General features: G+C 72.8%; 55 protein-coding genes, 1 pseudogene and 1 riboswitch (1 of these 57 running past the window's edge). Of the genes and pseudogenes, 31 read left to right on the top strand and 25 right to left on the bottom strand.

Translation table 11 applies throughout. The features are described from left to right. Both ACFWUY_RS19420 and ACFWUY_RS19415 read right to left on the bottom strand, forming a co-directional pair. Positions 1-644, bottom strand: the 5' portion of a protein-coding gene (locus ACFWUY_RS19420) for a lipid-transfer protein (protein ID WP_384109417.1). The gene continues 547 nt to the left of window position 1, outside the view; 644 of the gene's 1,191 nt are visible here — the first part of the coding sequence; the start codon lies at positions 642-644; its stop codon lies off the left edge, out of view. Between the two features lie 11 nt (positions 645-655). Continuing rightward, complete coding sequence (locus tag ACFWUY_RS19415) at positions 656-2,818, bottom strand: acyl-CoA dehydrogenase (RefSeq protein WP_384109414.1); 2,163 nt, start codon at positions 2,816-2,818, stop codon at positions 656-658. Positions 2,819-2,928: 110 nt separating this feature from the next. Here ACFWUY_RS19415 and ACFWUY_RS19410 point away from each other — a divergent pair, with 110 nt between their 5' ends. From ACFWUY_RS19410 to ACFWUY_RS19400, 3 genes are all read left to right on the top strand, one after another. Further along, positions 2,929-3,648: a hypothetical protein gene (locus tag ACFWUY_RS19410; protein WP_384109411.1), complete on the top strand. Its 720-nt coding sequence runs from the start codon at positions 2,929-2,931 to the stop codon at positions 3,646-3,648. Positions 3,649-3,741: 93 nt separating this feature from the next. Beyond that, positions 3,742-4,323 (top strand): hypothetical protein, encoded by a 582-nt coding sequence (locus ACFWUY_RS19405; RefSeq protein WP_384109408.1) that lies wholly within the window; start codon positions 3,742-3,744, stop codon positions 4,321-4,323. Positions 4,324-4,395: 72 nt separating this feature from the next. Next, the gene (locus tag ACFWUY_RS19400) at positions 4,396-4,800 is read left to right on the top strand and encodes a DUF4259 domain-containing protein (RefSeq protein ID WP_384109401.1); all 405 of its coding nucleotides are present in this window, start codon (positions 4,396-4,398) and stop codon (positions 4,798-4,800) included. Between the two features lie 56 nt (positions 4,801-4,856). Here the strand turns inward: ACFWUY_RS19400 and ACFWUY_RS19395 are convergent, their stop codons facing one another. The 4 genes from ACFWUY_RS19395 to ACFWUY_RS19380 form a co-directional block, all read right to left on the bottom strand. Continuing rightward, complete coding sequence (locus ACFWUY_RS19395; protein WP_384109393.1) at positions 4,857-7,076, bottom strand: LamG-like jellyroll fold domain-containing protein; 2,220 nt, start codon at positions 7,074-7,076, stop codon at positions 4,857-4,859. Positions 7,077-7,157: 81 nt separating this feature from the next. Beyond that, positions 7,158-7,574, bottom strand: a complete 417-nt coding sequence (locus ACFWUY_RS19390) for a hypothetical protein (RefSeq protein WP_384109388.1) — start codon at positions 7,572-7,574, stop codon at positions 7,158-7,160. A 20-nt stretch (positions 7,575-7,594) separates the two neighbouring features. Beyond that, complete coding sequence (locus ACFWUY_RS19385; protein WP_384109382.1) at positions 7,595-7,795, bottom strand: DUF397 domain-containing protein; 201 nt, start codon at positions 7,793-7,795, stop codon at positions 7,595-7,597. Then, positions 7,764-8,603 (bottom strand): Scr1 family TA system antitoxin-like transcriptional regulator, encoded by an 840-nt coding sequence (locus ACFWUY_RS19380; RefSeq protein ID WP_384109378.1) that lies wholly within the window; start codon positions 8,601-8,603, stop codon positions 7,764-7,766. Before ACFWUY_RS19380 ends, ACFWUY_RS19385 begins: the two co-directional genes overlap by 32 nt. Before the next feature lie 84 nt (positions 8,604-8,687). Here ACFWUY_RS19380 and ACFWUY_RS19375 point away from each other — a divergent pair, with 84 nt between their 5' ends. Together ACFWUY_RS19375 and ACFWUY_RS19370 are read left to right on the top strand one after the other, a co-directional pair. Beyond that, positions 8,688-9,095 (top strand): ATP-binding protein, encoded by a 408-nt coding sequence (locus tag ACFWUY_RS19375; RefSeq protein WP_384109375.1) that lies wholly within the window; start codon positions 8,688-8,690, stop codon positions 9,093-9,095. Positions 9,096-9,152: 57 nt separating this feature from the next. Next, positions 9,153-9,782: a class I SAM-dependent methyltransferase gene (locus tag ACFWUY_RS19370; RefSeq protein ID WP_384109372.1), complete on the top strand. Its 630-nt coding sequence runs from the start codon at positions 9,153-9,155 to the stop codon at positions 9,780-9,782. 9 nt (positions 9,783-9,791) lie between these two features. On the opposite strand, the gene ACFWUY_RS19365 is transcribed toward ACFWUY_RS19370, so the two are convergent. After that, a complete protein-coding gene (locus tag ACFWUY_RS19365) occupies positions 9,792-11,672 on the bottom strand; it encodes a hypothetical protein (protein WP_384109365.1) in 1,881 nt (626 codons plus the stop codon). A 338-nt stretch (positions 11,673-12,010) separates the two neighbouring features. Between ACFWUY_RS19365 and ACFWUY_RS19360 the strand changes: the two genes are divergently transcribed. The 3 genes from ACFWUY_RS19360 (at position 12,011) to ACFWUY_RS19350 (ending at position 15,008) form a co-directional block, all read left to right on the top strand. Continuing rightward, positions 12,011-12,910, top strand: a complete 900-nt coding sequence (locus ACFWUY_RS19360) for an N-acetylmuramoyl-L-alanine amidase (protein WP_384109362.1) — start codon at positions 12,011-12,013, stop codon at positions 12,908-12,910. Positions 12,911-13,011: 101 nt separating this feature from the next. After that, positions 13,012-13,881 (top strand): DUF5336 domain-containing protein, encoded by an 870-nt coding sequence (locus ACFWUY_RS19355; protein WP_384109358.1) that lies wholly within the window; start codon positions 13,012-13,014, stop codon positions 13,879-13,881. Between the two features lie 116 nt (positions 13,882-13,997). After that, positions 13,998-15,008 carry an LLM class F420-dependent oxidoreductase gene (locus tag ACFWUY_RS19350; protein WP_384109350.1) on the top strand — a complete coding sequence of 337 codons (1,011 nt, stop codon included), beginning with the start codon at positions 13,998-14,000 and terminating at the stop codon, positions 15,006-15,008. A gap of 2 nt (positions 15,009-15,010) precedes the next feature. Here the strand turns inward: ACFWUY_RS19350 and ACFWUY_RS19345 are convergent, their stop codons facing one another. Then, complete coding sequence (locus tag ACFWUY_RS19345; RefSeq protein WP_384109346.1) at positions 15,011-15,556, bottom strand: hypothetical protein; 546 nt, start codon at positions 15,554-15,556, stop codon at positions 15,011-15,013. A gap of 111 nt (positions 15,557-15,667) precedes the next feature. On the opposite strand from ACFWUY_RS19345, the gene ACFWUY_RS19340 reads away from it, so the two are divergent. After that, on the top strand, positions 15,668-15,961 hold the full coding sequence (locus ACFWUY_RS19340; protein WP_384109341.1) for a hypothetical protein: 294 nt from the start codon (positions 15,668-15,670) through the stop codon (positions 15,959-15,961). A gap of 22 nt (positions 15,962-15,983) precedes the next feature. Here the strand turns inward: ACFWUY_RS19340 and ACFWUY_RS19335 are convergent, their stop codons facing one another. The 3 genes from ACFWUY_RS19335 to ACFWUY_RS19325 form a co-directional block, all read right to left on the bottom strand. Further along, a complete protein-coding gene (locus ACFWUY_RS19335) occupies positions 15,984-17,072 on the bottom strand; it encodes a prenyltransferase (RefSeq protein ID WP_384109338.1) in 1,089 nt (362 codons plus the stop codon). Then, positions 17,069-17,803 carry a class I SAM-dependent methyltransferase gene (locus tag ACFWUY_RS19330; RefSeq protein WP_384109335.1) on the bottom strand — a complete coding sequence of 245 codons (735 nt, stop codon included), beginning with the start codon at positions 17,801-17,803 and terminating at the stop codon, positions 17,069-17,071. The genes ACFWUY_RS19335 and ACFWUY_RS19330 overlap by 4 nt, the downstream gene beginning before the upstream one ends. 139 nt (positions 17,804-17,942) lie before the next feature. Continuing rightward, positions 17,943-19,262 carry a glycosyltransferase family 4 protein gene (locus ACFWUY_RS19325; protein ID WP_384109333.1) on the bottom strand — a complete coding sequence of 440 codons (1,320 nt, stop codon included), beginning with the start codon at positions 19,260-19,262 and terminating at the stop codon, positions 17,943-17,945. A gap of 283 nt (positions 19,263-19,545) precedes the next feature. Between ACFWUY_RS19325 and ACFWUY_RS19320 the strand changes: the two genes are divergently transcribed. After that, entirely contained in the window at positions 19,546-20,178 is a 633-nt protein-coding gene (locus ACFWUY_RS19320; protein ID WP_384109330.1) for a TetR family transcriptional regulator, read from the top strand. A gap of 208 nt (positions 20,179-20,386) precedes the next feature. Here ACFWUY_RS19320 and ACFWUY_RS19315 read toward each other — a convergent pair whose 3' ends face one another. From ACFWUY_RS19315 to ACFWUY_RS19295, 5 genes are all read right to left on the bottom strand, one after another. After that, a complete protein-coding gene (locus ACFWUY_RS19315; RefSeq protein ID WP_384109327.1) occupies positions 20,387-20,929 on the bottom strand; it encodes a hypothetical protein in 543 nt (180 codons plus the stop codon). 99 nt (positions 20,930-21,028) lie between these two features. Then, entirely contained in the window at positions 21,029-21,595 is a 567-nt protein-coding gene (locus ACFWUY_RS19310; RefSeq protein ID WP_384109324.1) for a hypothetical protein, read from the bottom strand. A 129-nt stretch (positions 21,596-21,724) separates the two neighbouring features. Next, entirely contained in the window at positions 21,725-21,958 is a 234-nt protein-coding gene (locus ACFWUY_RS19305) for a ferredoxin (RefSeq protein ID WP_384109321.1), read from the bottom strand. Further along, positions 21,958-23,418, bottom strand: a complete 1,461-nt coding sequence (locus ACFWUY_RS19300) for an aldehyde dehydrogenase (protein WP_384109318.1) — start codon at positions 23,416-23,418, stop codon at positions 21,958-21,960. The genes ACFWUY_RS19305 and ACFWUY_RS19300 overlap by 1 nt, the downstream gene beginning before the upstream one ends. 170 nt (positions 23,419-23,588) lie before the next feature. After that, complete coding sequence (locus ACFWUY_RS19295) at positions 23,589-23,990, bottom strand: DUF3052 domain-containing protein (RefSeq protein ID WP_384109315.1); 402 nt, start codon at positions 23,988-23,990, stop codon at positions 23,589-23,591. A 203-nt stretch (positions 23,991-24,193) separates the two neighbouring features. Between ACFWUY_RS19295 and ACFWUY_RS19290 the strand changes: the two genes are divergently transcribed. Then, positions 24,194-25,231, top strand: coding sequence for an MBL fold metallo-hydrolase (locus ACFWUY_RS19290; RefSeq protein WP_384109312.1), 1,038 nt, complete (start codon positions 24,194-24,196; stop codon positions 25,229-25,231). A 4-nt stretch (positions 25,232-25,235) separates the two neighbouring features. Here ACFWUY_RS19290 and ACFWUY_RS19285 read toward each other — a convergent pair whose 3' ends face one another. Beyond that, entirely contained in the window at positions 25,236-26,900 is a 1,665-nt protein-coding gene (locus tag ACFWUY_RS19285) for a protein kinase (RefSeq protein ID WP_384109309.1), read from the bottom strand. Positions 26,901-27,243: 343 nt separating this feature from the next. Continuing rightward, positions 27,244-27,318: riboswitch (cobalamin riboswitch) on the top strand. A gap of 95 nt (positions 27,319-27,413) precedes the next feature. On the opposite strand from ACFWUY_RS19285, the gene ACFWUY_RS19280 reads away from it, so the two are divergent. The 6 genes from ACFWUY_RS19280 (at position 27,414) to ACFWUY_RS19255 (ending at position 33,928) form a co-directional block, all read left to right on the top strand. Beyond that, positions 27,414-28,664, top strand: coding sequence for a prenyltransferase/squalene oxidase repeat-containing protein (locus ACFWUY_RS19280; protein ID WP_384109306.1), 1,251 nt, complete (start codon positions 27,414-27,416; stop codon positions 28,662-28,664). Continuing rightward, positions 28,661-29,350, top strand: a complete 690-nt coding sequence (locus ACFWUY_RS19275) for an SCO2322 family protein (protein WP_384109303.1) — start codon at positions 28,661-28,663, stop codon at positions 29,348-29,350. The genes ACFWUY_RS19280 and ACFWUY_RS19275 overlap by 4 nt, the downstream gene beginning before the upstream one ends. Positions 29,351-29,450: 100 nt before the next feature. Beyond that, positions 29,451-30,572, top strand: a complete 1,122-nt coding sequence (locus ACFWUY_RS19270; RefSeq protein WP_384109663.1) for an energy-coupling factor transporter transmembrane component T — start codon at positions 29,451-29,453, stop codon at positions 30,570-30,572. Further along, positions 30,569-32,317 carry an ABC transporter ATP-binding protein gene (locus tag ACFWUY_RS19265; protein ID WP_384109299.1) on the top strand — a complete coding sequence of 583 codons (1,749 nt, stop codon included), beginning with the start codon at positions 30,569-30,571 and terminating at the stop codon, positions 32,315-32,317. The genes ACFWUY_RS19270 and ACFWUY_RS19265 overlap by 4 nt, the downstream gene beginning before the upstream one ends. Beyond that, complete coding sequence (locus ACFWUY_RS19260) at positions 32,314-33,240, top strand: ECF transporter S component (RefSeq protein ID WP_384109296.1); 927 nt, start codon at positions 32,314-32,316, stop codon at positions 33,238-33,240. The genes ACFWUY_RS19265 and ACFWUY_RS19260 overlap by 4 nt, the downstream gene beginning before the upstream one ends. 286 nt (positions 33,241-33,526) lie before the next feature. Next, on the top strand, positions 33,527-33,928 hold the full coding sequence (locus ACFWUY_RS19255; protein ID WP_384109293.1) for a transglycosylase SLT domain-containing protein: 402 nt from the start codon (positions 33,527-33,529) through the stop codon (positions 33,926-33,928). A gap of 116 nt (positions 33,929-34,044) precedes the next feature. On the opposite strand, the gene ACFWUY_RS19250 is transcribed toward ACFWUY_RS19255, so the two are convergent. Then, a complete protein-coding gene (locus ACFWUY_RS19250) occupies positions 34,045-34,647 on the bottom strand; it encodes a TetR/AcrR family transcriptional regulator (RefSeq protein WP_384109290.1) in 603 nt (200 codons plus the stop codon). Positions 34,648-34,771: 124 nt separating this feature from the next. Here ACFWUY_RS19250 and ACFWUY_RS19245 point away from each other — a divergent pair, with 124 nt between their 5' ends. Both ACFWUY_RS19245 and ACFWUY_RS19240 read left to right on the top strand, forming a co-directional pair. Further along, a complete protein-coding gene (locus ACFWUY_RS19245) occupies positions 34,772-35,434 on the top strand; it encodes a flavodoxin family protein (RefSeq protein WP_384109287.1) in 663 nt (220 codons plus the stop codon). Beyond that, on the top strand, positions 35,431-36,513 hold the full coding sequence (locus ACFWUY_RS19240) for an NAD(P)H-dependent flavin oxidoreductase (RefSeq protein ID WP_384109284.1): 1,083 nt from the start codon (positions 35,431-35,433) through the stop codon (positions 36,511-36,513). Before ACFWUY_RS19245 ends, ACFWUY_RS19240 begins: the two co-directional genes overlap by 4 nt. On the opposite strand, the gene ACFWUY_RS19235 is transcribed toward ACFWUY_RS19240, so the two are convergent. Continuing rightward, complete coding sequence (locus tag ACFWUY_RS19235; protein WP_384109281.1) at positions 36,497-37,675, bottom strand: steroid 3-ketoacyl-CoA thiolase; 1,179 nt, start codon at positions 37,673-37,675, stop codon at positions 36,497-36,499. The genes ACFWUY_RS19240 and ACFWUY_RS19235 overlap by 17 nt on opposite strands. A 237-nt stretch (positions 37,676-37,912) precedes the next feature. Here ACFWUY_RS19235 and ACFWUY_RS19230 point away from each other — a divergent pair, with 237 nt between their 5' ends. From ACFWUY_RS19230 to ACFWUY_RS19220, 3 genes and pseudogenes are all read left to right on the top strand, one after another. Next, positions 37,913-39,175, top strand: a complete 1,263-nt coding sequence (locus ACFWUY_RS19230) for a cytochrome P450 (RefSeq protein WP_384109277.1) — start codon at positions 37,913-37,915, stop codon at positions 39,173-39,175. A gap of 82 nt (positions 39,176-39,257) precedes the next feature. Further along, positions 39,258-40,360, top strand: a pseudogene (locus tag ACFWUY_RS19225) (DUF2330 domain-containing protein). Then, positions 40,357-41,037, top strand: a complete 681-nt coding sequence (locus ACFWUY_RS19220; RefSeq protein WP_384109273.1) for an O-methyltransferase — start codon at positions 40,357-40,359, stop codon at positions 41,035-41,037. Before ACFWUY_RS19225 ends, ACFWUY_RS19220 begins: the two are co-directional and overlap by 4 nt. Here the strand turns inward: ACFWUY_RS19220 and ACFWUY_RS19215 are convergent. After that, a complete protein-coding gene (locus ACFWUY_RS19215; protein ID WP_384109270.1) occupies positions 41,034-42,188 on the bottom strand; it encodes a serpin family protein in 1,155 nt (384 codons plus the stop codon). The genes ACFWUY_RS19220 and ACFWUY_RS19215 overlap by 4 nt on opposite strands. A 336-nt stretch (positions 42,189-42,524) precedes the next feature. On the opposite strand from ACFWUY_RS19215, the gene ACFWUY_RS19210 reads away from it, so the two are divergent. Continuing rightward, positions 42,525-42,851 (top strand): antibiotic biosynthesis monooxygenase family protein, encoded by a 327-nt coding sequence (locus tag ACFWUY_RS19210; protein WP_384109267.1) that lies wholly within the window; start codon positions 42,525-42,527, stop codon positions 42,849-42,851. A gap of 64 nt (positions 42,852-42,915) precedes the next feature. Next, positions 42,916-43,401 carry a GNAT family N-acetyltransferase gene (locus ACFWUY_RS19205; RefSeq protein ID WP_384109264.1) on the top strand — a complete coding sequence of 162 codons (486 nt, stop codon included), beginning with the start codon at positions 42,916-42,918 and terminating at the stop codon, positions 43,399-43,401. Between the two features lie 21 nt (positions 43,402-43,422). On the opposite strand, the gene ACFWUY_RS19200 is transcribed toward ACFWUY_RS19205, so the two are convergent. Together ACFWUY_RS19200 and ACFWUY_RS19195 are read right to left on the bottom strand one after the other, a co-directional pair. Beyond that, positions 43,423-44,172 (bottom strand): hypothetical protein, encoded by a 750-nt coding sequence (locus ACFWUY_RS19200; protein ID WP_384109260.1) that lies wholly within the window; start codon positions 44,170-44,172, stop codon positions 43,423-43,425. A gap of 109 nt (positions 44,173-44,281) precedes the next feature. Beyond that, positions 44,282-46,342, bottom strand: a complete 2,061-nt coding sequence (locus ACFWUY_RS19195; protein ID WP_384109257.1) for a DHA2 family efflux MFS transporter permease subunit — start codon at positions 46,340-46,342, stop codon at positions 44,282-44,284. A gap of 173 nt (positions 46,343-46,515) precedes the next feature. On the opposite strand from ACFWUY_RS19195, the gene ACFWUY_RS19190 reads away from it, so the two are divergent. From ACFWUY_RS19190 to ACFWUY_RS19170, 5 genes are all read left to right on the top strand, one after another. Continuing rightward, on the top strand, positions 46,516-47,688 hold the full coding sequence (locus ACFWUY_RS19190) for a peptidoglycan-binding protein (RefSeq protein ID WP_384109254.1): 1,173 nt from the start codon (positions 46,516-46,518) through the stop codon (positions 47,686-47,688). A gap of 292 nt (positions 47,689-47,980) precedes the next feature. Beyond that, positions 47,981-48,649: an HAD-IA family hydrolase gene (locus tag ACFWUY_RS19185; protein WP_384109251.1), complete on the top strand. Its 669-nt coding sequence runs from the start codon at positions 47,981-47,983 to the stop codon at positions 48,647-48,649. A gap of 348 nt (positions 48,650-48,997) precedes the next feature. Then, positions 48,998-49,642, top strand: coding sequence for an HNH endonuclease family protein (locus ACFWUY_RS19180; RefSeq protein ID WP_384109660.1), 645 nt, complete (start codon positions 48,998-49,000; stop codon positions 49,640-49,642). A gap of 307 nt (positions 49,643-49,949) precedes the next feature. Next, positions 49,950-50,411 carry a DoxX family protein gene (locus ACFWUY_RS19175; RefSeq protein ID WP_384109656.1) on the top strand — a complete coding sequence of 154 codons (462 nt, stop codon included), beginning with the start codon at positions 49,950-49,952 and terminating at the stop codon, positions 50,409-50,411. Positions 50,412-50,688: 277 nt separating this feature from the next. Beyond that, positions 50,689-51,312, top strand: a complete 624-nt coding sequence (locus ACFWUY_RS19170) for a DedA family protein (RefSeq protein WP_384109653.1) — start codon at positions 50,689-50,691, stop codon at positions 51,310-51,312. Here the strand turns inward: ACFWUY_RS19170 and ACFWUY_RS19165 are convergent. Next, entirely contained in the window at positions 51,272-51,532 is a 261-nt protein-coding gene (locus ACFWUY_RS19165) for a DUF2277 domain-containing protein (protein WP_384109248.1), read from the bottom strand. The two genes, ACFWUY_RS19170 and ACFWUY_RS19165, sit on opposite strands and share 41 nt — an antisense overlap. A gap of 62 nt (positions 51,533-51,594) precedes the next feature. Further along, positions 51,595-51,819, bottom strand: coding sequence for a hypothetical protein (locus tag ACFWUY_RS19160; RefSeq protein ID WP_384109245.1), 225 nt, complete (start codon positions 51,817-51,819; stop codon positions 51,595-51,597). Between the two features lie 188 nt (positions 51,820-52,007). On the opposite strand from ACFWUY_RS19160, the gene ACFWUY_RS19155 reads away from it, so the two are divergent. Further along, a complete protein-coding gene (locus tag ACFWUY_RS19155) occupies positions 52,008-52,766 on the top strand; it encodes a GntR family transcriptional regulator (RefSeq protein ID WP_384109242.1) in 759 nt (252 codons plus the stop codon). Here ACFWUY_RS19155 and ACFWUY_RS19150 read toward each other — a convergent pair. Next, complete coding sequence (locus ACFWUY_RS19150) at positions 52,708-53,514, bottom strand: MBL fold metallo-hydrolase (protein WP_384109239.1); 807 nt, start codon at positions 53,512-53,514, stop codon at positions 52,708-52,710. The two genes, ACFWUY_RS19155 and ACFWUY_RS19150, sit on opposite strands and share 59 nt — an antisense overlap. 125 nt (positions 53,515-53,639) lie before the next feature. Here ACFWUY_RS19150 and ACFWUY_RS19145 point away from each other — a divergent pair, with 125 nt between their 5' ends. Continuing rightward, positions 53,640-54,089, top strand: a complete 450-nt coding sequence (locus ACFWUY_RS19145) for a lamin tail domain-containing protein (protein WP_384109236.1) — start codon at positions 53,640-53,642, stop codon at positions 54,087-54,089. Positions 54,090-54,221 lie beyond the last annotated feature (132 nt).

The raw sequence follows: 54,221 nt of genomic DNA, 5'->3' as shown, positions 1-54,221 counted from the left end.
GAGCACTGGAGCTTGGTGAGCGGCCGGTGGACGGTCTTCGCGGCGAGGACCTCGTCGACCGTGTACACGTCCTGGAACTGGGCGTACGGGTTGTTGGCCGAGTGCTGGTGGTTCTTGGCGCCGACGGCCGCGAGCTGCACCTCGGTCGTGCCGTACCGCTCCATGTGCTCGCGGGCCGCGTTGCCGAAGATCTGGGCGGTGGGCGGGGCGGCCGCGAAGCCGTGGGCGGCGGCCATGATGCCGTAGTGCCGGGCGACGGGAGACGTCGAGAAGTCGCCCGCGCCCGACCCACCCCCCAGCGATCCCCTGCTCATCTTCTCGAAGCCGACGGCGAGGACGCAGTCGGCGATCCCGCCCTCGACGAACTGGCGGGCGACCATGAGGGCGGTGGCGCCGGTCGCGCAGTTGTTGTTGAGGTTGTGCACCGGGATGCCGGAGAGCCCGAGTTCGTAGACGGCGCGCTGTCCCGCGGTGGAGGCCTGGAAGCAGTAGCCGACGGTGGCCTGCTCCACGCGCGCGTAGGGGACGCCCGCGTCGGTGAGGGCGGCGGTGCCGGCCTCGCGGACCATGTCCCAGTACTGCCAGTCCCGGGTCTCCGGCTTCTCGAACTTCGTCATTCCGACACCGACGACGTACGCCTTCATCACGTGCCCTCTCAGTCCCTGGGGAGGCCGAGCAGCCGCTCGGCGACGACGTTGAGCTGTACCTGCGTGGTGCCGCCCGCGATGGTGAGGCAGCGGGACATGAGCAGTCCGTGGACGGCCCGTTCGCCGGGGCCCTCGCGCACGGCGCCCGCGGGGCCGAGGAGTTCGAGGGTGAGTTCGGCGACCTTCTGCTGGTGGAGGGTCTGGACGAGCTTGCGGACGCTGGCGCCCGCGCCCGGTTCGAGCCCGGACACCTGGAGCAGGGTGGTGCGCAGGCCGACGCACGCGAGCGCGTGCGCCTCGGCGAGGAGGCCCCCGATCCGTACGCGTACGGAGTCGTCGGCGCCGTCCGCACGCTCGATGAGGGCTTCGAGGCCGCTGTCGAAGGCGACCTGGTCGGCCATGTGGACGCGTTCGTTGCCGAGGGTGTGGCGGGCGACCCGCCAGCCGTCGTTCACCTCGCCGACGACGGCGTCGGCCGGGAGGATCGCGTCGTCGAACCAGACCTCGTTGAAGAGGGAGTCCCCGGTGATCTCCTTGAGCGGCCGCACGTCGATCCCGGGGGTGTTCCGCATGTCGACGAGGAAGTAGGTGAGGCCCTGGTGCTTGGGGGCGGCGGGGTCGGTCCTGGCGAGCAGGATGCCGTGGTGGGCCCACTGGGCGGCGCTCGTCCACACCTTCTGGCCGTTGATCCGCCAGCGCCCGTCCTCGGTGCGTTCGGCGCGGGTGCGGAGGGAGGCGAGGTCGGAGCCGGCACCGGGTTCGGAGAAGAGCTGGCACCAGAGGCGTTCGCCGCGCAGGGTCGGGCCGAGGTGTTCGGCCTGCTGGGCGGGGGTGCCGTGGGCGAGGAGCGAGGGCACGACCCAGGTGGCGATCCCGAGCCCGGGAAGGACGATCCCTGCCTCGTCCAGCTCGCGCTGGACGGCGAGCTGCTGGAGGGGTCCGGCGCCGAGTCCGTACGGCTCCGGGAGGTGCGGGGCCGCGTACCCGGTGGGGGCGAGGGCACGGCGGGCGGCGGCGGGGGCGAGCCCGACGGCGGGGGCGAGGGCCTCGCGGGCCTGTCTGCGGTACGGGTCGGCCTCGGGCGGCAGGTCGAGGCGGAGGCCGCGCCGGACCCCGGCGGAGGCGTGGTGGAGGGCGGCGAGGCGGTGGCGGTCGCCGGTACCGAGGAGCTGGCGGGCGACGAGGGCGCGCCGGAGCAGCAGATGGGCGTCGTGTTCCCAGGTGAAGCCGGTGCCGCCGAGGATCTGGACGCAGTCCTTGGCGCAGGTGTACGCGGCGTCGAGGGCGGTGGCGGCGGCGAGCGCGGCGGTGAGGGACCGGGCCTCGGTGCGGGTGGCGCGGGCGGCGTCCCAGGTGAGGGCGCGGGCCTGTTCGAGCCGGACGAGCATGTCGGCGCAGAGGTGCTTGACCCCTTGGAACTGCCCGATGGGCCGCCCGAACTGCTCACGGGTACGGGCGTGTTCGGCGGCGGTCTCGACGGCACGGGCGGCGGTGCCGCAGGCGTCGGCGGCGAGGAGGACGGCGGCGAGGTCGTGGACGAGGGCGGGGTCGAGGGCGAGGACGCGGTCGGCGGGCACGGGGAGGGCGCGGGCGGTGACCTCGGCGGTGGGCCGGGTGGGGTCGGCGCTCGTGTGGGGCCGTACGGCGAGACCGGTGGCGTCCACGGCGAGCCGGACGGAGCCGTCGGGGGTGGCGGCCCGCAGGATCAGGAGATCGGCCTGGGCGCCGCCGAGGACGGGGGGTGCGGTGCCGTCGAGGAGGTACCCGTCGCCGGTGGGGACGGCGGTGAGGGTCCCGGTGCCGCCGAGGGCGACGGCGCCGATCCGCTCCCCGCGCGCGAGTGCTCCGGCCAACTCCCCTCGCCCTGCCCGGTGCAGTATCTCGGCGCCGAGGACGGAGGGCAGGTACGGGCCCGGCAGCAGGGCCCGCGCGGCCTCCTCCACGACGACGGCCAGGTCTCCCAGGTCACCGCCGCCTCCCCCGTACTCCTCGGGAAGGTGGGCCCCCAGGAGTCCTTGCCCGGCGACGGTGTCCCAGTACCCGGGCCGGCCGGTGGCGGGCTCGGGGGCGTCGAGCTCCTTGCGGACGTCCTCCGGGGGGACGGCGCGGGCGAGCAGGCCGCGGACGGACCGGGCGAGCTCCCGCTGTTCGTGCGTGATGGCGATGCCCATGCCGGGCAGACTAGAACACGTTCCATTCTGACGGAAGGTCAGATGAGGATCGGAGTGCGGCCGGGCCCGACGGTTGACCTCGACCGTGGCCGAGCTTTCAGCATGGAGACATGACCGCAGAGAGCGACGGAACCCTTCTCTTCCGCAACACCATGCGCATCACCGAAGGCCACCTGGAGGGCTTCCGCGAGGCCATCGCGAAAGCCGTGGACTTCGCGGAGCCGCACGGCCCACAACTGATGGTGCAGACGTTCCTCGACGAGGAGCGGATGCTCGCCCACAGCTTCCAGCTCTACCGGGACTCCGACGCGGTCCGCCTGCACTGGAAGCTCGCGGACCCGTACATCCAGGAAGTGATGGAGCACTGCCGGGTGGAGCACATCGCCCACGGCGACTGGCGGCAGTGGCCCGAGCACCGGGCGGCGGCGGTGGAGGAGTTCCTGCACGCCTGGTGGGCCCACACCCTCACCGATCCGGATCCCGCCGTCCCCGTCCACAAGCTGCTCGCCCTGTGCGAGAAGGCGTCCGGCGCGCTCGGTCCGTGGCTCGCGGCCTGGGAGGCGCTCGACGACGACGCGGCCGACCGGCACCTGGCCGAGGCCGCCGACCACTGGGCGTACGGCCTCCTGCGCGACGAACTCCCCTGGGACCCCTGGAGCGACGACGCGGAGGCCACGTGCGCGGAGCTCACCGCCTGGCTGGTCCGCCACGCCCCCGCGCGGCTCCGGCCCGAGGACGGTCACGAGGAACTGCTCCACGAGATACGGCTCATGGGGCTGACCGGCCCGGCCCGCTGGGAGGACCCGCACTGGCCCGCGCACCTCCGCTGAACCGGCCGCACCGGACCCCACCACTTTCCCGAACCCCCGGGCCTCCCCTGTGGCAGCATCGTCGCGGGGACCGAGCCGTACGCGGGGGGGCACATGGGCGCGAGCTGGACGGCACTGCTGATCGCCGTGGTCGGCGTGGCGGGAACACTGGGAGCGGCGCTCCTGACACAGGTCCGCGCGGACCGCACCAAACGCATGGAGCTCCAGGCCGCCGCCGACCAGCGGCGCGAGGAACGCGGGCACGCCGAGGAGCTGCTCCGGGCGGAGCAGGTCAGGCAAGGGCAGCGCGAGAGCCTGGAGCGCCGGCGCGCCTGCTACATCACGCTGAACACCGCCTCGCGGCAGTACCTGACGGAGATGGTCAACCACCTCCACGCGCTTCGGCGCGGTGACGGCGTCGCCACGTCCCTGGAGAACCTGGAGACGGCCAGGCTGGCCTACCGGGACAGCTACGCGGAGTCCCAGATGATCGTCCCGGACGTGGTGTCGCGCTCTACCAGCGCGGCCAAGAAACGCTTGAACGAGGCCTACGGAAAGCTCAGGAAGTATGCGGAGGAGCCCTCCTTGTACGCGGCCGAACTGGAGGCGATGGAGGACGGTCTCCACCAGGAGGTCTGGCCCTACGTGGGAGCGATGAAGAAGGCCATGCGCGCGGATCTGGGCGTCGAGGACTGAGCGGCGGGTCCGTTGTCAGTGCCGCCTGTCACGATCTCCGTGGACCTGGACGACGGAGAGAGTGAGCACGCCATGGGTACGTGGGACATCGGGCCGTTCGACAACGACACCGCCGCCGACTTCTCCTACCGGGTGGACGAGGCACCGGCGGAGAAGAAGGCGGACGTGCTCCTCACCGCGTTCCGCGAGGTGACGGGGACGGGTGACGACTACCTGGACTCGGACGTGGCCGTGGAGGCGATCGCGTCGGCGGCCCTGGTCGCGGCGCAGTGCCCGGGCGGCGAGCCGGTCACCACCGCGTACGGGCCGGACGAGCCGCTGCCCGTGCTCCCGCCGGAACTCCGCCCGGTGGCCGTCGCGGCCCTGGACCGGGTCCTCACCGAGCCGTCCGAACTCCTCGAACTATGGGAGGAGTCGGACGGCGACGAGTGGAAGGCCGGCGTACGGAGGCTGCGGGCCGTCCTCGCGGGAAGCTGACCCGTCAGGTCAGGCCGTCAGGTCAGGCCGTCAGGTCAGGCCGTCAGGTCAGGCCGTCAGACTGCCGGTGTCTTGAAGTGGCAGTTGGCTGAGACGGGCGTGTTGTTGGTGGTCTGGTCGGCCGTGCGGACCCGCCAGCCGTAGCTGTGGCCGGGGGTGAGCGCGGGCACGGTGAGCGAGACGGTGCCCTGGCCCTTGACCGTCGTGTCGCTGCGCGACTCCGGCGTCCCCAGCGTCAGGATCTGCGTCGACGTGGTGTTGTCCCAGAGGGAGAACTCCGCCCAGACGTCCTTCGACGGGTCGGGGTGCCGGACCGTGGCCGTGAGCGTGGGCGTGAGGCTCGCGGCGGTGCCGAAGTCGTTCCCGAACGCCTCTTTCATCTGGTGGCAGCCCTGCGAGAGCGTCCCGACGTCACCCGTGAGCTGGACGCTCTTGCCCGTGGGGGCGGTCATGCTGCCGGAGTGGTTCGCGACCTGGTCGTCCCGCAGGGCGTAGCCGAAGGCCTCGACGCGCTGGACACGGCCCTTGAAGAACGCGTTCTGGGCACCGTTCACGAGGTCCCGGCCGACGACGAACGGCCCCTTCGCCTGCCACTGGGCGGCACTGAGGTGCGCGGCCTCGGCCTTCTTCACGCCGTTGACGTACAGGCTGATCTTCTCGGCCGCCGCGTCGAAGACGCCCGTGACCCTCGTCCACTCCCCCTTGACCGCGCCGGGGGAGACGGCCTGGTCGATGCTCCAGCCGTCGGCGTCCGCCCTGGGCATGCCGAAGCGCCAGGAGTTGTCGGTCGCGTTGTACCAGAGGATCATCCCGCTGATCCTCGAACCGTCCTGCGCCACCACGGCCGACGTACCGGCCGCGGGGTCCACCTTGGCCCAGGCGGAGACGGTGAAGCTCTGGGCGGTGTTGACCACGGGTCCGGCCGCGGTCACGGTGTCGTCGCCGTCCAGCGGCAGGGCACCCCCGTGGTCGGCGAGGTCCCAGTCGGTCCCTCCGGTACGTACGCCGGTGTGGCCGCCGGAACCTCCGACGGTCGCGTCGGCGCTGCCGTCGAGCTTCCAGGAGAGGGCCGGTCCGCCCTGGGTGTAGCCGTAGAGGGGGGTGTGGTCGGAGTAGGCCTGGGGGCCGGCCTGGCAGTTCTGCGCGATCTTCTGACACTCCGGCTGGACCGTGCGGCGGTAATCCGTCCGATCCCCGTACTCGACCGCGGAGTCGCAGCCGGTGAAGTCGCCGGTCGCGAAGAGGTAGTCGATCTTGCTCGACGTGTTCTCGTACGACAGGTAGCCCGCGTCCGCGTCGAGCTGCGCGCTCGTCCGGTTGAGCTTCGTCACCTCGTTCGCCGCGTCACCGGGGAAGTACGCACGCTGGTCGCACTCCGCCATGAGGTTGTAGAGCGGCTGGATCCTGTCCGCACGGGTGGTGTTGAAGTCACCGCCCACGACCACGGACGGGAACCTCTTCACCACGTCCACCACCTTGTCCATCTGGCCCTTGTAGTAGGCGTCGGCCTGGGCTTGCGTGATCTTGGCAGGCGTCCCGTCCGGCTTCGCCTTGGCGTCTTCGTCGAAGTTGGAGACATGCGTGGTGCACAGGTGGTTCTCCCAGCCGGCCACCTCGACGCAGAGCACGGTCCCCCTGTTCATGGACAGATTGGCGTCAAGGGGGGTGTTGAAGTCCGTCTCCGACTTCCAGGCGATCTGTCCCTTGACCGCGATGGCGACGCCCAGAGTCCCCGTCAGGCCCGGACCGCGGCACTCCGAACCCTCCTGGTCGATGAGCTCGACATTCGAACGCTCCGGCTCCGCGCTGCCGGCGTCGGGCCGCGTCACACCCGCCGAGGCCATGGTCCATCCGTCGGGAAGCAGCGCGTCGAGTTCGGCGAGATGGCTCGTCCCCTGGGTGTCGCCCGGCGTCGTACCGGCGCAGACCTCCTGGAGCATCACGGCGTTGAGGTTGCGCTGGTTGATGAGGTCGACCACGCCCTGCATCTTCTTGGCGGGTCCCTCGTAGTTCTGGACCACCGTCCCGTCCGGCTTCTTCGTCTTGGTGCCGTTCCGCCACGGGCAGTACCCCGCCGCGGAGGCGTACCCGCCACCGGCCTCACCGCACATGTTCCAGGTCGCCGCACGCACCGAATCCCGGGTGTACGCGTTCCCCGCCGCGTCACCGGCCGTCGTCGTGACGGCCGCGGCGGGCGTCGCCTGGGCCCCTATGAGCAGCGCGGCACCCAGGACGGGCGCCACGGTACGCAGCCACGTGGCCGCTCTTCTTCGCATATCGACTCACCAATGGACATACGGGTGTCCCTACCCTCCCCCGGTCCTGCCGCAGGGCAGGCCAAGACTGCCAAAGCGCGTTCAGCGCGCTCCGGCGGGCCTGCTCCTCAGAGCGAGGACGGCACTCGTGACGGTGGCGCCGACGGCGGTGACCGCGAGGACGAGCAGCCCGGGGTTGAGCCACCACGGGACGATCTCCTCGCCCGCGCACACCAGGCTGACGGGAAGTGCGCCGCTGGAGTCGGGGACGGCCTTGTACCCCGCGTTGAACCAGCACGCGTCCTCCGGGAAGAGGAACGGCAGGTACGACAGGCCGTACAGGTGCAGCGCCCCGCCCGCGACGTACGCGAGCACGGCGATCCAGGCCGCCTTCTTGGCGGGCGTACGGCGGGGCAGGGGAACCTCGGGCCGCGGGAGGTCATTGCCCCGCCGGGCCCGGACCAGGCCGACGTAGGTGATCCCCGCCCAGGCCGGCAGGCCGATGACGAGGATCATCATCCCTATGAGGGTCGCCACGGTCAGCGGCCGATGCGCCCCTCGGCGGCGGCGCTCACGAACGCCGTGAAGGCGGCGGGGGTGGCGAGGAAGGCGGGGCCTTCGGGGTTCTTGGAGTCACGGACGGCGACGTGGGCGGTGAGGTCGGCGATTTCGATGCACTCACCGCCGTTGGGGCCGCTGTAGGACGACTTACGCCACCGCAGTTCCTGGCTGGTGCCCATACCGCTCCCTCATCACACGTTCGATCAGCGCCGCCGAGACCTCCCGGGAGAGGGCCGAGGCCTGCAGCCGAGCGTAGCCGACGGACCGCTCCCTGATCGCCTGAGAATCGGCAGTCATATGGCCCGAGTCATAGCTCTCGGTGTAGAGGATGTCGGGGTCGTCCTCGAAGCGCAGCAGGGTGAACGATCCCAACAGCCCCGGGTGCTGACCGACCTCGAAGGGAAGCACCTGCACCTGGATCCACGGATGGTCCAGAAAACCCAACAGGTGCGCGAGTTGGTTCCGCATGACCTCGGCGCCGCCGATCTCCCGGTACAGCACCGCCTCGTCAAGCACGACACACAGCACCGGCGGATGCTCTCGCTCCAGGATCCGCTGACGCTCCATCCGGGCCGCCACCAGCTCCTCCAGCCGTCCCGGGTTCTCGACGCTCAGCACCGCGCGAGCGTATTCGGGTGTCTGGAGCAGGCCGTAGACCAGCTGCGACTGGTACGTCGAGATGTACGTCGCCTTCGCTTCCATCTCCGCGTACGCCTGGAACCACGTCGGCAACTGACTCTTCAGCACCAGCCCCACCAGCCGGGAGAAGACCCCGCCCGTCAGCAGCGCCGCGTCCAGCCGTTCCGAGAACTGGCGCGTCGGGACCTTCTTCGCCGTCTCTATCTGGCCCACGAGCGAGGCCGTGCAGTAGAGGATCGAACCCAACTCCGCCTGGCCGAGCTTCGCCTCCTCCCTCAAGCGGCGGAGTTCGGATCCGTAGTAGTCCAGCGGCGAGGCACTCGGATCCAGGTTGCGGATGTTGACCACGGCGAGGTCACCCCCAAGCTCACGCGGTGAGGCGTTGCGTTCAGTCCGTAGCCGAGCGTAACCAAGCAACCCCACCCTGGTGGCATGAATCAGGCAACAGACCTCTGTCCTCCGGCACTTGCGACGAGCTACCGCATGGGCTTCACCGTCGGTGAGCACTCCGCCGGTCACATGCGTCGCATCCTGCGCATGTTCCTCACCCGTTGGGATCTCGACCACCTCGCCGCCCCGGGGACCCTCGCGCTCACCGAGCTCGTCGCGAACGTCGTCCGGCACGTGCCGGGCCGGCGGTGCTCCGTCCTGATCCTGCGGGAACCGTTCGGGCTGCGGGTCGAGGTCGCGGACGCCGTCCCGGGGAACGTGATCGCGAAGCTCGCCGGTCCGCTGGAGGAGAGCGGACGGGGACTCGCGCTGGTGGAGGCGGTGACCGACCGGTGGGGGGTCGTCGAGACGGCCGAAGGGAAGACGGTGTGGTTCGAGTGCGACGGGTAGGGCGCGCGTAGGGCACGATGGGCGCCCGTACCCGCGTACCCGCCAGTAGGAGTCACCATGTCCGTGCCCGCGCCCGAGATCCTTGCCGCCTTCGAGGCCGCGAAGGGGTTCATGCCCGCCGGGGAGGGGCTCGCGCTGTACGAGGCGGCCGCGGAGGCCGCGAAGCTCGGACTGCCGCTGCTTGAGGTCGGGACGTACTGCGGGCGCTCGACGATCCTGCTCGCGGACGTGGCCCGGCAGGCGGGGACGGTCGCGGTGACCGTCGACCACCACCGGGGCAGCGAGGAGCAGCAGCCGGGGTGGGAGTACCACGACGAGTCCGTGGTCGACCCCGAGGTGGGGGTCATGGACACCCTGCCCACCTTCCGCCGGACCCTGCGCAAGGCGGGCCTCGAGGAGCACGTGATCGCCGTGGTCGGGCGGTCGCCGCAGGTGGCGAAGGTGTGGGGCGGGCAGCTCGGGTTCGTGTTCATCGACGGCGGGCACACCGACGAGCACGCCACGAACGACTACGAGGGCTGGGCCCCCAAGGTCGCCCCCGGGGGCCTGCTCGTCATCCACGACGTGTTCCCGGACCCGGCGGACGGCGGCCAGGCCCCGTACCGGATCTATCTCCGGGCGCTGGAGTCGGGTGACTTCGAGGAGATCTCGGTCACCGACTCGCTGCGGGTCCTGCGCCGCCGCTGATCAGCCGGGTCAGTACAGCGAGGTCACGTACAGGCAGTTGGTGTAGCTGTAGCCCGGTTCGATCTTCGTCTTGCTCGACTTCGTGTCACCGGCCGAGGAGATGCCCGCGGCCCGCTTCTGGAGGAAGTGGTAGTTGCCGGCGGGCAGGAGGAGGGTCGCCTTGGGGTACTTGGAGGCCGGGCCCGTGCAGGCCTTGATCTTCGGCGAGTTGATGAGGAGCGGGGTCTTGTACTTGGTGCAGGTCCCGCACGCCTTCAAGGTGACCTTGCCGGTCGTCGGGCCCGTGTAGAGCAGCTCGACCTCGCCGGGGCCGTCGTTGCTCACCACCATCACCATCCGCGTCCCGCCGGGCGCGTCGGCCGGGGGCAGCTTCTTCCCGGCCTCGGGGTCCTCCTCGGCGATCTCGGCGGCGATGGCGATGGAGCGGGCGTGCGCGGCCTGCGGGCTGCCCGGGTACGCCTTGGCGTAGTCGGTCATGGCCGTGGCCGCGGAGCTGAACTCCTTGTCCCTGAAGTGGTCGGTCCCGCAGGCGAAGTCGCCCTTCTGCACCCCGGCGGCGGCCTCCTTCGACACGGCTTCGAAGGACGGGTCCTTCATGTTGTCGAGGGACGAGCGGAGCGCGCGCAGTTCGGTGGTGGCCTCGCAGGGCTCGGCGCCGCCGAGGGCGGTCGTCCGGGCCTTGACGGCCGCTCGCACCGCCGGCTCGACGCGGGTGGCGTGGGTCGACTTCGGGAAGGTGTCGAGGAGCTCGTTGAGGCTCTCGCTGGCGGGCGGCTCGGCCGTCTGCACGCCCAGCGCGGCCGTCCCGCACTCGTACAGCGACTCGGCGAGCGGCTCGTCGGTCTTGGCGGGACGGGAGCCCAGGAGTTCCTTGTCCACGGTGCCGGGCAGTCCCCGCAGGTGCTTGAGCGAGGGGACGGCCTCGCAGTACTTCTTGTCCGTGTACGGGGCGGAGACCGTCTCGTAGTACGTGTCGAGCCGCTCGGGTACGAGCTTCCCGGCGCGCGAGCCGGCGTGCTTCGTACCGAGGTCCTGGTAGGTGGCGAGCGCCTGGCGCCAGGTCGGCTCGGCCTTGGCGAACGGCAGTCCGTCGGCGGACTTCACGAGCGCGTCGGCGGCGGCGAGCCGTTCGAGCAGGGCCTGCTCCTTCGCCTCGTCGCGGGCCGCCCCGTACGCGAGCGAACCGCCCGCGGGCACGGCGAGCAGCACGAGGGCGAGCGGCAGCGCGAGGCGGCGGAAGGCGGCGCCGATCCGGAGGGTCGCGCGCAGTCCGCGCCTGGCGCCGTCGGCGGCGACGGCGAGCAGGAAGACGCCGTAACCGATGAGGAGCCCCGGGGGCACGCCGTCGACGTCGGCGGGGAGTGCGATCACGAGCAGCGCGGCGGTGGCGATCCAGCAGAGGGCGGCGCCGATCCAGTTGCGCAGGAGGACGTAACCGAGGCCCAGGCAGGAGAGGTTGAGCAGGCCGATCATGGCGGCCTGGGCCGGGTTCGCGTCACCGGGCGGCTGCGGCGCGGGCGGCTGCCCGCCGTACCCGGGGGGCGGACCGTAGCCGGGGGGCGGGCCGTAACCCGGCGGCGGGCCGTAGCCGGGCGGGGTGCCGTAGCCGGGCGGGGTGCCGGGCGGCGGCACGGCTCCGGCTCCGGACCAGTCGGGCGCGGGGCCGTAGCCGGGCGTGCCGCCCGGGGCGGCAGCCGCGACGGGCGGGGCCGCCGCCTGGCTCGGCGGGGTGGCGGCCGCGGGGGGCACCGCGCCCGGCGGCGGGCCGAAGGCGAGCGTGGGCGGTCCGGCGACCGGCGCGGCGGGGACGGCAGGTGCCGCCGGAGCCGGAGCCGGAGCTGACGCCGGAACCGGAGGGGCCGCCGGGGTGGCAGGTGCGGCCGGAGTCACCGGTGCAGCCGGAGGAGCCGGAGGAGCCGGTGGCGCGGGCGGCGCGGTCCAGGGCGCCTCGGAGGCGCCGGAAGCGTCGCCCGGCGGCCTGCCGTTCGGTTCCGGGCGCGCGTCGTCCGGTTCGGGACGTCTGTCGTTCGGTTCAGGGCGTGCGTCGTTCGGTTCTTCCCCCACCACGGTTCCCCCTCGTGGGTCCATGCGCGGTGGCACCCACCGTCGCCTCTTCCCACCTACCCTTCACGGTCCCCGCACACGCGTCCACCGTTCCGTCAAGCCGGTGACCAACCTGCGACGTACCCCTACGGCGTTTCGCCTCGCGCAGGGCCTAAAGTCGCTGGGTGCCGTACGACCACCGGAACACCGCCCGCCGTGCCCTCGCCCTCGTCCTCGCCGCCACGGGCTGCTGCGCCGTGCTCGCCGGGTGCGGGGCCTCCGAGGCCTCCCCGCCGACCGGGAAGTCCGGGCAGAGCCCCCAGTCCCCGGCGACCGGGCACGCGGCCGCGACCCAGTCGCGGCCCCCGCTCGCCTCGACTCCCCCGCCCGCGTCCCCTTCGCGGCCGACCCGCTCCCTCGCCGGACGGACCGTCGTGATCGACCCCGGCCACAATCCGGGCAATTTCCGCCATTCAACGGAAATCAACCAGAAGGTGAACATCGGGACCAACCGCAAGGAGTGCGACACCACCGGCACCTCCACGAACGCGGGATACACCGAGGCCTCGTTCACCCTCGACGTTTCCCACCGGCTGCGCGACCTCCTCGCCGCGCAGGGCGCCACCGTGGTCCTCACCCACGACGCCGACCGCCCCTGGGGCCCGTGCATCGACGAGCGCGCCCGGATCGGCAACGAGGCCCGCGCCGACGCCGTCGTCTCCGTCCACGCGGACGGTTCCGCCGTCGGCCACCGGGGGTTCCATGTGATCCTGCCCGCACAGGTGCGCGAGGGCTCCGCCGACACCACGAAGATCGTCGGCCCCTCCCGCGTCCTCGGCGAGCGGATCGCCGACCGGTTCGCCCGCGCCACCGGAACGGAACCCTCCAACTACCTCGGCTCCGGTACGGGGTTGGACGTCCGCGACGATCTCGGCGGACTCAATCTCTCAACCGTCCCCAAGGTCTTCGTCGAATGCGGCAATATGCGTGATCCGAAGGATGCCGAGCTGCTCGCATCGGCGGCGTGGCGCCAGAAAGCGGCACGCGGCATCGCCGACGGCATCGAGACCTACCTCAAGGGGTAGAACCGGCGGGCGATAGATTCGCTCCGTACGATGGGGCCGCCCCCGTGCCACGAACCCTGAGCGCCACCCCCGACGACCGACGACCGACGAAGGACTCTTACGTGAATATCCGCTCCCTCACCCGAGGCGATGGCGTGCTGATCGGTGCAGCGGTGGTGCTGTTCATCGCCTCGTTCCTCGGCTATGCCGGCTGTGACGGCCCGGAGGAGTTCTGCAAGCAGTTCGACAGCCCGAACTCCTGGGAGGTGTCGCCGCTCGGCTGGGGTGCCTTCTTCCTCGGCATCGCCGGCGTCGCCCTCGTCGTCGCCTCCCGCGCCCTGCCGCAGCAGCGCAAGGTGGCCGGTCTGGAGCTGGGCCAGGTCGGCACGGCGTTCACCATCGCGTCCGCGTGGACCCTGCTCATGTGGGTCTTCGAGGCGACCAGCGCGGGCGCGGGCCTCATCCTCGGTCTGATCGCCGCCCTGGTCGCGGCCGGTGCCGCCGTGGCCGGTCCGATGGTCCCCGCCCTCAAGGCCCCGCTCGTCGGCGCCCCCAAGCCGCAGACGCCCCAGCCGTACGGCATGCAGCCCGGCCAGCCGGGCCAGCCGGGCGTCGCCGGCGGCTACGGCTACCCGGGTGCGCAGCAGCAGCCGTACGGCGGGCCGCAGGACCCCTCGCAGGGTGCGGGCCAGCCGTTCGGCGCGCAGGCCGCCGCCCCGCAGCCGCACGCCCCGCACCAGCCGGAGCCGCAGGCACAGGCCCAGGCCCAGGCCCCGCAGGCGCAGCCGGCCTCGGACTTCGCGCCGTTCTGGTTCGCCGTCCCGGTCGCCCGCCAGCTGTACGCGGAGGACGGCTCCCAGGCGCCGATCGCCGAGCTGGCCCCCGGCACCTGGTACCTGGCGGTCGAGCAGCGCGGTGCCGCCCTGGTGGCGCAGACGCAGGACGGCCGCCGCGGCGTCCTCCAGGACACGACGGGCATCCAGCGCGGCTGATCCCGCCGTACGCGCGCACGGCCCCTCGTCCGGAATCCCTTCCGGGCGGGGGGCCGTTGCCGTACAGTCCCCCGCATCGCGCTACCTGACGAAGTGTCAGAAAGGATGCGTGCGGCATGCGACTCGGACTCGCCCTCGGCTACTGGGGCCGCGGCCCCTCCCCCGCCCATCTCGACCTCGCCCGCGAGGCCGAGCGGCTCGGCTACGACTCCGTGTGGACGGCCGAGGCCTGGGGCTCCGACGCCTTCACCGCGCTGACCTGGATCGCCGCCCACACCAGCCGCATCAAGCTGGGCACCGCCGTCGCCCAGATGGCCGCCCGCGCCCCCACCACCACCGCGATGCACGCGCTCACGCTCGACCACCTCTCCGGCGGGCGCGTCCTCCTCGGACTCGGCCTGTCGGGGCCGCAGGTCGTCGAGGGCTGGTACGGGCGCCCCTTCCCCCGCTCCCCGCTGACCGCGACCCGCGAGTACGTCGACGTGGTCCGCCAGGTCCTGCGCCGCGAGGCCCCCGTCCGGCTCGAAGGGCGTCACCACTCCCACCCGTACACCGGGGCGGACGGCACCGGCCTCGGCAAGGCGCTCAAGCCGATCACCCACCCCCTCAGGGCCGACGTCCCCGTCCTCCTCGGCGCCGAGGGCCCCAGGAACATCGCGCAGACCCTCACCATCGCCGACGGCTGGCTGCCGCTGTACTGGAGTCCGGAGCGCTGGGCCGAGGTGTACGCGCTGCCCGACGCGCTCCCCGAGGGCTTCCTGGTCGCACCCCTGGTCCGCGCCCAGGTCTGCGAGGACGTGCCGGCCGGGCTGCTGCCGGTCAAGGCGATGCTCGGCTTCTACATCGGCGGCATGGGGCACGCGTCCCGCAACTTCCACGCCGACCTGATGGGGCGGATGGGGTACGGGAAGGAGGCCCGCCGCATCCAGGAGCTGTTCGCGGCGGGCCGTCGCGAGGAGGCGGTGCTCACGGTGCCGGACGCCTTCGCGGACGAGATCTCGCTCGTCGGCCCCCGGAAGCGGATCGCCGAACGCCTGGAGAAGTGGCGGCGGGGCCCGGTGACGGACCTCCTCGTCACCTCACCGGACCCCGCCACGCTCCGCCTGCTCGCGGAGCTCAACGCCTGACGTCAGCCGCCCAGCTGGGACGTGCTGGGGACCTTGTCGACGACCTCGGCCCCGGCGCTCTTCCCGGCGTCCTTGACGCTGTTGATGATGTTCTCGAAGGCGCCGACGTCCGCGTCGCCCGCCTCGCCCTTGCGGAGCTTCGTGCCGAGGTCCTTGAGCGAGTCGATCCCCGCCGTGAGCGGGGCGACCGCCTTCGAGAGCAGCGGGTCGCCCTTGGCGTTGTTCACCGCCGCCTTGAGCCGGTTGTACGTGAACGCGCCCGCGAGGCCCGCCTTCACCAGGGCGAAGGTCCGCCCGTCCGCGCCCTTCTTGAACTTGCCCGCCCGGTACGGCTTCACGATCCACTGGTACGTGGCGCCCGCGGCGAGACCGGCGTTGGCCACGAACCGCGTCTTCGCGAGCTTCTGCTGCTCGACGGTGCTCGAACCCGTCGGGGTCGCGGCGGCACCGGTCGTGGTGGCCCCGTCGCCGCCGCAGGCGGCGGTGGTCAGGAGCAGGGTGCAGGACAGCAGCAGCGCCACCACTCCGCGCGAAACACTTCTGGGCACGACGGGACCTCCCTGATGACAGTGCCGCCAGCCTCACCCGGGGGCCGTACGGCCGCCACCGGGGCGACTCCGTACGGGTTTCGAAGCGCCACGCGCGGCAATGCGAGGTGTATGACCACCGGACGGAGCAACACCACGCAGGCGGCGAGGGTGATCAGCGTCCTCGCCGATGTCATGGCCGCGATCATCGGCCTCTGGATCCTCATGTACCTGCTGGACGCCAACCGGGGCAACAGCCTGGTGCAGTTCGTCCAGGACGTCGCCCACTGGCTGGCGGGCTGGTCGTACGACCTGTTCACCTTCGACGAGGCATGGGCGCGGGTGGTCGCGGGCTACGGCCTCGCCGCCGTCGTGTACCTCGTCGTCGGGCACATGGTGGCGGGGCGGCTGCTGCGCCGCCACTGAGGGGGCCGGACGGCCCGGACGTTCACCCGCAGCAGTCCGGTTCGAGACCCCGTGGCAGTCGCTCGCCCCCGAACACCGCCCCGGTCGCCTCGTCGCCGCCAAGGGCCGCCACCGCGAGGAGCAGCGAGCCGGCGGTCCAAGTGGTCTGCTCCTCGGGCCACATGGCCTTGTCGTCCTCCGTGTCGCCCTCGAAGACGTACCCCGTCCAGTACATGCCGTTGTCGGCGCGCAGGTGCTGGATGTCCTGGAGGATCGTGAGCGCGCGGTCGGACTCCCCCGTCGCCCAGAGGGCGAGGGCGAGTTCGCAGCTCTCGCCGCCGGTGACCCACGGATTGGGGACCACGCAGCGCACGCCGAGGCCGGGTACGACGAAGGCGTCCCAGCCGGCCTCGATCCGGGCCTGCGCCTCGGCGCCCGTGACCGCGCCGCCGAGGACCGGGTAGTACCAGTCCATCGAGTAGTGGGACTTGTCGAGGAAGCGCTCGGGGTGCCGGCGGATCGCGTGGCCGAGCGCCCCGGCCGCCAGCTCCCAGTCGGGCTGCGGCTCCTCGCGGGTCTCGGCGATGGCGAGGGCGCAGCGCAGCGCCTGGTGGATGGACGAACTGCCGGTGAGCAGGGCGTCGTTCACCGGTGTGCCGTCGGCCTCGCGCTTCCAGCCGATCTGGCCGCCGGGCTGCTGGAGTCCGAGGACGAACTCGACGGCCGCGTAGACGGCGGGCCACATCCGGTCGAGGAAGGCGTCGTCGCCGGTCGCCAGGTGGTGGTGCCAGACGCCGACCGCGATGTACGCGACGAAGTTGGACTCCCGGTTCCGGTCGGTCACCCGGTCCGGCTCGCCGTCGTGGTAGGCCGCGTACCAGGAGCCGTCACTGTTCTGGTGCCGGGCGAGCCACTCGTAGGCGCGGGCGGCGGCGGCGTGCTCGCCGGCCGCGTCCAGGGCCATGGCGGCCTCGGTGTGGTCCCACGGGTCGAGGTGGTGGCCCCGGAACCACGGTATGGCCCCGTCCTCGCGCTGGGCGGCGAGTATCCCGGCGACGGTCTCGGCGGCCTGCTCTGCGGTCAGCACCCCGGGGAGGACGAGGTGCTCCGCGATCCGCTCGGGAGAGGTCACTTGGCGTCGGCCTTCGGGAGGTGGGGCTTGGTCGCGTACGCCACGAAGCTCTTGCCGACGACCGGGTTGAGCAGCTGCTCGGCGACCCGGGTCAGGGCGGGCTTCTTCATGATGTCCCAGACCAGGAGCTTGTGGTACGCGCGGACCGGCAGCGCCTTGTCGTTGTCGACGCCGAACGCGCACTTCAGCCACCAGTACGGCGAGTGCAGCGCGTGCGCGTGGTGGGTGCCGTACGGCTTGAGGCCGGCCTGCCGGATCTTGGCGAGGAGCTCGTCGGCCTTGTAGATGCGGATGTGTCCGCCCTCGACCTCGTGGTACGCGTCGGAGAGCGTCCAGCAGACCTTCTCGGGGCCGTAGCGGGGCACGGTGATCGCGATCCGGCCGCCGGGCCTGAGGACGCGGACCATCTCGGCGAGCACGCCCTTGTCGTCCGGGATGTGCTCCATGACCTCGGAGATGATGACGACGTCGAAGGACTCGTCGGGGAAGGGCAGGTTGAGGGCGTCGCCCTCCATCGCGGTGGCGGTCGCGCCCGCGGGGGCCTCCCCGGCCTCCTTCATCGCCGCGAACCACTTGGCGACCTCGCGGATCTCCTCGCCGTTCTGGTCGAGGGCCACGACCTGGGCCCCCCGCCGGTAGCACTCGAACGCGTGCCGGCCCGCACCGCAGCCCAGATCGAGCACACGGTCGCCGGGGGCGAGCGGGAAGCGGGTGAAGTCGACGGTCAGCACGGGGTCGTCCTGCTTTCGGTGGTTACGGAGGTTGTGGGCAGTCGTTCCTCCCCCAGACTTCGTCCGGGAGGTGCCCCCAGGGCGGAACGGGTGGGCACAACCCACCCACCGGGCCGCACCCGGCGCACACGGAGACGTGTCACCGGCGGGCCCCGGCGCCTTGGCGGACGATCGCCTCGCGGTACAGCTCCGCGGTGCCCTGCGCGGCACGCGCCCACGTGAACCGCTCAAGCACCCGCGCGCGCCCCGCCGCACCGAGACGGCCCCGGAGCTCGGGGTCCCCCAGGAACCGGCCGAGCGCCGCCGCCAGCGCCCCCGCGTCCCCCGGCGGCACCGCGAGGCAGGTCTCACCGTCGGGCCCGGCGACCTCCGGAATCGCGCCACCCGTCGTCGCGACGAGTGCCGTACCCGTGGCCATCGCCTCCGCGGCAGGCAGCGAGAACCCCTCGTACAGCGAAGGCACGCAGGAGACCTGGGCGGAGCGGACCAGGTCGACGAGCTCGGCGTCGCTGATGCCCTTGACGAACTCGACGGCGCCGTCGAGCCCGTACCGCTCGATGGCCTGGGCGACCGGCCCGTCCTCGGCGCGCCTGCCGACGACGACGAGGTGCGCGTCGGGGTTCTCGGTGCGGAGCTTGGCGAGCGCCTCGATCAGGTGGATCAGGCCCTTGAGGGGGACGTCGGCGCTGGACGTGGTGACGATCCGGCCGGGGACCTCGGCGACGGACGGGTCGGGGGACCACAGGTCGGTGTCGGCGCCGATGTGGACGACCTCGATGCGGTCCTCGCGGACGCCGAGGTGGTCGACGATCTCCCGGCGGGAGGTGCCGGAGACGGTGAGTACGGACGGCAGCCGGCGGGCGACCTTCTTCTGCATGCCGGTGAAGGCGTACCAGCGGCGGACGGAGGCGCGGCGCTTCCAGTCGGCGGCGGCGTCGAGTTCGAGCTGCCGGTCGACGGTGATGGGGTGGTGGATCGTGGTGACGAGCGGGGCGCCGATCGCGCGCGGGCCGCCGAGGAGCCCGTACCCGAGGGTCTGGTTGTCGTGGACGACGTCGAAGTCGCCGCGGCGGGCGGCGAGCATGCGCCGGGCCCGCAGGGAGAAGGTGAGCGGCTCGGGGAAGCCGCCGGTCCACATGGTGGCGACTTCGAGGGCGTCGATCCAGTCCCGGTACTCGCCGCGCTTCGGGGTCCGGAAGGGGTCCGGCGAGCGGTAGAGGTCGAGGCTGGCGATCTCGGTGAGCGGCACGCCCTCGTCGAGGGTGGGGTACGGCTGGGAGCCGATGACCTCGACGCTGTGGCCGAGGCGGGCGAGCTCGCGGGAGAGGTGCCGGACATAGACGCCCTGACCCCCACAGAAGGGATTCCCCTTGTACGTGAGGAGGGCGATCCGCAACGGAGTGTCACCGGCCGCGGTGACGCCCTGTCGGGGGCCTGCCTCTATGGCCTCAGCGGTCATGCGCGACCCCCTTCGAGCGTGCGTTTCGCCGGAGCGTAACCGCTCGCGCTAATCTAGAACAAGTTACAGACTTGACCGGTCGCCCGATCGTCGGCCCGAATCGTTCGACCGCGTTCGGTCGCGTTCGCCCGACCGTCGGCCCGGTCTTCCCGACCCTCTTGATCCTTCGGGGAGGACAGAATCTACCGGCAGGTAGCTCCATGGTGAGAGCCGGACCGGGTGATTCGCGCCACGGCGCCCGCACCGCCATACTGTCGCTCCCCACCGCACGGAACGGGACCTCATGACCGCAGACAACAGGGCGGACCACAGACCCGCGTCGCCGCCCCTCACGGAACGCCAGGAGGCGCGCCGCCGCCGCATCCTGAACGCCAGCGCCCAGCTCGCGGCGCGGGGCGGCTTCGACGCCGTGCAGATGCGGGAGGTCGCCGAGGCGGCCGGGGTGGCCCTGGGGACGCTGTACCGCTACTTCCCGTCCAAGATCCACCTGCTGGTCGCGACCATGCAGGACCAGCTCCAGCACATGCACACCACCCTGCGGAAGCGGCCGCCCGCGGGCACCGACCCGGCGGAGCGGGTCGCGGAGACCCTGATGCGCGCCTTCCGCGCGCTCCAGCGCGAGCCGCAGCTCGCCGACGCGATGGTGCGGGCGCTGACCTTCGCGGACCGCGGCGTGAGCCCCGAGGTCGACACGGTCTCGCGGCTGACGACGGCGATCATCCTGGACGCGATGGGGGCGGAACACCCCACCCCGTCGCAGCTCTCGGCGGTCCGGGTCATCGAGCACACCTGGCACTCGGCACTGATCACCTGGCTCTCCGGGCGGGCCTCGATCGCACAGGTGAAGATCGACATCGAGACGGTCTGCCGGCTGATCGACCTGACGGCACCGGAGCGGGAGCCCGCGCGGGGCTGAGGGCGGGGGAGCGCGGCGGCTCGTACCGCTCGTACCGCGCCGACGGCTCCCGCCCGGCGGGACGCCGACCGGCCTCCCGCCCTGGCGGGCCCGTACGCGAGCGCCGCCGCCCGCGCCCCCGGCCGGGATCTCACGGCGGGGGCACGGACGGCGGCGGGACGACGCCGGATCAGGACGTCGGATCAAGGCGCCGGATCAGGGCGTCGGATCAGGGCGTCGTCTTCTTCGCGTTGTCCTTCGCGATGAGCGCCGCGCACTCCGGGCTGGAGTCGGCGCCGACGAACATCACCAGCTTCACCGGGCCGGTGGAGTGGTCGCTGGCGTTGAGCTGCCAGCCGCTCTTCTTCAGGGACTTGATCACGGAGCCGCTCTGCTCGTGGCTCCGCTCCTCCTGCCAGCCGCCCTTGACGAGGGCCGCGACCGTGGCGGCGTAGGACTTCTTCGGGTCCGCGGCCTTCTCGGCGTCGGCCGTCCAGCTGACCATGCAGTCCTTGAGCTCGGCCGGAATCTGCTCGCCCGAGGCGTCCTGCGCGAATCCGGCCGCCGTCGCCGCGTCGTTCAGCTCCTTGGTGACGGCGGCGCCGTCGAGCTTCTCGTCGCTCGAACCGCCCGAACCGCCCGACCCCGAACCGCCCGAGGCGGTCGAACCCGCTGAGGACGAGCCCGCCTTGTCCGAACCGCCCTCGCTGCCACAGCCCGCGACCAGCAGCACCACACCGGCGGCCGCGGCCACCATTTTCGCCTTGCGCACAGTTCTCCCAAATCGGCACGCACGAAGGCCTCTTGCCCCCGTTGACAAGGGGCCAGTTTTGCACGTGGGAACGACGGGCGTGTGCAACGGCGCCTCTCGTCAGGACCGTTCTACGTCCTCCCCGAACAGGGACTCCATCTCCTTCTCGGTGAACTGCTTCATGCACGAGTCCTCCGAGGCCTGGAAGGAGATCATGTCCATGCTCAGCCCCTGCCGCGCGCTGTGGTGGCGGGCGTACAGCGTCCAGCCCCGCTTCTCGAGCGTGACCCCGACCATGGTGCCGCCCTTGTCGTCCAGCTTCTCCACCTGGCGCTGCGACTGGCTCCAGCGCTCCCCCGCGAGGGCGGCGACCGCCTTGTCGAAGCCGCCGCGCGACCCGTCGACGACGGGGCCGACGTACTGCCAGGCGGCGGAGCAGGCCGCGGCGCGCTCCTCCACCCGCTCCCGCTCCGTGGACGGCGTGGGCCCGGGCGTGGGGGTCGACCCGCCGAGCCCCGGGGTGCCGGACTTCGGCAGCCCCGCGCCCTCGACGGCGGCGACGATCTCGGTGTGCACCGCCTCACGGTCGAAGGCCTCCGCCCCCGCGCCGGCCCCGCACCCCGTCCCGAGGAACGCCACCGCCACCGCGCCCCCGACCGCCGCCCACCGTGTACTCCGACCCCGCATGACGTCCCCGCTCCCTGTGTTCCTGCTGTGCCGAGGGAGTGTCACACACGGGGGAAGACCAGGTCACGGGCGGTCCCGGCGAGCGGGCGCGGGGCGTGGAACGGGCGGCCGGGCACGGGGCGGGCGCGGTCACTCCTCCGGCGGGAACACCGGCTCTCCCCCCTCCGCGAGGGTGATCAGGATCGCCTCCACCGGGCAGCCCTCCGCCGCCGCGAGCAGGAGTTCGCCCGCGTCGGTCTCCGGGGCGCGGGGGTGCGACTGGCGGGCCGTGTCGAGGCGGAAGTCGTCCGGGGCGTGGTTCACGCACATGCCGGAGCCGATGCAGACGCCCCGGTCGACCTCGACGTGCCAGCGGTCCCCCATCACGCGTCCCCGTATCCGGCCGGCAGGTGGATCATCTTGTGCTCCAGGTACTCGCCGAAGCCCTCGGGGCCGAACTCGCGGCCCAGGCCGGAGTTCTTGTAGCCGCCGAAGGGTCCGAGCATGTCGAGGCTGAAGGTGTTGACGTTGAAGGTGCCGGTGCGCACCTCCCGGGCGAAGTCGATGCCGTGCTCGACGTCCCTGGTCCAGACACTGCCGCTGAGGCCGAAGTCGGAGTCGTTCGCGATCCGCAGGGCCTCGGCCTCGTCCCCGTACGGCAGGAGGCAGATGACCGGGCCGAAGATCTCCTCGCGGGCGATCCGCATGGAGTTGTCGACGCCGCCGAAGAGCGTCGGTTCGACGTACCAGCCGCGGTCGAGCCCGGCCGGGCGGCCCCCGCCCGCGAGGACCTTGGCGCCCTCGGCCTGGCCGATGCCGATGTAGTCGAGGGAGCGCTGCCGCTGGCGCCTGGCGACGAGCGGGCCGACCTGGGTGGCCGGGTCGAGCGGGTCGCCGACGACGAGCGCGCCGGCCGCCGCGGCGAAGGCCTCGGCGATCTCCTCGTACCGCGAGCGGGGGGCGAGGATACGGGTCTGGGCCACGCACGCCTGGCCGTTGTTCATCCAGGCGGCCGGGACGATCCCGGCGACGGCGGTCGCCGGATCCGCGTCGGGCAGGATCACCGCGGCCGACTTCCCGCCGAGTTCGAGGGTGACGCGGGTGAGGTTGCGGGAGGCGACCTCCATGACCCGCCGGCCGGCGGCGACCGAGCCGGTGAAGGAGACCTTGTCGACGCCGGGGTGGCCGACGAGGTACTCGCTGACCTCGCGGTCGGCGGGCAGGATGCTGAGCACCCCCTCGGGAAGCCCGGCCTCGGTGGCGATGTCGGCGAGGATGTACGAGTCGAGGGGCGACTCGGGCGACGGCTTGAGGACCACCGTGCAGCCGGCGAGCAGTGCGGGTCCCAGCTTGGCGGCGGCGGTGAACTGGGGCACGTTCCACGGGACGACGGCCGCGACCACCCCGACCGGCTCGCGCCGGACGAGCAGCGGCCCGAGGATGCCGCCGCGCCGCTCCTCGTACGCGAAGTCGCGGGCGACGGTGATCGCCGCGTCCCAGACCATCATCGCGCCGAGCGCCTGGGCGAGGACGGACCAGGAGTACGGGGAGCCGTTCTGCGCGCTGATGGAGCGGGCGATCTCCTCGTGGCGGACGGCGACGGCGTCCTTGATGCGGCTGACGACGGCGATCCGCTCCTCCACCGGCATCCGGGGCCACGGCCCTTCGTCGAAGGCCCGGCGTGCGGCGGCCACGGCCCGGTCGACGTCGGCGGTGGAGGCGTGCGGGACGCGCCCGATGACCTCCTCGGTGTGCGGGGAGATGACCTCGATGACCTCCTCGCCGAGCGGGTCGGTCAACTGCCCGCCGATGAAAAGCTTTCCGTGCTCCACAAGCTCGGTCATGCCCGCCGCCTCCAGAGGAGAAGGAACTCCCTGACGATTCATCAGAACTGATACCCAGAACTGATACCAGTTCTAGTTATAGGGGGCAATGCTCCGGACGGAATGGGCCCCACCAGCCGTTTTACGACTGGCGGGGTCTTGACCATGCGGCCGGGGCCGCCTCCGGTCCGTCAGACGCCCCGCCGTCCCGAGGTGCGCGCGTCGGGCACCTCGGGACGAACCAGCCGGGACGCGGTCCAGGCCCCCGCCGCGACGGTGCCGGTCCGCGACAGGCCGGCCGCCGGAGCGGCTTCTCCGATCTCGCCGGGCTCCAGGTGGCCGGGCTTGCCGGTCTTCGGTGTCAGCACCCAGATGTGGCCGTCGGCCGCGAGAGGGACGGCCGCCTCCGTCAGGATGTCGACGAGGTCACCGTCCCCCTCCCGGAGCCACAGGAGCACGACATCGACCGCACCCTGGTGATCGTCATCGACGAGACTCCCCCCGATGGCCTCCTCGACCGACTCCCGCAGACCGTCGTCGACATCGTCGTCCTGGCCGAGCTCCTGCACCACCAGGCCGCGGGAGAACCCCAACCTGGCTCCGTAGTCGTCCTCTTCCCCCCCAGCAGGTGTCATCGCGTCCTTCTCCCCTGTCATGTCGGCAACGCCCACCACGATGACCGAACACCCTGCCGGGCCCAAGAGGCGCGAGCCGCTCTGACGGGTAGTCAGTTCTCGTTATGATGAGCAGTGGTCGAGCACGCTCCGCACCGCCTTGGAGAGATGAGGACCCGCCCATGACCCAGGTGACCGAGCACGGCGGAGGCGTCTGGTCGCTCCGGGTGCCCATCCCGGATAATCCGCTCGGCCACACCCTGGTGCACGTCCTCGACACCGACCGCGGCCCTGTCCTCGTCGACACCGGCTGGGACGACCCGGCCTCCTGGACCGAACTCGCCGCCGGACTCCACGCGCTGGGCCTCGACGTGTCGGACGTCCACGGCGTCGTCATCACCCACCACCACCCCGACCACCACGGCCTCTCCGGCCGGGTCCGCGAGGAGTCCGGGGCCTGGATCGCCATGCACGCCGCCGACACGGCCGTCGTCCGCCGCACCCGCGAGTCCGAACCCGGCACCTGGCTCGACTACCTCGCCCGCAAACTCGCCACCGTCGGCGCCCCCGAGGAGCACCTCGCCCCGCTGCGGGCCGCCCGCGCCTCCGGCCGCCTGGGCACCCTCCCCGGCCTGCGCTCCGCCCTCCCCGACCGCGAGATCGTCCCCGGCGAGCTGCTCGACCTGGCCGGACGGCGACTGCGCGCGATCTGGACCCCGGGCCACACCCCCGGCCACGTCTGCCTCCACCTGGAGGAGGAGCACCCCTCGCGGCTGCCCGGCCACGGCCGTCTCTTCTCCGGCGACCACCTGCTGCCCGGGATCTCCCCGCACATCGGCCTGTACGAGGACCCCGACGACTCCACTGTCACCGACCCCCTCGGCGACTACCTCGACTCCCTCGAACGCGTCGGCCGCCTCGGCGTCGCCGAGGTCCTCCCCGCCCATCAGCACGCCTTCACCGACGCCGCCGGCCGGGTCCGCGCACTCCTCGACCACCACGAGGAACGGCTCACCGGACTCCTCGGCCTCCTCGCCGCACCCCTCACCCCCTGGCAGCTCGCCGAGCGGATGGAGTGGAACCGCCCCTGGGAGCAGATCCCCCACGGCTCCCGGAACATCGCCGTCAGCGAAGCCGAGGCGCACGTCCGCCGCCTGGTGAAACTGGGCCGCGCCGAACCGGTGCCCGGCACGGACCCGGTGGAGTACGTGGCGGTGTGAGGCCTCAGGCCTTCACCAGACGGACGATCGACATGACCAGGACGATCGGGGAGAAGCCACCTCCGAGGACCATCACCGGCAGCGCCACCCACCACAGGTAGTGCTGCCCCCCGCCTTCCCCGTAGGCGTAACCGTTGTGGACGAACAGGAACCAGAGGAGGTGCAGCGTCAGCACGGCGCACAGCGCCATCCAGTAGACGGCGATACCGGCGGCCCAGAGCCGGACCCTGCCCTGCGGCACCGTCAACAGCCGCCGCCGGTAGGTGTGGAGCCCGGCCATCGCGACGATGAGGAGCAGGGTCGCGGGGAGGCGCCACCAGTCGTTCATCGCCCATTGATAGGCCCCGCCCGCCTGGTCGGAGAGCGAGGGATGGACCGCCGCCCGCTCCAGGAGGTCGACCCCGCCCACGAGGAACGCCAGCATCGGCACCAGGTAGAACAGCCCGAGGACGGGCCGGCCCAGGCCGGCGGTCAGAGTGCGCACGGCGACTTCCCGCGCGGACGGCGCCCCCTTCGACGACGCCCGCGCTCGCGGCACGGCGGCCGGGCCCCGGACGGGGGTCCGGGCAGGAGTCCGGGCAGGGGTCCGGGCAGGGGTCCGGGCAGGGGTCCGGGCAGGGGTCCGGGCGGGAGCGGGCAGCACAGCGGTTGGTGGCGGCGGCTGCGGCTGCGGCTGCGGGAGTACGGCGGTGAGGGCGCCCTGCGACGGATCGGCGCCCGCGCTCGCGGGCGTGTTCGTGTTCGCGGCCGTCCCGCTGCCCCCACCAGGGGGCTCCGGCTCCGGCTCAGCCTCCGCGTTGAGCAGTTCCTCCCCCTTCTGCGCGATGGCCGCGACGACCGGCGCCGGGAGCCAGGGCCCGGTGTCCCCGAGGTGGGCGTCGGCGACGGCCGTGAGCTCCGCCACCGGTGGGCGCTCCTCCGGCCGCTTGGCCAGGCAGCGGCGTACGAGTTCCGCGAAGGGCCCCTCGGCCCCCGTGAGGTCGGGCTCGTGGTGGACGAGCCGGTACAGCAGCTCCGCCACCGAGCCGCCCCCGAAGGGCCCCCGCCCGGTCGCCGCGAACGCCAGCACCGCGCCGAGCGAGAAGACGTCCGCCGCGGGCCCGACCGGCCGCCCCTCCGCCTGCTCCGGCGACATGAACCCGGGCGAACCGACGACCAGACCCGTCCCCGTCAGGGCCGTCTCGTCGGCGGAGCGCGCGATGCCGAAGTCGATGAGCAGGGGGCCGGACAGCGAGAGCAGCACGTTGGACGGTTTCACGTCCCGGTGCACGAGCCCCGCGCGGTGCACCCCTTCGAGGGCGTGCGCGAGGCCGGAGAGCAGGCGCCACAGGGCCGGTTCGGGCAGCGGCCCGTGCCCGAGGACCGCCTCGGAGAGCGCGGGCCCCGGCACGTACGCGGTGGCCAGCCAGGGAACCTCCGCGTCCGGGTCGGCGTCCAGGACCGGGACGGTGCCCGCCCCCCGTAACGACTGGGCGGCCCGTACCTCGCGGGCGAAGCGTGTACGGAAGCCCGGGTCACCCGCGATCGCGCCGTGCACCACCTTCAGCGCGACCGTGCGGCCGCCCCGCGACCGACCCAGGTAGACGCGGCCCATGCCGCCCTCGCCCAGGCGGTAGAGCAGCCGGTAGGAACCGACCGCCCGCGGGTCGCTCTCGGTCAACGGCCGCATTCCGCACCCCCCGTGAAGACGCCGTCGTCATCGCGCCCCGTGTCGCACCACGTCCACATGACCACATGACCACGTGTTCACGCGCGCGTGCGCCCGCGCGGTCCCGTGCGTGCGTTCACGCGCGCGTGCGTACGAGGTTCTGCGGTTCTCACGTGGACCTCGCGCACACGGGCGCGGCCGTCAGCATGGCACAGCGGTCCGCTCTCCGGCAGCGCGCCCGCGAAGCCCGTCCGGGATCACCCCGGAGCCCGCCTCCCGTCCGGGTGTGAGCCGCCTCGCACCCCCCGGGGACGGGGCCGTACGGGCCGGTAGAGTGTGGCCCGTCGTCATCATGCCCGTACGGGGGGAAGCCGGTGCGAATCCGGCACTGACCGCGCAACCGTGAGCCGCTCTCCGTGAGCGGCGAGTCGGAATGCCCCGTCCGGGACGTGAACGCCGGCACCGTCGAGGAATACGGAGCCGGAGCCTGGTGCCCCTGAGGCGTGCCGGAGCCCGGCCGCAGGAGAGGGCCCCATGAACACCGTCCGCCGAGGCGCCGCCGCGCTCGCAGCCGCCGCCGTCCTGCTCGGCACCGGAGCAGCCGGGGCCGCCACCGCCGCGCCCTCCCCCTCCCCCTCGGCCGGCGCGCTCCCGCCCGGCCTGTACGGCACGAAGGACCCGACGTACGACGGCGTCTGGCGCCAGTCGCTCGCCTTCCTCGCCCAGCGCGCCACCGACTTCCAGCCCGCCGACCAGGCCGTGGCCTGGCTCCTCGGCCAGCAGTGCGAGGACGGCTCCTTCAGCTCGTACCGCGCGGACGTCACGAAGGCCTGCGACGCGAAGACGATGCGGGACACCAACGCCACCGCCGTCGCCGTGCAGGCGCTCCGCGCCGTCCGCCGCCAGGCCACCGAACCGGAGAAGATCGACCGGGCCGTCAAGGCCGGCTCCGACTGGCTGCGCACCGTGCAGAACAAGGACGGCGGCTGGGGATACGGCGTCGGCGGCGCCAGCGACGCCAACTCCACCTCGATCGTCGTCGGCGCGCTCGCCGCGACCGGCGTGCGGCCCGGCTCGTTCACCTCCGTCGAGGGCCGTACGCCCTACGACGCGCTCCTCTCCTTCGCGCTGCCCTGCTCGGACAAGGCCGGCGCGGGCGCCTTCGCGTACCAGCCGGACGAGACCGGCAAGCTGCTCGCGAACGCCGACGCCACCGCCGCGGCCACCCTCGCCGGCCTCGGCAAGAGCATCGTCGCCGCCAAGGCGTCCCCGGAGCAGCCGCCGGTCTGCACCGACCTGTCGAAGCCGACGGTCGAGCGGGCCGCGCTCAACGGCGCCTCCTACCTGGCACAGACCCTCGCGAAGACCGGCCACCTCACCCTGCCGCCGATGCCGGGCGCCACCGACACCGCCGAGCAGCCCGACATCGGCAACACCGCCGACGCCGTCGTCGCGCTCGCCGCCTCCGGCGCGGCCAAGGAGGCGAAGCCCGCCCTGGAGTGGCTGGAGAAGAACTCCGCCGCCTGGGCGAAGGAGAGCGGCCCCGCCGCCTACGCCCAGCTGATCCTGGCCGCCCGCGCGACCGACACCGACCCGCGCGAGTTCGGCACGGCGGACCTGGTGGAGCAGCTCAACGCCACCGGCCCCGCGCCCAAGACCCCCGACACCTCCGCGTCCTCGACGAGCGACGACGAGGGCCGCGGCTTCGACGTCTGGTGGATCATCGGCATCGGCATGGTCGTCGGCGTCGGCATCGGCTTCCTCGTGAGCGGGCGCAAGAAGTGACGACGGCCGGAAGGCGCGGCGCCCGCGTCGCGGCCGCCGCCGCCGGAGCGCTGCTCACGCTGACCGGGATCGCCGCGGCTCCGGCCCAGGCGGCCGGCTACCGCTACTGGTCGTTCTGGGAGAGCGACGGCGGCAAGCCGTGGGCGTACGCCACCCAGGGCCCCGCGACCGCCCGCCCCGCCGACGGCGACACGATCGGCTTCCGCTTCGCGGTCAGCAACGGCACGGACGACACCTCCCTGCCCTCCGTCCGGCCCGGCTTCGCGGAGGTCTGCGGGAGCGTGGAGAAGAAGGACGGCGCCAAGCGGGTCGCGGTCGTCGTCGACTTCGGCGGCCCGGCGGACGCCCCGCCCGGCGAGACCCCGCCCGAGAAGGCGGCCGAGGTCGGCTGCGCCCGGGTCCGCGAGGACGCGACGGCCGCGGAGGCGCTCGCCGCGGTGGCGAAGCCCCTGCGGTACGACAGCGCGGCCATGCTGTGCGGGATCGCCGGCTATCCGGCGAAGGGCTGCGGCGAGCAGGTCGCGGAGACGGCCCCGGCGTCGGTCACGCCCAGCGCTTCGACCGCGGCGACCCCGTCGGCCGCGGGGGAAGAGGGAGGGGGCCCGTCCTTCGGCGTACTCGCCGGCGGGGCGGCCGTCCTGGCCCTCGGCGGGGCCGCGGTCTGGAAGGCCCGCCGCCGCGGATGAGCCCCGCATGTTCCGCGCGGCCTCCGCGCTCCGCGTGTCCCCCGCGTCCTCAGTGCTCCGCGTGCTCCGCGTGCTCCCCGTGTTCCGCGTGTTCGGCGTGATGTCCCCCGTCGCCCTGCGCGCCCCCGAGGCGAGCCGGGCCAACGCCCTGCACGCCGGCGCCTGGTGGCTGTGGGCGCTCGGTCTGGCCGTCGCCGCCTCCCGTACCACCAACCCCCTGCTCCTCGGCCTGCTCGTCGGGGTCGCCGGTTACGTCGTGGCGGCCCGCCGTACGGACGCGCCCTGGGCCCGCTCGTACGGCGCGTTCGTGAAGCTCGGCCTGTTCGTCGTCTTCCTGCGGGTCGTCTTCTCGCTGCTGCTCGGCTCCCCGATCCCGGGAACGCACGTCCTGTTCACGCTGCCCGAGGTGCCGCTGCCCGACTGGGCCCAAGGGGTACGGATCGGGGGCCGGGTGACGGCCGAGCAGCTGGTGTTCGCGGTGTACGACGGGGCCAAGCTGGCGACCCTGCTGATCTGCGTGGGCGCGGCGAACGCCCTGGCCAACCCGGCGCGGCTGCTCAAATCGCTGCCGGGCGCGCTGTACGAGGTGGGGGTCGCCGTCGTCGTGGCGATGACCTTCGCGCCGAACATGGTCGCCGACGTGGTCCGGCTGCGGACCGCCCGCCGGCTCCGCGGCCGTCCCGCCGGCGGCGTACGGGCGGTCCTCCAGGTCGGCCTGCCGGTCCTCGAGGGAGCCCTCGAACGGTCGATCGCCGTCGCGGCCTCGATGGACGCGCGCGGTTACGGGCGGACGGCGCGGGTCCCGGCCTCCGTCCGGCGCACCACGAACGTGCTGACCCTGGGCGGGCTGCTCGGCGTCTGCGCCGGTTCGTACGGGCTGCTCGCGGCGGAGGGCGCGGGGTACGGGCTGCCGCTGCTCGGCGGCGGGCTCCTCGCCGCCATGGCGGGGCTGCGGCTCGGCGGGCGCAGGACGGTCCGCACCCGCTACCGGCCGGACCGCTGGGGCCTCCGGGCCTGGCTGGTCACGAGCTCGGGAGTGGCCGTCGCCGTCCTGATGATCTGGGCGAACGCGTACGCGCCGGACGCGCTGCACCCCGGGGTCGTCCCCCTGGAGGCGCCGGAGCTGCCGCTCTGGCCCGCCGCATCGATCCTGCTGGGGCTGCTGCCCGCGTTCGTGGCCCCCGTTCCCCCCGTTGCCTCCGTCGCCAAGGAGAACGCGTGATCCGCTTCGAGAACGTCTCGGTGACCTACGAGGGGTCCGACGGGCAGCAGCCGCCGACCCTGCGGAACGTGGACCTCACCGTCCCCGAGGGAGAGCTCGTGCTGCTCGTCGGCCCCTCGGGCGCCGGCAAGTCGACCCTCCTGGGCGCGGTCTCCGGACTCGTCCCCCACTTCACGGGCGGCACCCTGACCGGCCGCGTCACCGTCGACGGCCGCGACACCCGCACCCATCCGCCGCGCGAGCTCGCGGACCTGGTGGGCACGGTCGGCCAGGACCCGTCCGCGCACTTCGTCACCGACACGGTCGAGGACGAGCTGGCGTACGGCATGGAGTCCCTCGGCCTCGCGCCCGGCGTCATGCGGCGCCGCGTCGAGGAGACCCTCGACCTCCTCGGCCTCGCGGAACTCCGCGACCGCCCCCTCGCCACGCTCTCCGGCGGCCAGCGCCAGCGGGTCGCGATCGGCTCCGTCCTCACCCCGCACCCCAAGGTCCTCGTCCTCGACGAGCCGACCTCGGCGCTCGACCCGTCGGCGGCGGAGGACGTCCTCGCGGTCCTCCAGCGCCTGGTGCACGACCTGGGCACGACGGTGCTGCTCGCGGAGCACCGCCTTGAACGGGTGGTGCAGTACGCGGACCAGGTGCTGCTACTGCCGGAGGGCGTGATGGGCTCCCCCGCCGAGATCATGGCGGTGTCACCGGTGCACCCGCCGGTGGTGGGGCTCGGACGGCTGGCGGGCTGGGAGCCGCTGCCGCTGACGGTGCGGGACGCGCGGCGGAGGGCGGACGCGCTGAAGGCCCGGCTGGAGGGGCGGGTCCCCGCGGGGCTCCACCCCGTACCCCGCGCCTCAAACGCCGGCGGGGCCGAACCTTCAGCCCCGCCGGCGTTTGAGGACCGGGGTCTGGGGCGGAGCCCCGGTTTCGGGAAGGGGCGGGGTGGGGGACTCAGCCTCTTCAAGCGGCGCCGCACCCGCCCTGTCACTCCCACCACCCCCACCACCCCCCTCGTCCTCACCGAAGGCCTCGCCGTCCGCCGCGGCCGCGTGGAGGCCCTCCGCCACATCGACCTCCAGGTCCGGGCGGGCGAGACCCTCGCGCTCATGGGCCGCAACGGCGCCGGAAAGTCCACCCTGCTCTCGACCCTCGTCGGCATGATCGCCCCCACCGCCGGCACCGTCCGCGTCGCGGGGCGGACCCCGCACGAGACGGACCCCCGCGAGCTGATCCGCCGGGTCGGCCTGGTCCCGCAGGAACCGCGCGACCTGCTGTACGCGGACACCGTGGCCGCCGAGTGCGCCGCGGCCGACGCGGACGCGGGCGCCGCCCCCGGGACCTGCCGGGCACTGGTGTCGGAGCTGCTGCCCGGAGTGGCGGACGACACGCATCCCCGGGACCTGTCCGAGGGGCAGCGCCTGGCGCTCGCGCTGGCCGTCGTCCTGACCGGCCGCCCGCCGCTGCTGCTCCTGGACGAGCCGACGCGGGGTCTGGACTACGCGGCGAAGGCCCGTCTGGTCACCCATCTGCGTTCCCTCGCGGCGGACGGGCACGCGATCGTGCTCGCCACGCACGACGTGGAGCTGGCGGCCGAGCTGGCACACCGGGTGGTGATCGTCGCGGACGGCGAGGTGGTCGCGGACGGCCCGACGGCCGAGGTCGTCGTCTCCTCGCCCGCGTTCTCGCCGCAGGTCGCGAAGATCCTCGCCCCGCGGCCCTGGCTCACGGTCGAGCAGGTGGAGGAGGCGCTGTGAAAGGCCCCGCAGAAGAGGGCCCCGCGAGGAGCCGCCCCGCGAGCACGCGCCCGATCCGTCTGGGGCCCCGTTCCGTCGCCGCGCTGGTCCTGGTCTCCGTGGTCGGGGTCTTCGGCATCTGCTGGCCGCTCTTCGCCGACGCGACCTCGGCCGTCACCACGCACGCGGCGGACGCGCCCTGGCTCTTCGCCGTCCTGCTCCCGCTGCTGATCGCGGTGGTCGTCGCCACGATCGCCGACTGCGGGATGGACGCGAAGGCGGTCGCGATGCTGGGGGTGCTCGCCGCCGTGGGGGCCGCCCTGCGGCCGCTCGGGGCGGGGACGGCCGGTCTGGAGCCGATGTTCTTCCTGATGGTGCTGAGCGGCCGGGTCCTCGGACCGGGTTTCGGTTTCGTCCTCGGCGCGGTGACGATGTTCGCGTCCGCCCTGCTCACCGGTGGTGTGGGGCCGTGGATGCCGACGCAGATGCTCGCGATGGGCTGGTTCACGATGGGCGCCGGGCTGCTGCCGGGCTCTCGTGGGACGCGGGGGCGGGGCGAGCTCCTGATGCTGTCGGCGTACGGCTTCGTGGCGGCGTTCGCGTACGGCACGGTCACCAATCTCTACGGCTGGGTGACGCTCGGTGGCGGGGAGGGTGCCATGGGGGACGGGAGCGGCGGGATCTACTTCGTCCCGGGTGCGCCGCTGCACGAGAACCTGGTCCGTTTCCTCGCCTTCCTGGTGGCGACCTCCCTCGGCTGGGACCTCGGCCGGGCCGCCCTGACCGTCGTCCTCACCCTCACGATCGGCGGCACGCTCCTGAAGGCGCTGCGGCGGGCCACGCGGCGGGCGAACTTCGAGGCCCAGGTCACATTCGAGGCCCCTGCGGAGGCCTCGCCGGGTGAGGCGCCCCACAGGACCTACGTCACGTACGAGCCGGAATAGTAGCCGGGCGGTACCCACCCAAATCACCCATCAGGGGTCATGACCTGCGAAATCATCTCCGGTCCACCCCCCGACGATCGCCTCTCGGGTCCGAACCTTCCTCGTACAGGGGGTCGTTGCGTCGGCGTTCGGGCCCTGGTTGTCTGGTGGACGTCGCCAGGCAGCCGGTGCTCACCACGGCGCCTCGGACGGCCGGTTCCCCCCAGTTCCCGGGTTCCCCGGGCTCTGGTTCCGGCTTGCCGAAAACGCCCGGCGCGCCCCTTGTCCCCGAAGTTAGGTCGATACGTTGATCCGCTCGCTCACCACTCGCGCCTCTGCCCGCAACAAGAAGATCGCCGTCTCCGCAGCCGTGCTGCTGGGCGCGTCCGGTGCGGTGCTGGGCACGACGGGCTCGGCTTCGGCCGCCAGCCCGCAGGAGCTCGCACGACAGATCGTTCCCGCCTCGCAGTACGCGTCCTTCAGCAAGATCGTCGAGCACGAGTCCCACTGGAACCACACGGCCACCAACTCCTCCAGTGGTGCCTACGGTCTCGTGCAGGCCCTCCCGGCCTCGAAGATGTCCTCGGCCGGTTCCGACTGGAAGACGAACCCCGCCACGCAGATCAAGTGGGGTCTCGACTACATGAACGAGCGCTACGGCTCCCCGAACGCCGCCTGGGCGTTCTGGCAGGCCAACGGCTGGTACTAAGAGTCACCGCCGAAAGCCGCCCCCACGCAAGGCCCCGCCTCCCGCACAAGGAGGGCGGGGCCTGCGGCGTTTCCGGCCCCGGGCCCGGGACCCCCGACCTGCCCCCTCTGCGCCCTCTACGCGCTCTCCGCACCGAGCAGCATCAGCGTCTGCGGCCACAGGTCGTCCATGACCGCCGGATCGTTCCTGAGCTTGGCGAAGAGCACCAGGCCCTCAAGGAGTGCGACGACCGCGCGGGCGGTCGCTGTCGTGGTCCGGTCCGCCGGGACGGCGCCGTCGGCCGAGGCCTCGGCGAGGACGCCGGCGACCAGGGCGATCTGCTCGTCGAAGATCTCCTCCAGGCGGGCCCGGACACCGGGCTCCTGGGTACTCAGCTCCAGGGCGAGGTTCCCGAGGAGGCAGCCGTCGACCGTGCCGGAGGTCTCCTTCGTCCGGCGCTGGACGGCGGCCATGCCGTCGAGCAGGCGGCGGAGCCGTTCGAGGGCGGGCTCGGGGCCCGCGAGCGCCCCGGTCCAGCAGGCCCGCTCGTCCTGCCAGTAGGCGTCGACGACCTCGACGGTGAGGGCCTGCTTGGACTCGAAGAAGTGGTAGAAGCTGCCCTTCCGCACGTCGGCGCGGGCACAGATCTCGGCGACACCGAGGCCGCCGTAGCCGCGGCTGCGCATGAGGTCACCGGTGGCTTCGAGGAGCCGCTCGCGTGCCGTGCTGGTGCGTCCCATGGCGATCACTATACGGCCGGTCAACTATGCGGGTCGAGAGCGGTGTGGCTTTTTAGTTGACCGGTCGTCTAGTGTCCTCGACGGCGGCGGGCACACGGCCCGCCGACGACACAGGAGACCGCGCATGCCCCCCGTACCCACCACCGCCCCCCTCACCCTCCTCTCCCCCGGCGCCCCGTCCGTCACCGTCGTCGTCGCCCACCACAGCGGCTACGGGCACACCGCCCGCCAGGCCGCCGCCGTCGCCGAGGGCGCCGCCTCCGTCCCCGGCGTCCACGCCGACCCGCGGGACGTGTCGTCCCTCGACGCGTCGCTGTGGGCCGCCCTCGACGGGGCCGAGGCGATCGTCTTCGGGTCGCCCACCTACATGGGGGCGACCTCGGCCGGCTTCCAGCGGTTCGCCGAGGCGAGCGCGCCGGTCTGGGCCGCGCGCGGCTGGCAGGACAAGCTCGCGGCCGGCTTCACCAACTCGGCGGGGGTGAACGGCAACAAGGACAACGCCCTGCTCTCGCTGACCGTCTTCGCCGCGCAGCACGGCATGACCTGGGTGCCGCTGGGCCTGGAACCCGGCTGGATCTACTCCAGCGGGGGCAGCCCCGAGGACCTCAACCGGCTCGGCGGCTTCGTCGGCGCCATGGCCCAGTCCCCCTCCGACCTCGGCCCGGACGAGGCGCCGGGGGTGTCCGACCTGCGGACGGCCCGGCACCTGGGCGAGCGTGTGGCGCGGGCCGCGCTGCGCCAGGCCCTGGGCCGCGAGGCGGAGCGCGCCCTGGCGGTGACGGCATGAGGCCGGGCCGGCTCGGGGAGCTCCTCGGCGTCGAGCTGCCGATCGTGCAGGGCCCCTTCGGCGGCGGGCTCTCCTCGGTGGAGCTGACCGCCGCGGTCTCGGAGGGCGGCGGGCTCGGCTCGTACGGAGCACACGTCCTCGCCCCGGAGGAGATCACGGACCTGGTGGCCCGGCTGAAGGCGCGCACGGGGCGGCCGTTCGCGGTGAACCTGTGGGTGCCGCTGGCGGACGAGCGGGCGCTCCGGCCGACCGACAGGGAACTCGCCGCGCACATCGCCCGGTTGGAGCCGTACTACGAGCGGCTCGGCGTGACCGCGCCGGCGGCCGCCGACGTGGCGGCACGGCCGGAGTACGAGGCGCAGGTCGACGCCCTGCTCGCCGCCGGGCCGCCGGTGATCAGCCTGGTGATGGGGCCGCCGTCACGCCGGCTCGTCTCGGAGACGCGACGGCTCGGCATCGCCCTGATCGGTACGGCGACGACGGTAGAGGAGGCCGTGGCCCTCGAAAGGTCGGGCGTGGACGCGATCGTCGCGTCGGGCAGCGACGCGGGCGGGCACCGGGGGGCGTTCCTGCGTCCGGTACGGGAGTCCCTGGTCGGTACGTTCTCGCTGGTCCCGCAGGTGGCGGACGCGGTCACCGTGCCGGTGGTCGCGGCGGGCGGCATCGTCGACGGGCGGGGGATCGCGGCCGCGCTCGCCCTCGGCGCCGACGCCGTCCAGATCGGTACGGGCTTCCTCGCCACCCGCGAGTCGGGCGCGAGCGAGGCGCACCGGCGGACGCTCGGCACGTCCGCCTCCCGCACGACGGTCCTCACCCGCCTCTTCTCCGGTCGCACGGCCCGGGGCGTCCCGAACCGCTTCGTCCGTGAGATGGCGGCGTACGAGGACGAGGTCCCGCCGTATCCCGTCCAGAACGCCCTGATGCAGCCGATCCGCCGGGCGGCGGGGGCCGCGGGGCGTGCCGAGTACGTCAACCTGTGGGCCGGCCAGGGCGCGGCCCTCGCCCGTGCGGGCACGAGCGCCGCGGGGTACCTGGCGGACCTGGCCGAAGCGGCCACGGCGGCTACAGCCGCTGGATGATCGTCCCGGTCGCCACCGCTCCGCCCGCGCACATCGTGATGAGCGCGAACTCCTTGTCGGATCGCTCCAGTTCGTGCAGGGCGGTGGCGATGAGCCGTGCCCCGGTCGCGCCGACGGGGTGGCCGAGGGCGATGGCGCCGCCGTTGACGTTGACCTTCTCCAGGCCGTCCAGGTCCCGTTCGAAGACCTGTGCCCAGCTCAGTACCACCGAGGCGAAGGCCTCGTTGATCTCGACCAGGTCGATGTCCCTGAGCGACATGCCGGCCTTGCCGAGGACCGCGCGCGTGGCGTCGATCGGGCCGTCGAGGTGGAAGTGCGGGTCGGCGCCGACGAGGGCCTGGGCGACGATCCGGGCGCGGGGGCGGAGCTTCAGGGCGCGGGCCATGCGCTTGGAGGCCCACATGAGGGCGGCGGCGCCGTCGGAGATCTGCGAGGAGTTCCCGGCGGTGTGGACGGCGGTCGGCATGACGGGCTTGAGGCGGGCGAGGCCCTCCATGGTGGTGTCGCGCAGGCCCTCGTCCCGGTCGACGAGCCGCCACATGCCCTGCCCCGCGGCCTGTTCCTCCTCGGTGGTGGGGACCTGGACGGCGAAGGTCTCGCGCTTGAAGCGCTCCTCGGCCCAGGCGTGCGCGGCCCGTTCCTGGGAGAGCAGCCCGAGGGAGTCGACGCGTTCACGGGTGAGGCCGCGCCGGCGGGCGATGCGTTCGGCGGCCTCGAACTGGTTGGGGAGGTCGACGTTCCACTCGTCGGGGAAGGGCTTGCCGGGGCCGTGCTTGGAACCGGAGCCGAGCGGCACCCGGGACATGGCCTCGACGCCGCAGCTGATCCCGATGTCGATGACCCCGGCCGCGACCATGTTGGCGACCATGTGGCTCGCCTGCTGCGAGGAACCGCACTGGCAGTCGACGGTGGTGGCGGCCGTCTCGTAGGGGAGGCCCATGGTGAGCCAGGCGGTGCGCGCCGGGTTCATGGACTGCTCGCCGGCGTGGGTGACCGTACCGCCGACGATCTGCTCGACGCAGTCGGCGTGGATGCCGGTGCGTCCGAGGAGTTCGCGGTAGGTCTCGCCCAGGAGGTAGGCGGGGTGGAGGTTGGCGAGCGCGCCTCCGCGCTTGCCGATGGGGGTGCGTACGGCTTCGACGATGACGGGTTCCGCGGCCATGGGCTCGTCCTCTCCTCGACCGGACGGGGCGTCCCGGCAGCCCGTCGGTCGGCGTCACGGGGAACTGATACGCGTTCTAGTTCTCTGTGCAGTCTTATGACTGCTACCGCGGGTACGCAAGGGTCCGGGAGGCAACACTTCCCGTTCTGGCCCTTGCTACTTGTAGAACTCGTTACTAACTTTCCCGGCAACTCCTGACGGTCCATCAGGTCTCATCAGATGTGGAGTGTGTTGCCGATGCCCTGCCCCCCTCTTCCCGAAGGGCTTCTCCCCGAAGGGTTCGACGCCACCGATCCCGATCTGCTCCGCGACCGCGTCCCCTTCCCGGAGTTCGCCCGGCTGCGGCGGACCGCGCCCGTCTGGTGGTGCCCCCAGCCGCCCGGCGTCACCGGCTTCGAGGACGGCGGGTACTGGGCCGTCACGCGCCACGCGGACGTCAAGTACGTCTCCACCCACCCCGAGCTGTTCTCCTCGAACGAGAACACCGCCGTCATCCGCTTCAACGAGCACATCACCCGGGACCAAATCGAGGTCCAGAAGCTGATCATGCTCAACATGGACCCGCCCGAGCACACCCGCGTCCGCCAGATCGTCCAGCGCGGCTTCACCCCCCGCGCGATACGGAACCTGGAGACCGCCCTGCGCGACCGCGCCCACGCCATCGTCGACGAGGCGAAACGCGGCGCGGACGCCGACGGCACCTTCGACTTCGTCACCAAGGTCGCCGTCGAGCTTCCCCTCCAGGCCATCGCCGAACTCATCGGCGTCCCCCAGGAGGACCGCTCCCGGATCTTCGACTGGTCGAACAAGATGATCGCGTACGACGATCCCGAGTACGCCATCACCGAAGAGGTCGGCGCCGAGGCCGCCATGGAACTCATCGGCTACGCCATGACCATGGCCGCCGCCCGCAAGGAATGCCCCGCCGCCGACATCGTCAGCCAACTCGTCGCCGCCGAGGGCCAGGGCAACCTCTCCTCCGACGAGTTCGGCCTCTTCGTCCTCCTCCTCGCCGTCGCCGGCAACGAGACCACCCGGAACGCCATCAGCCACGGCATGCACGCCTTCCTCACCCACCCCGAGGAGTGGGAGCGCTTCAAGCGGGAACGGCCCGTGACCACCGCCGAGGAGATCGTGCGCTGGGCGACCCCCGTCGTCTCCTTCCAGCGGACCGCGACGCAGGACACCGAACTCGGCGGGCAGAAGATCGCCAAGGGCGACCGGATCGGCCTCTTCTACTCCTCCGCCAACAACGACCCCGAGGTCTTCACCGACCCCGAACGCTTCGACATCACCCGCGACCCCAACCCGCACCTCGGCTTCGGCGGCGGCGGACCCCACTTCTGCCTGGGCAAGTCCCTCGCGATCAAGGAGATCGAGCTGATCTTCAACGCGGTCGCGGACGCCCTGCCCGACCTCACGCTCGCCGGCGAGCCACGCAGGCTGCGGGCCGCCTGGCTGAACGGCGTGAAGGAGCTCAGGGTCCGCGCCTCCACCTGACACGGGAACGGGACCGGGACCGGGACCGGCCGGAACCGGCCGGAACCGGAACCGGAACACCACGGGGGACGTCCCACCCCGCATGCGGGGGACACACAGATTCCTGACCACCATCGTCGCGCTGCTCGCGCTCCAGCTCGGCTCGCTCGTCGCGCCGGCGTACGCCTGCGGCTGCGGCGCCATGATCCCGACCAGGGCCGAGCGCATCGGCGTCGACCGGGAGGAGTCCGCCGTCCGCTGGGACGGACGCACCGAGACCGTCGTCATGCGCTTCAACGTCCACGGCAACGCCAGGAAGGCCGCCTGGATCATGCCGGTGCCGAGCCGCGCCGACGTCACCCTCGGCGACCCGGAGCTCTTCCGGGCGCTCGAACGTCTCAGCGAGCCGGAACAGCGCGACCGCTTCCACTTCTGGCCGCGCGAGGGCGACTGGCCGTTCACCGACGGCTACGGTGACGGGGCCGGCGCCCCGCCGCCCGGCGCGGGCGCGGGCGTCGGCGTCGTCGGCCGCGAGCGGCTCGGCCCCTTCGACGTCGCCCGGCTGACCGCGACCGACCCCGAGGCCCTCGGCGACTGGCTCCGCGCCAACGGCTTCGAGCTGCCCGACCGGCTGACCGGCGCCCTCCAGCCGTACGTGGACCGGAAGTGGGAGTACGTCGCCGTCCGCCTCGCCCCCCCCAGGAGAAGGACACCGTCCTCCAGGGCAGGCTGACGCCGCTGCGCATCACCTTCGCCTCCTCCGAACTCGTCTATCCCATGCGGCTCTCCCGCCTCGCGGCGACCGACCAGACCCTCGGCCTCTACGTCCTCGCCGACCACCGGATGGAGCCCCGCTCCTCCATCGGCGGCGACCGCCCCGAGGTGACCTTCGCCGGCCGGATCGAACACCCCGAGGGCGCCGTCGCCGGGCTCACCGGGAAACGGCCGGTCCATCTGACCGTCCTGGAGCAGGAGTTTCCCGACCCGGCCCGGATCGACGACGACCACCACCTGCGGACCGTCGCCGACACCCCGTACCGCCGGGTCGAGTACACCGACCGGCTCCTCACCGTGGGCGGCGGCATCCCCGTCTGGCTCCTGACGGTGGGCGGCGGTCTGCTGCTCGCGGTGGTGACGGCGCTCCTGCTCGTACGCGTGGCACGGCGCCGTCCGGCAGCCGACCCCGGTGTACGTTCGCCCGCATGACGAACCAGCAGACGAACCCCCAGTGGAACGCGGTCGACGCCTACTTCACCGAGACGATCGCCCCCGCCGACGAGGCGCTGACCGCCGCGCTCGCCGCCTCCTCGGCGGCCGGGCTGCCCGAGATCGCCGTCGCCCCCAACCAGGGCAAGCTGCTCCACCTGCTCGCGCAGACGCAGGGCGCCCGGAACATCCTGGAGATCGGCACCCTCGGCGGCTACAGCACCATCTGGCTGGCCCGCGCCCTGCCCGCCGACGGGCGGCTGATCACCCTGGAGTACGACCCCGCCCACGCGGACGTCGCCCGCGCCAACATCGCCCGTGCGGGCCTCGAGAAGATCGTCGAGGTCCGCACGGGCGCCGCCCTGGACACCCTGCCGCTCCTGGAGGCGGAGGGCGCGGGCCCCTTCGACCTGGTCTTCATCGACGCCGACAAGGTCAACAACCCGCGTTACGTGGAGTGGGCCCTGAAGCTCTCACGGCCCGGCACGGTGATCATCGTCGACAACGTGGTGCGGGGCGGCCGGATCACCACCCCGGACCCGGACGACCCGGCGATCACCGGCACCCGTGAGCTGTTCGACCTCGTCGCCCGTGAACCCCGTCTGGACGCGACCGCCGTCCAGACGGTCGGCACGAAGGGCTACGACGGCCTGCTGCTCGCCCGCGTCGTGGGTTAGACCCCCGGCGCGCTCTGCCGCCACCCCGTGAACAGCGGCACCTCGCCGGACCCGTCGAGGACGACCACCCCGAAGGGCCGGTCGAAGGCGATCCGTTCCACCACCTCGTGACGGGGCGCGGCGGCGCCGCGGGTCATCGTCACCTGGGTGACGGCGGCGGCCTCCACGCCCTCCTCGGCGATCTCGACCACCGCCTCCTGTACGACCTTGTCGATGTACTGGTCCGCCTCGGAGATCCCCGAGAAGTCGGCCTCCGGGCCGAGCGCCCGGTCGAGGCCGAGCGCGGCCAGGTGCTCGATCGCGTCGGTCTTCGTACGGAGGGTGAAGCGCGGCAGGGTGAGGACGGCCGAGTCGGCGACGAGCGCCCGCCGCTCACCGGCCCCGGCCCAGGCGGCGGGCAGCACGTCGCCGGGCCCGGCCCCCTCGCCCCCGATCACGAACCGCACGCGCACGCCCCGCTCCCCCGCGCAGGGCAGCTCGACGACGGTGGCCCCGCCCACGTACCAGACCCACCCGGCCGGGATCCGCTGCCGCATGGTCGGTACGGGCCGGGTGTCGCCGTACCCGTCGGTGAAGGGCTCGTCGCGGGTGAGATGTCCGGGGAAGGCGGTCAGCCAGCAGGCCTTCAGGGTGAGGGCGTTGAGCAGGACCAGGTCCTCGGACCCGTCGAGTTCGAGCGGCAGTCGCCGGATCCGCCCTCCGGTGGCACCGTGCACCCAGGCGTCGAGCTCCCCCTGAAGGTCGGGGAGCTCGCCGAAGGACATGTCGTCCGTCGCCCCGAAGAAGGCGTCGGGCAGCGCGAACAAGGCGGCCCGGGGAAACACCCCGAACCGGACGCCGGGCAGCCCCGCCCGAAAGGCGTCGAGCAGCGGCATCGTGCTCCACACCCCGGTCCCCACCGTGACCCCGCCCGTCTCCCCGAGCCACCGCCCGGCCCGGGTCACGGCCTCGGCGGCCGCCTCCCCCTCGACCCCGAGCAGCTCCCGCAGCTCGTCCCCGGTCCGCCCCCGGGCCCCGGAGGCGACGGCCCCGAGCGCCAGCCACAACCCGGCCGGCGAGACGACGAAGTCGTCGTCGCCGAGGAGGGGAAGCCAGCGCGCGGCCAGGTTCCGTATCGCGTCCGTCCCCACTACCGGCTCAGGGCCGACCATGTCCCGCCTCCTGTCTCGTGCCCTCCATGAGCATCCGGACCGCTCCCCTCCCGCTACGACGTCGCCCCACGCGTCATCACGTACGTGTTCCCGATGTCGGGATCACCGTAGAAGAAGAACAGCTCCACCACCTCGCGCTCGTCCCGGCGCACAGAGAAGCGCCACGAGTACGTCGACGGCGGCCCGGCGGCCGCGGCTCCGCCCGGATTCCCGGAAACGCGCGTCTCGGCCCCGGCCCGGGTCCTCACGCCGTCCCGACGGGTGGATGTAGGAGACTGCAGGCACGTCGTCAAGGCTCGGCGCAGCGCCCGGCCTGTGCTTTCCGAGAGGTGTCGTGTGCCCAGCATCGTAAAGATCAACGTCCTGACCGTTCCGGCCGAGCAGCGTGAGGTGCTGGAGCAGCGGTTCGCGTCGCGGGCCGGGGCCGTCGAGGGGTCCGACGGATTCGAGTGGTTCGAGCTGCTGCGCCCGCTCGAAGGCACCGACCAGTACCTGGTGTACACCCGCTGGCGCAGCGAGGAGGACTTCCAGGCGTGGATGAACGGTTCCATGAAGGCCGCGCACCAGGGCGGCGGCGAGGGCGGCGAGCGGCCGAAGCCCGCCGCCTCCGGGTCCACCCTCTGGTCCTTCGAGGTCGTCCAGCAGGCGTCCCCGAAGAGCTGAGCCGCGCCGCGCCCGGGCCGGCCGCGGGAAACCGGGCTGCGCCCCGGGTCGTGCGCGCCACACAATGGCGCGCATGACCTGGACTTTCACCCCCGAGCGCGTCGGCACCCCGGACGCGACGGCCCTGCGCCGCGACTACTACGGCGACGTCGCCGGCCGCTACTGGAAGCGGCCCGCGACCGAGGCGGAGATCGACGAGGGTCTGACCGGTGACGGGGTCGAGCTGCTGACCCCGCCGACCGGGCAGTTCCTCGTCGGGCGCTACGAGGGGAAGCCGGCCGCCTGCGGCGGAGTCCTCCTCCTCGACGAGGGACGCGCCGAGCTGACCCGGGTCTTCCTGCGTCACGCCTTCCGCGGCCTCGGCGGCGCCGGCGTCCTGATGGACGGCCTCGAGGACGCGGCCCGTGCGCTCGGCGCGCGCCGGATGGTCCTCAACACGCGCCTGGACCTGGTCGAGGCGCGCGCCCTGTACACCCGGCACGGGTACGCGGAGATCCCGGCGTACTGCACCGGTCCGTACATGGACGTCTGGTACGGCAAGGAGCTCTGACCCGCCGGAGGGCGGACGGGGTCAGCCGCTCCAGACGACGACGTCGAAGACGCCGGCCGTGTCGGAGGACTGCCCGGTGAGTTCCTTGACGGTCAGCCGGGCGAGCCTGCCGTCGTTGGTGCGGGCGCAGACGACCAGGCCCGTCTTCAGCTTCATGTCCGCGTCGGTCCCCAGGGTGTCGACGACGCCCGCGCAGTCCTCGTACGCGGGCGTCTTCGTGGAGTCCTTCCACACCAGCGCCTTCGCCCCGCCCTCGGGCCGCAGCATGTGACTGCCGAACGGGTAGACGGAGAAGTCGTTCTCCTCCCTGATCTCGGAGTCGACGGGGGGCGCGGAGTCCAGGTCCTTGGAGTCCGTGTAGGTGATCGCCAGGGCGCCCTGCCACTCGACCGTGCCGGCCGGCTTCGCGGGCGGCGTCGGGGCCGTCCGGGGTGCCTGCGACTCCGGGGACCGGGACTGCGAGGTGTCCGGGCTCTGCGACGCGTCCGGGGGAGCCGCCTCGCCGCCCGGGGTGCCGGCCGTGGTGACCGAGGGCGCCGGGCCCTGTGCGGCGGGTGGTGTCGGCTTGCTGTTGCTGGTCACCACGTACGTACCGACGACACCGATCACCGCCGCGAGGAGGGTGGCTCCCGCGCCGATCCAGGCCCCTCGGTGGGAGGCCGGGCGGACGGGGGCCGGCTGCGCCGGTGCTCCGTATCCGCCGGGTGCGCCGGGCGCCCCGTACCCGGGCTGCCCGCCGTACCCGCCCTGGTGTGGCTGTTCGCTGCTCATCCTGCCCGTCCCCCCTGCGACGTGATCTTGGAGGGGACAGCGTACTGAGGGCGCCTGAGTGCTGATCACAGAGGTTTTGCGGAGGGGGAGTTGCGTCGCGCGACGCCCCCTACGCGTGGTGGTCGCGGGGCGGCTCCGGGTCGTGCGGCCGCTCCCCGTCCGAGCCGGACAGTTCCGCCGTCAGCTCCTCCACCAGTTGGACGAGGTCGGTGGGCCGGTCGGGCCCCCACCAGTCGCCGAGGAGTTCGGCGAGGGACTCCTCCCGGGCCTTGGCCAGCTTCGTCGCCGCCTGTACGCCCTCCTCGGTGAGGATCAGCTGCAGCCCCTCCCGGGTGACCAGGCGCCGTTCCTCCACCTGCCGCGAGGCCTCCGTGATCACCCGCAGCGGTACGGGCACGGTCTCGGCGAGCCGGGCCGGTTCGACGGTGCCGTGACGGCGGACGCGGAGCAGCAGCCAGCTCGCGGCGGGCAGCAGGTCGAGCCCGGCGCGGGCGGTGATCTTCTCGTAGACCGCCTTGCGGCCCTCGCGGGAGCCGAGGACGGACAGGGCGCGGGCGCATTCGTCGTACGAGGAGCGTTCGACGGGGTTGGAGGCGAGCGTCTGGCTGGTGTCGGGCGCGGTGACCGACGCCCGCAGCTTGTCCTCCTTGAGGAACCAGGCGACGACGAAGGCGACGAGGACGACGGGTGCCGCGTACAGGAAGACGTCGGTGATGGAGGTGGCGTACGCGTGGAGGACGGAGGGGCGCAGTTCGGGCGGGAGCGTGGCGATGGAGCGCGGGTCGGCCGCGACCTGATCGGCGCCGATGCCCGGCGGGAGGTCCTGTCCCGCCGCGGCGAACACGTCGTCGAGCTTGCGGGTGAGCCGGTTGGTGAAGATCGTGCCGAAGACGGCGACGCCGAAGGAGGCGCCGATGGAGCGGAAGAAGGTGGCTCCCGAGGTGGCGACGCCGAGGTCCTCGTACGAGACGGCGTTCTGCACGACCAGGACGAGGACCTGCATGACGAGGCCGAGCCCGGCGCCGAAGACGAAGAAGGAGACGCTCATCGCCCAGGTGGAGGTGGTCTCCGTCAGCTCGTTGAGGAGGAGCAGTCCGAGGGCGGTGAGGGCGGTGCCGGCGATGGGGAAGACCTTCCAGCGGCCGGTACGGGAGACGATCTGCCCCGAGGCCGTGGAGGTGATCAGCATGCCGGCGACCATGGGCAGCATGTGCACGCCCGACATGGTCGGGGTGACGCCCTGCACGACCTGGAGGAACGTCGGCAGATAGGTCATGGCGCCGAACATCGCGAACCCGACGACGAAGCTGATGACCGAGACGAGGGTGAAGGTCCGGATCCGGAACAGCTTGAGCGGCAGGACGGGTTCGGCCGCCCGCTGCTCGACCCGGACGAACCAGACGAGGAGTACGGCTCCGAGGACGGCGAGGCCGATGATCTGGGCCGAGCCCCACGCCCAGGTGGTGCCGCCGAGGGAGGCCACGAGGACCAGACAGGTGGCCACGGAGGCGATGAGGAAGGTGCCGAGGTAGTCGATGGTGTGGCGGCTGGAGCGGACCGGGATGTGCAGGACGGCGGCGATCACGAAGAGGGCGACGATTCCGATCGGCAGGTTGATGTAGAAGACCCAGCGCCAGGAGAGGTGCTCGGTGAAGAGGCCGCCGAGCAGCGGCCCGAGGACGCTGGTGGCACCGAAGACGGCGCCGAAGAGACCCTGGTACTTGCCGCGTTCCCGGGGCGAGACGAGGTCGCCGACGATCGCCATCGACAGGACCATGAGGCCGCCGCCGCCGAGGCCCTGGATCGCGCGGAAGGCGATGAGCTGCGGCATGTTCTGGGCGATGCCGCAGAGGGCGGAGCCGATGAGGAAGATGACGATGGCCGCCTGGAAGAGCTTCTTCCGCCCGTACTGGTCACCCAGCTTGCCCCAGAGGGGGGTCGCGGCCGTGGACGCCAGCATGTAGGCGGTGACGACCCAGGACAGGTGCTCCATGCCGCCGAGCTCGCTGACGATGGTCGGCAGCGCGGTCGAGACGATGGTCTGGTCGAGTGCGGCGAGCAGCATGCCGAGCAGCAGTGCGCCGATCGCGACGAGGACGGTGCGGTGGCTCTGCCCCTCTCCCGGCGCGGGGGCGCCGCCGAGCTGGGAGGGGCTTGTCTCCTGGGCCATGGGCGTCTCCTCTGGGCGTCTCGTCGGGGCGTCCCGCCGGACGGCCCAGGGGACGGCTTCTCCATCCTGGTCCGAATGTCCGGTTACGGCCTCCGGAAGGGCACGGCTGTTCGCCCACCGGAAAGGGGCGGGCTGCATAATCGCTCGCAGTGGTATCGGGGAGGGGACCCATCATGACCGGACACGTCTGTCCTGAATGCGGTGTACACAGACCTGGCTGCGCCTGCGCCCAGGCGGAACTGGCGGCGGCCGAGGACTTCGATCCGCTCCGGATCAGGCCGTACGTGACGCTGGACTCGCCGGAGGAGGCGGACCCGCACGGGGCGGGGGGTGGCAGGAGCCCGTACGGGACGGGGAACGGCGCGGGCTCGTACGGGGCAGGGGACGACACGGGCTCGTACGGGGCCGACGATCCGCCGACGGCTCAGTTGGCGGCGATCCGGCCGGACGGGGGAACCGTCACGGCGCCGGCACCGGGCGCGGACGCGCATGGCGCGGGGGCGCACCCGGCGGACGCCCATGGGGCAGGGTCGTATCCGGCGGGCTCCCGCGGGGCGGAGGCGTACCCGGCGGATCCTCGCGGGGCGGAGGCGTACCCCGGACACCGTCACCACTCCGGGGGCGACCCCTCGGAAACGATGCCGTTGCTGCTGCGCGGCGTCGGGGACGTACCACCCCCGCACGGCCAGGAGCGGGGGCACGGACGCAGGCGGGGAATGGTCGTCGCGGCCGTCACGGCCGTCGCCGTGGCGGGCACGGCCGCCCTGGCCGCGGCCGTGCTCGGCGGCGGGGAGCAGGCCGACGACCGGGCGGCCGTACCCGAGGTGACCACGAGCGCGTCCCTGAACCTGGCCGTGTCGGAGGCCCCGTCACCGTCCACCTCGTCCGAGAGTCCGGAGCCGACCTCCTCCTCCCCCACTCCCCGCCGGACGTCCGCGTCGCCGACGCCCACCCCCTCCGCGAGCCGCACCACCGCGTCGCCCAGCGCCTCGGCCGGCGCGACGGGCGCGGCGTCGCCGTCGGCGTCCGCCTCCTCCTCGGCGCCGGAAATCGCACCGACGGCGCCGGCCACGACGGCTCCGCCGACGGAGTCGACGGAGTCGCCGGAGGAGGGTGAGGAGGTGCTGACCCTGAGCCTCGGTTCCACCGGACAGGAGGTACGGGAGCTCCAGCGGCGGCTCGCCGCCGTGTGGGTCTACCACGGCCGCATCAACGGCAGGTACGACGAGGAGGTCCAGGAAGCGGTGGCCCGCTACCAGTCGTGGCGGTACATCCCGGGCGACCCGGTGGGCGTGTACGGCCCGGACACGCGCCGGATCCTCGAGGAGAACACCCCCGACATCTGAGCCGGAGCGGGGCCGTGGTCACCGATGCTCCGGCATCCGAGCCGGAGCGGGGCGGAGCCGGGCCGTGGTCACCGACACCCCGGCATCCGAGCCGAAGTCGGAGCCGGGCCGTGGTCACCGGATCCCCGACGCGGTCGCGAGCCGCCCGTCCCCTCCGGGTCCCGGCATGCGGACCGGCTGGCCAAGACCGTCCTCCGTTTTGTATCGTAAAAAAACAAAGTGGCCCCGCCCGCAATCCCTGACCGGTGGGCGGGACCACTTCGTTCTCTCCGCCACCCCCTCTGGAGACCCGATGCCCGCCACCACCCCGGCACCGCTCACCGCCCGCGCCCTCCTCCTCGACATGGACGGCACCCTCGTCAACTCGGACGCCGTCGTCGAGCGCTGCTGGCGTCGCTGGGCGGAGCGGCAGGGCCTCGACGGGGACGCCGTGCTCCAGGTGGTCCACGGCCGCCAGGGGTACGCGACGATGGCCGTCCTCCTTCCGGACCGCCCGATGGAAGAGAACCACGCCGACAACCGGGTGATGCTCGCCGAGGAGACGGCCGACCTCGACGGCGTCGTACCCGTCCCCGGCGCGCCCGCCTTCATGGCCGCGCTCGCGGAGCTGCCGCACGCCCTGGTGACCTCGGCGAACGAGGCCCTCGCACAGGCCCGCATGGGCGCGGCGGCGCTGCCGATGCCGGAGACCCGGGTCACCGCCGAGCACGTCGGGGCCAGCAAGCCGGACCCCGAGGGCTTCCTCAAGGGCGCGGCGGAGCTGGGCTTCGCCCCCGCCGACTGCATCGTCCTCGAGGACTCCGAGGCCGGCATCCAGGCGGGCCGCGCGGCCGGCATGAGGATCGTGGGCGTGGGTCCGCGCGCGGCGGCCTTCGCGCCCGACGTGCACGTCGCCGACCTGACCCGTCTGCGGGTCGAGCCCGCGGCCGACGGATCGATCCTCCTGACCGTCCTCCCGTAGGACCCCTCCCGCAGGACCTTCCGCAGGACCTTCCGCAGGACCTTCCGCAGGACCTTCCGCAAGATCCCGTTCCCGCACGACGGGAACCCCATTCCGAACACGACGAGACCCCCGGCCGAGGAACGGCCGGGGGTCTCGCCGTACGTCCACCCCGGCCCGTCGGCGAAGTCCACTCTTCCATCGAGCACTTCACACCCCTTGATGTGACGTGTCCATGTCGCCACTCTGTTACCTGGCGCACCCCCCACCGAAACCTGGCGCCGCCACGATGACCGGGCCGCCGCCCGGCACCCCCGCGGGGACGGCATCCGGCCAAGGTCCCCCCAGCCCAAGGGAGCTCACATGCCCATCGGCATGATCTACGCGCGTCGACTCGCCGTTCTCGCCACCTCCGCCGCCCTCGCCGCCACCGGCCTCCTCGCCACCGCCCCGGCCGCCCAGGCGGCCATGCCCACCCCCGTCAGCGCCGCCACGGCCCGCACCTACCTGGCCGCCCTCACCGTGAAGGCGGAAGGTTCCTCCACCGGCTACAGCCGGGACCTCTTCCCGCACTGGATCACCCAGTCCGGCGCCTGCAACACGCGCGAGACCGTCCTCAAGCGCGACGGCGTGAACGTCGTCACCGACTCCAGCTGCGCCTCGGTCAGCGGCAGTTGGTACTCCGAGTACGACGGCGCCACCTGGACCGTCGCGTCCGACCTCGACATCGACCACGTCGTCGCCCTCTCCGAGGCGTGGCGCTCGGGCGCCAACTCCTGGACCACCGCGCAGCGCCAGGCCTTCGCGAACGACCTGACCCGTCCGCAACTCATAGCCGTGACGGACAACGTCAACCAGGCGAAGGGCGACCTCGACCCGGCGGAGTGGCTGCCCTCCAGGACCGCCTACCGCTGCACGTACGCCCGCGCGTGGGTGCACGTGAAGTACCACTGGAAGCTCAGCATCGACTCCGCCGAGAAGAGCGCCCTCCAGTCGGTCCTCAACGGCTGCTGACGCCAGGGCGTCTGAAACCGGGTCAGCACCGGCCGCCGGGGAGTGAGGCTCGCCACACCCTCCCCGGCGGCCGAATGTTGAACTTGCAAGTACTAGTGAGGGGTGCCTAACCTAGCGGCCTCATCGGTTCCCGTCCCCCACTCCCCGTCCACCCACGGACGAGGCCAGGCCGAAGGAGTCCCCCATGAACACCCCCAGCAGTCCCAGCAGTCCCAAAAGCATCGACAGCCCCGGCAGCCCCGAGAACCTCGACGACCCGAACGACCCGCGCAGCCGGAACGGCGGCGCGAGCAGCCTCTCCGGCCGCCTGGACCAGGCCCAGCCGTACGCGCTCGGTCTCTTCCGCATCGTCGTCGGCCTGCTCTTCGCCTGCCACGGCGCCGCATCGCTGTTCGGCGTCCTCGGCGGTGCGATGGGCGGCGGCACGATCCCGGCCGGCACCTGGCCGGGCTGGTACGCGGCCGTGATCCAGCTCGGCGCCGGCGTCCTGGTCCTGGCCGGTCTCGGCACCCGGAGCGCCGCGTTCCTCGCCTCCGGCTCGATGGCGTACGCGTACTTCAAGGTCCACCAGCCCGAGGCCCTCTTCCCGCTGCAGAACGGCGGCGAGGCCGCGGCCCTGTTCTGCTGGTCCTTCGCGCTGCTCGTGTTCACCGGTCCGGGCGCACTCGCCCTGGACCGGCTCTTCGGAAGCCGGGTCGACGGGGGCCCGGCGAACCGCGAGACGGGCGAGAACCGCGAGGAGCGGCGGGACGCGCCGGTCACGGCCTGAGCCGTCACCGCCGGGGAGCGCGCCACACAGCAACCCGTGAAGGATCGCCGTACGGGAACCGGCACGGGGGCACCGTACGGAAGCCGACGCAGAACCACCGCGCGAAAGCCGGCACGGGACCGCCGTACAGCGCCGGCACGGAACCGTCGTACAGAAGTCGGCCCGTGACCGCCGTACCGGAGTCGGCCCGTGACCGCCGTACCGGAGCCCGCGCGGGGGCCGGACACCCACCCGGCAGGCGGTCCCCCGCCCCCGCGTAGGCTCTGGCCCTGTGAATCTGCTCGACAGCCTGGGATCGCTGCGGTCGCTCACCGCCGGCCCATGGATATATCCGGTGGTGGCGACGTCGATCCTGCTCGACGTCTTCCTGCCCGTGCTGCCGAGCGGCTTCCTGGTGATCACCGCCGCCACGGCGGCGGCGACGGCCACCGCGGCCACCCCCGGCGTGCCCTCGCTCCTCCCCCTGCTCCTCTGCGCGGCCGCGGCCTCGGTCCTCGGCGACTTCCTGGCGTACCGGCTCGCACGGCGGGGCGGCGCCAGGCTGGACCGGGCGATCGCCCGGTCGAAGCGCCTGTCCCTGGCGCAGGAACGTCTCGGCACCGCACTGGCCCGGGGCGGCGGCCTGCTTGTCGTCCTCGCGCGCTTCGCCCCGGCGGGCCGCTCCGTGGTCTCGCTCGGCGCGGGCGCGGCGAAGCGGCGGGTGGAGGAGTTCCTGCCGTGGTCGGCGCTCGCGGGCGTGACCTGGGCCTCGTACAGCGTGGGGCTCGGCTGGCTGGGCGGGCAGTGGCTGGGCGCGACCTGGTTCAGCGCGGGAGTGTCGACCCTCGCGCTCTTCCTGGCGGGCGGTCTCGCCGCCTACCTCATACGGCGTCCGCCTGTGGCTCCCGCGACTGCGTCCTGACACCCGGGCGCGCTCCGCGCACCTCAAGGCCGTCGAGGAGTCTCGCGGTCGCGTCGGCGATCTCGTCCACGGCCCGCTCGAAGACCTCGCGGTTGTGGGCGGCGGGGGCGCGGAACCCGGAGACCTTGCGGACGTACTGCAGGGCGGCGGCGCGGACGTCGTCCTCGGTCGCCTCCTCGGGCAGTACGGGCGGTCGGAGCGTCTTGATGCTGCGGCACATGCCTCCAGTGTGGCGCGCCCCACTGACAAGCACCGCGAGCACACCCACCGGGCGGCCCTCCCTCAGGCCCCGAGCCCCCGCCGGCTCCGCGCGTTGATCTCGGCGGCGCGGGCCCGTAGCTCACGCAGGGGCGTGGCGAGCTGTACGTCGACGGGTTCGGCCTCCCACTCGACGCCGCCGTGGACGGCCCGGATCCGAAAGCGCCCGGAGACGCTCTCCACATAGAAACCGACCCGCCCGGTGGCGGTGTCGCGGACGAGGTCACCGACCTCTGGCAGCGGCTGCACGTATCCCCTCCGTCCCGGTCCCTGAAGTTGGGGGACACCCAGAGAAGCCCGGCGGCCCCGCCCTGTCAACGTATCTCTAGAGATGTCCCCCGATGGATGGATGGACCGGGCAGGGCGGCGCACACGTGTGCACCCTGGCCTCGGGGTGCGCCGTAGGGTGTCCCGCAAATGAAGGGAGTGGTCCACCCGTGACCGACCAGGACAGCGCTCGTCGGCCCAAGTACCAGCGCATCGCCGATGAGTTGAGAACCGCGATCCAGTCGGGCGCCTTCGCGCCGGGCGACCGGCTCCCCGGCGAGAACGACCTCATGACGACCTACGCGGTGGCCCGGATGACCGCGCGCCAGGCGCTCTCCGTGCTCCGCAACGAGGGCCTCACCGAGGCCCGCAAGGGCGCCGGGGTCTTCGTCCGCGCCTTCCGCCCGCTGCGCCGCCGGGGCATCCCGAGGCTGTCGGGCGAGCAGTGGGGCACCGGGCGCTCGGTCTGGGCGGCGGACGCGCGGGACCGGGACCTGGTCGTCGACCAGATCGAGGTGGGCGAGACGGAGGCCGGCGCGCGGATCGCGGAGGCGCTGAACCTGGCGCCGGGCGCGACGGTCTGTGTCCGCAGCCGCCGCTTCGTCCTGGACGCCAAGCCGGTGCTGCTGTCCGTCTCGTACCTCTCCGCGGATCTCGTGCGCGGTACGCCGATCACCGAGCCGGACACGGGGCCGGGCGGGACCTACGCCCGGCTGGCCGAGCTGGGCCACCGGCCGGTGCGGTTCCGTGAGGAGATCCGCTGCCGGATGCCGACGGCGGACGAGTCGGAGCGGCTGGCCCTGGAGTTCGGGACGCCGGTGGTCCTCATCGGGCGTACGGCGTTCACCGGGCCGGGAACGGCCGTGGAGCTCAACGAGATGACGCTGGACTCGTCGTCGTACGTCCTGGAGTACGACTTCGACGCGTGACCTCGAACCGCAGCCCGGGATCGGCGTGGGCGACCTCGCCGGGGAACTCGGCGGCGGCCAGCGCGACGGCCTCCTCCGGCCGCAGCCCCGCTCCGACATGGGTCACGACGAGCCGGCGGGCGCCGGCCAGGGCCGCGCTCCGGCCTGCCTGCGCGGCGGAGTGGTGGCCGGGTGTCCCGCCGTCCGCCTCGCACACGAAGAGGTCGCAGTCCCGGGCGAGTTCGACGAGCGAAGGACAGGGCTCGCAGTCGCCGGAGTAGACGAGCGAGCGCCCTGCCTCGTCCTCCACGCGCAGCGCGAAGGCCGGCGGCCCGTGGGTGACGGCCCGGGACCGCAGGGTGAGCCCTCCGATCCGTACGACGTGCCCGTCGGCCAGCTCCTCCACGGCGAAGGCCTGTTCCACGGGGCTGCGGTCGGGCCCGTTGGTGAGGAACCCGGCGAGCCGGTCGGCGATTCCGGCCGGACCGAACAGCGGCACCGGCAGCGGCACCTCGAGGCCCGCGTAGAGCAACGCGTAGTAGGCGGTGAGGAGGTCGGCGGAATGATCGGCGTGCAGATGGGAGATCCACACGGCGTCGACGTCACCGAGGGCGGTGTGCCGCTGGAGCTCGGCGAGGGTGCCGCTTCCGGCGTCGACCCAGACGCGGACCCCGCCGCCCTCGACGAGGAGGCCGGAACAGGCGTTGCCCGGCCGGGCGAAGGGAGTGGCGGAGCCGAGGACGGTGAGACGCAAGGACTCGTCGAACATAGGACAATCCTAAATGACCTCTCGCCAACTCCCTCGTTCCTGTGCGGAAGACGTGAAGAAGATGCGTATTCTGTGTGCTCGTCGAGCCCCATCGGCGGGTGCTCGGCAGAAACCGAGGGACATTCATGCTTCGCGCACGCACGTTCGCGGCCGTGACCGCGGCCGCCGCCTCCGGCATCCTGCTGCTGCCCACGCAGGCGCAGGCCGCCGGATCGGTGCACCTGTACAAGATCTACTACGACAGCCCCGGTACGGACCGCCGCTCGAACACGAGCCTCAACGCCGAGTACGTGCAGATACGCAACACGACCGGCGCGGCGGTCAACCTGCGCGGCTGGACGCTCACGGACGCGGCCAACCACAAGTACACCTTCGGCAACTTCACGCTCGGCAAGGGCAAGATCGTGACGGTCCGCACGGGCCGCGGCACGAACACCGCCGCGAACGTGTACCAGAACCGCGGCGCGTACGTCTGGAACAACGACCGCGACACGGCGACCCTGAAGAAGTCGAACGGCACGCGGGTCGACGTCTGCTCGTACAACTCGACGCGGGTCGACTACAAGTGGTGCTGACCCCGCACCGCACCTGACGCGCGGCGGGGGCCCCGGGGGGGGGGCCGGCCCCCCCCCCCCACACCACCCCCCCCCCCCGCGCGGGGTGTAGTACGTGCGGTCCACGCGCGCCCCCGCGCCCCCCCCCCGCCA

The sequence above is a fragment of the Streptomyces sp. NPDC058664 genome (assembly GCF_042716635.1).
GTDB lineage: Bacteria > Actinomycetota > Actinomycetes > Streptomycetales > Streptomycetaceae > Streptomyces.
The sequence above is the reverse complement of the archived record's forward strand: the minus strand, read 5'-3'. Positions and strand labels throughout refer to the sequence as shown.

What these genes read in the sequence shown, in the direction of transcription:
- ACFWUY_RS19250 (WP_384109290.1), bottom strand. Translation starts at nt 34,647, where the DNA reads ATGGGACGCACCAGCACGGCACGCGAGCGGCTCCTCGAAGCCACCGGT.
- ACFWUY_RS19195 (WP_384109257.1), bottom strand. Translation starts at nt 46,342, where the DNA reads ATGGCCCAGGAGACAAGCCCCTCCCAGCTCGGCGGCGCCCCCGCGCCG.
- ACFWUY_RS19320 (WP_384109330.1), top strand. Translation starts at nt 19,546, where the DNA reads ATGACCGCAGACAACAGGGCGGACCACAGACCCGCGTCGCCGCCCCTC.
- ACFWUY_RS19415 (WP_384109414.1), bottom strand. Translation starts at nt 2,818, where the DNA reads ATGGGCATCGCCATCACGCACGAACAGCGGGAGCTCGCCCGGTCCGTC.
- ACFWUY_RS19230 (WP_384109277.1), top strand. Translation starts at nt 37,913, where the DNA reads ATGCCCTGCCCCCCTCTTCCCGAAGGGCTTCTCCCCGAAGGGTTCGAC.
- ACFWUY_RS19290 (WP_384109312.1), top strand. Translation starts at nt 24,194, where the DNA reads ATGACCCAGGTGACCGAGCACGGCGGAGGCGTCTGGTCGCTCCGGGTG.
- ACFWUY_RS19405 (WP_384109408.1), top strand. Translation starts at nt 3,742, where the DNA reads ATGGGCGCGAGCTGGACGGCACTGCTGATCGCCGTGGTCGGCGTGGCG.
- ACFWUY_RS19215 (WP_384109270.1), bottom strand. Translation starts at nt 42,188, where the DNA reads ATGGTCGGCCCTGAGCCGGTAGTGGGGACGGACGCGATACGGAACCTG.
- ACFWUY_RS19240 (WP_384109284.1), top strand. Translation starts at nt 35,431, where the DNA reads ATGAGGCCGGGCCGGCTCGGGGAGCTCCTCGGCGTCGAGCTGCCGATC.
- ACFWUY_RS19245 (WP_384109287.1), top strand. Translation starts at nt 34,772, where the DNA reads ATGCCCCCCGTACCCACCACCGCCCCCCTCACCCTCCTCTCCCCCGGC.
- ACFWUY_RS19270 (WP_384109663.1), top strand. Translation starts at nt 29,451, where the DNA reads ATGTCCCCCGTCGCCCTGCGCGCCCCCGAGGCGAGCCGGGCCAACGCC.
- ACFWUY_RS19280 (WP_384109306.1), top strand. Translation starts at nt 27,414, where the DNA reads ATGAACACCGTCCGCCGAGGCGCCGCCGCGCTCGCAGCCGCCGCCGTC.
- ACFWUY_RS19385 (WP_384109382.1), bottom strand. Translation starts at nt 7,795, where the DNA reads ATGGGCACCAGCCAGGAACTGCGGTGGCGTAAGTCGTCCTACAGCGGC.
- ACFWUY_RS19340 (WP_384109341.1), top strand. Translation starts at nt 15,668, where the DNA reads ATGACCACCGGACGGAGCAACACCACGCAGGCGGCGAGGGTGATCAGC.
- ACFWUY_RS19325 (WP_384109333.1), bottom strand. Translation starts at nt 19,262, where the DNA reads ATGACCGCTGAGGCCATAGAGGCAGGCCCCCGACAGGGCGTCACCGCG.
- ACFWUY_RS19145 (WP_384109236.1), top strand. Translation starts at nt 53,640, where the DNA reads ATGCTTCGCGCACGCACGTTCGCGGCCGTGACCGCGGCCGCCGCCTCC.
- ACFWUY_RS19235 (WP_384109281.1), bottom strand. Translation starts at nt 37,675, where the DNA reads ATGGCCGCGGAACCCGTCATCGTCGAAGCCGTACGCACCCCCATCGGC.
- ACFWUY_RS19310 (WP_384109324.1), bottom strand. Translation starts at nt 21,595, where the DNA reads ATGCGGGGTCGGAGTACACGGTGGGCGGCGGTCGGGGGCGCGGTGGCG.
- ACFWUY_RS19370 (WP_384109372.1), top strand. Translation starts at nt 9,153, where the DNA reads ATGTCCGTGCCCGCGCCCGAGATCCTTGCCGCCTTCGAGGCCGCGAAG.
- ACFWUY_RS19350 (WP_384109350.1), top strand. Translation starts at nt 13,998, where the DNA reads ATGCGACTCGGACTCGCCCTCGGCTACTGGGGCCGCGGCCCCTCCCCC.
- ACFWUY_RS19220 (WP_384109273.1), top strand. Translation starts at nt 40,357, where the DNA reads ATGACGAACCAGCAGACGAACCCCCAGTGGAACGCGGTCGACGCCTAC.
- ACFWUY_RS19375 (WP_384109375.1), top strand. Translation starts at nt 8,688, where the DNA reads ATGAATCAGGCAACAGACCTCTGTCCTCCGGCACTTGCGACGAGCTAC.
- ACFWUY_RS19390 (WP_384109388.1), bottom strand. Translation starts at nt 7,574, where the DNA reads ATGATGATCCTCGTCATCGGCCTGCCGGCCTGGGCGGGGATCACCTAC.
- ACFWUY_RS19400 (WP_384109401.1), top strand. Translation starts at nt 4,396, where the DNA reads ATGGGTACGTGGGACATCGGGCCGTTCGACAACGACACCGCCGCCGAC.
- ACFWUY_RS19150 (WP_384109239.1), bottom strand. Translation starts at nt 53,514, where the DNA reads ATGTTCGACGAGTCCTTGCGTCTCACCGTCCTCGGCTCCGCCACTCCC.
- ACFWUY_RS19165 (WP_384109248.1), bottom strand. Translation starts at nt 51,532, where the DNA reads ATGTGCCGCAGCATCAAGACGCTCCGACCGCCCGTACTGCCCGAGGAG.
- ACFWUY_RS19200 (WP_384109260.1), bottom strand. Translation starts at nt 44,172, where the DNA reads ATGAGCAGCGAACAGCCACACCAGGGCGGGTACGGCGGGCAGCCCGGG.
- ACFWUY_RS19305 (WP_384109321.1), bottom strand. Translation starts at nt 21,958, where the DNA reads ATGGGGGACCGCTGGCACGTCGAGGTCGACCGGGGCGTCTGCATCGGC.
- ACFWUY_RS19190 (WP_384109254.1), top strand. Translation starts at nt 46,516, where the DNA reads ATGACCGGACACGTCTGTCCTGAATGCGGTGTACACAGACCTGGCTGC.
- ACFWUY_RS19300 (WP_384109318.1), bottom strand. Translation starts at nt 23,418, where the DNA reads ATGACCGAGCTTGTGGAGCACGGAAAGCTTTTCATCGGCGGGCAGTTG.
- ACFWUY_RS19185 (WP_384109251.1), top strand. Translation starts at nt 47,981, where the DNA reads ATGCCCGCCACCACCCCGGCACCGCTCACCGCCCGCGCCCTCCTCCTC.
- ACFWUY_RS19285 (WP_384109309.1), bottom strand. Translation starts at nt 26,900, where the DNA reads ATGCGGCCGTTGACCGAGAGCGACCCGCGGGCGGTCGGTTCCTACCGG.
- ACFWUY_RS19410 (WP_384109411.1), top strand. Translation starts at nt 2,929, where the DNA reads ATGACCGCAGAGAGCGACGGAACCCTTCTCTTCCGCAACACCATGCGC.
- ACFWUY_RS19205 (WP_384109264.1), top strand. Translation starts at nt 42,916, where the DNA reads ATGGCGCGCATGACCTGGACTTTCACCCCCGAGCGCGTCGGCACCCCG.
- ACFWUY_RS19395 (WP_384109393.1), bottom strand. Translation starts at nt 7,076, where the DNA reads ATGCGAAGAAGAGCGGCCACGTGGCTGCGTACCGTGGCGCCCGTCCTG.